Source organism: Streptomyces violaceus (assembly GCF_036014075.1).
In the GTDB taxonomy this organism is placed as follows: domain Bacteria; phylum Actinomycetota; class Actinomycetes; order Streptomycetales; family Streptomycetaceae; genus Streptomyces; species Streptomyces violaceus.
Map to the genome: position 1 here is coordinate 5,694,100 of NZ_CP107911.1, position 57,671 is coordinate 5,751,770.

The following is a 57,671-nucleotide window of genomic DNA, read 5'->3' on the forward strand; positions in this document are numbered from 1 at the left end:
TGAGGATCGCCTGTTTCGCCAGCGCGAACTCGTCGTCCGTCAGCACGCCCGTGCGGTGCAGCTCGCCGAGCTCGCGCAGGCGGCGCAGCAGGGCGTCGTGGTCGTCCTCCGCGGGCGCGACCGGGAGGGAAGGCATTTCCGGTCGCGTGGCCGGCACGTCGGGGGCGGTCCCGGCCGGGTGCGGAAGCCTGGCCTGGACCGCCGCCGCGACCAGTGCCATCAGCGGGTCCTTCTTGAAACCCCACAGCTCCACGGCGTTGGGGTCGTACTTGGGCGGGGCCTTGGTGGGCGCGTTGCGCACGGTGAAGCGGACATAGCCGTTCTCCAGGCCGGCCGCCGGCTGCCACTCCACGCCCGTGATGTCGGTGAGCGCCAGCGTGCGGGCGCCGGCGGCGGCCTTGGCGTCCTCCGTCTTCCAGTTCCACTCCAGGCGTATGCGCTCGCCGTCGAAACTCGCGGTGCCGTCCCCGGCGGAGACCGAGAGCGGCACGGCGGGCCCCGGCAGCAGGTACGCGGTCACCGGGTCGGCCGGTATCTGGTCCAGGAGCAGCGCGCTCCGTACCTCTTCCGTGACGTACTCGGCGACCCCGTAGCGGTCGGACTCGACGAGCAGCTGGTACGGGTCATGGGGCTCGGTGAGCCGCCCGCCGGTCGCGTGCAGCAGCGGATCGGCACCGTCGCGCAGGCGCAGCCGCAGCCGACCGTTCTTCTTGCCCTGCTCGAACGAGATTCCCGCCAACGCTCCCAGCGGGACGACCAGTTCACCCAGCTCCCTGCGCAGCAGACTGACGTTCTTGTCCCGCCCGGGGGTCAGCCGCAGGGCGTCGCCGTCGAAAATCCACGAGCCGTCCTTCTGGATGATTTCCGCCATGGGGTGGATTGTTTCATCAGTCTCACGAGAGAGTGGTCCAGACCTCTTGGGGCTCACTGGCTCGTTGAAGGGACGCTTTTGTGAGACAGCACCACAGAACGTTTCGCCTTCTCGGATCCCTGCTGCTCGTCGCGGTGGGCGTCTGTGTCACCAAGGCCGCCCCGGCACAGGCGGCGGCCCCCACCCCGCTCGACCGGGTCGTACCGGCACCCGCCTCGGTCACCCCCGGCGGCACCCCGTACCGCATCACACGCGGCACATCCATCCGTGCCGACGGCTCGCGGGAGGTGCGGCGCGTCGCCGAGTACCTCGCGGACATCCTGCGGCCCTCGACCGGTTACCGCCTCCCGGTCACCGCCCACGGGGCCGGAGGCATCCAGCTGCGGCTCGCCAAGGGCCCGTTCGGCGCCGAGGGCTACCGCCTCGACAGCGGCCGCAAGGGCGTCACGATCACCGCGGCGGAGCCCGCCGGTCTCTTCCACGGCTTGCAGACCCTGCGCCAGCTGCTCCCGGCGGCCGTCGAGAAGGACTCCGTCCAGCCCGGGCCCTGGCTGGTCGCGGGCGGCACCGTCACGGACACCCCTCGCTACGGCTGGCGCGGCGCCATGCTCGACGTCTCCCGGCACTTCCTCACCGTCGACCAGGTCAAGCGCTACATCGACCAGTTGGCCCTCTACAAGATCAACAAGCTGCATCTGCACCTCAGTGACGACCAGGGCTGGCGGATCGCCATCGACTCCTGGCCGCGCCTGGCGACGTACGGCGGCTCCACTCAGGTCGGCGGCGGCCCCGGCGGCTTCTACACCAAGGCCGACTACAAGGAGATCGTCCGGTACGCGTCCTCCCGCTATCTGGAGGTCGTCCCCGAGATAGACCTGCCCGGCCACACCAACGCGGCCCTCGCCTCCTACGCCGAGCTCAACTGCGACGGCGTGGCACCCCCGCTGTACACCGGGACCGAGGTCGGCTTCAGCTCACTGTGCGTCGGCAAGGAGATCACGTACGACTTCGTGGACGACGTGATCCGAGAGCTCGCCGCGCTCACGCCGGGCAGGTACCTCCACATCGGGGGCGACGAGGCGCACTCCACCAGCCATGAGGACTACGTCGCGTTCATGGACCGGGTGCAGCCGGTCGTCGCGAAGTACGGCAAGACGGTCGTCGGCTGGCACCAGTTGACCGGCGCGACCCCCGCGAAGGGCGCTCTCGCGCAGTACTGGGGGCTCGACAGCACCAGTGCCGAGGAGAAGGCGCGGGTCGCGAAGGCCGCGCAGAGCGGGACGGGGCTGATTCTGTCGCCGGCCGACCGGGTCTATCTCGACATGAAGTACACCAAGGACACGCCGCTGGGGCTGTCCTGGGCGGGGTATGTCGAGGTGCGGCGGTCCTACGACTGGGACCCCGGGGCGTATCTGCCGGGGGTGCCGGCGGCTGCGGTGAAGGGTGTGGAGGCGCCGTTGTGGACGGAGACGATCGAGAACTCCGGGCACGTCGAGTACATGGCGTTTCCGCGGCTGCCGGGTGTTGCCGAGCTGGGGTGGTCGGCGGCGGGTTCGCATGACTGGGAGCGGTACAAGGTGCGGCTTGCTGCGCAGGCTGAGCGGTGGGAGGCCCTGGGTATTGAGTGGTACAGGTCGCCGCAGGTTCCGTGGGGTTCCGCCTTGTGATGTGTCCGCGGGCCGGTGGGGGCTGGTCGCGCAGTTCCCCGCGCCCCTGAAAGGTGCGCACCGCGCCCCCCGAAAAGATGCGCAGTTCCCCGCGCCCCTGGAAAGGGACGGGCACCCCGGAGGACCGTACTCCGGGGTGCCCGTCTGCTTGGGGTCAGAACTCGGCGATCGGGTTCTGCAGGGTGCCGATCAGTTGGAGGGCGCCGGAGGGGTCCGACAGGTCGACCATCTGTTCGTTGTTGCGCAGTTGGAGGCGGTTGAGGCAGGAGAGGGAGAACTCGGGCGCGAACATGTCGTACTGCTTGAACTTGTCGGCGAGTTCGGGCCTCGACTCCTGGTAGGCGCGGGTGACCTCGGCGACCGTGCGCCAGAAGTCGTCCTCCTCCAGGATTCCCTCGGTGGCGAGGTTCGCCGCGAGGAAGCGGAAGAAGCAGTCGAAGACGTCCGTGAAGATCGACAGGAGCTTCTTGTCCTCCGGGACCTCGACGCGCAGCCGCTCGACCGTCGGCGGCAGCACCGCGTCCGGGTCCATGACGGCGATCTCCTCGGCGATGTCCTTGTAGATCGCGCGCTGCACGACCCCGTCCTTCAGTACGAGGATGACGTTCTCGCCGTGCGGCATGAAGACCAGGTCGTAGGCGTAGAAGCTGTGGAGGAGGGGCGTGAAGTAGGCCTGGAGGTAATGGCGCAGCCACTCCGTGGGGGCGAGGCCCGACTGCTCGATCAGCGCGCCCGCGACGGACGCCCCCTGCTGGTCGACATGGACCAGGGACGCCATCGTGGCCAGCGACTCGCCCTCCTGGAGCGAGGGCACCGGGCTCTCCCGCCACAGCGCGGCGAGCATCTTGCGGTACGGCGAGTAGCGGTCGGTCGCCTTCTCGTACTCCAGGTGCCGGTAGCCGACCGCCGCGCGCTCCTTGATGATCGACAGGCCCGTGGACTTCAGCACCGGGTCGCCCTCGATGAGCTGGGCCAGCCAGTCGTTGATCGCCGGGGTGGCCTCCATGTAGGCGGCGGACAGGCCGCGCATGAAGCCCATGTTGATGACCGACAGCGCGGTTTTGACGTAGTGCTTCTCGGGGCTCGTCTTGTTGAAGAAGGTCCGGATGGACTGCTGGGCCAGGTACTCGTCGCCGCCCTCGCCCAGGCAGACCAGGTGCCCGCGGGCGACCTCGGCGGCGAAGGTGACGGTGAGCTTGTTCCACCACTGCCAGGGGTGGACCGGGATGAACAGGAAGTCCTCGGGGTCCTTGCCCTGGTCGCGCAGGACGCCGCGGAAGCGCTCGACGGTCTCCTCGCCCAGCTCCTCGCGCAGGAACGACTCGTACTCGATGCCGACACCGGCGGTGAACGCCGCCCGCGAGCGGTGCGCGGCCAGCCACACCAGACGGACCGGGCTCGCCGTCTCCGGCGCGTACGACAGGTACTCGTGGATGCCGAAGCCGAGCCGCCCATTGTTGGCCACGAAGCACGGGTGGCCCTCGGTCATGCCGGTCTCGATGGCCTGGAAGTCGCCGCGCGCCAGCTCGGCGGCCGTGGTCTTCGGCTTGGTGAGCTTGTAACAGGTGCCGGAGAGGGTGGAGGAGATCTCCTCCAGGTAGACCGGCAGGATCTGCTCGCTGAGCCCCAGGGTGTCCTTCAGTTCGATGAAGAAGTCCAGGGCCGCGAGCGGAAGCTCGGCGCCGTCCCGGTGCCGGGTGATCGAGCCGGCGTCCACCTGCCAGTGGTCCAGGGCCCGGCGGGCGGCGGAGAAGGCGTACTGGGTGAGGCCGTCGTCGCTGCGGACGACAAAGCGCTCCCCGTCCTTCACGGGGGTGATCAGCCGCTCGTGCGCGAACTCGGCGAGCGCTTTGCGGATCAGCAGGCGGTTGGCCTGGTCCCAGCGCTCGGGGGACAGGTGCGCCACGGCGTCGGACAGGGTCATATCGCCACTCCTCGGGCAGCCAGGTACTGGTCACGCGTGCAGAAGCTGAGCAACGCGCGCTTCTCCGGCTTGTCGATCTCGCGCTCGGCCACGAAGCCGACGGCCTCGTTGAGCGCGTGGACTGCCTTGTTGCTCACGTCGGGCTCCACCACGACCCGGCGGGTGCGCGGGTCGGCGAACAGCTCGTCCATCACGGCGGTGATGACGGCCCTGGTGAAGCCGTGGATCGGCCGGTCGGTCGGCGCGACCAGGAAGTGCATGCCGACGTCGCCGGGCTCCGGGTCGTACAGGCCTTCCAGCTCGACGTACCGGGGGTCGTACGACTCCATCAGGAACGCCGGGCGGCCCTCGTGCAGGCCGAGGTACGCGTGGTGGTACTCGTGCGCCGCGATGCGCATGTACTCGCGCTCGACGTCCTGCAGTTTCGCGTCCTGCATCATCCAGTAGGACGCCTTGGGGTGGGTGACCCAGGAGTGCAGCAGCTCGGCGTCCTTCAGGGGGTCGAGCGCGCGGACGGTCAGGGTGCCGATGCCGGTCGTGGCGCTCATACCGCGAACTCCTGGAAGGCGATGGTCTTCTCGACCGGGTAGTACTCGCTGCCCAGCAGCTCCCGGATGATGTACGCGTTCCGGTACGGGCCCATGCCCAGGTCGGGGCTGGTGATGCTGTGGGTGTGGACGCCGGCGTTCTGGAGGAAGATGCCCCGGCCGGTGACGTCGACGGCGTAGTTGCGGGCGACGTCGAAGTTGCCCTGGGAGTCGTAGACCAGGCGGTCCTTGACGGGGGCGAGGAACTCCGGCTCGGCGTACTTGTAGCCGGTGGCCAGCACCAGGCCCTCGGAGTCCAGCTCGAAGTCCTTGCCCTGCTCCTCCTGGCGGAAGCCCAGCGTGTACGTGCCGTTCTCGTACGTCGCGCTGCTCAGCGAGGCGTTGGTGAGCAGCCGCGTGGGCACCGGGCCGCCGAGGTTCTTCTGGTAGAGCAGGTCGAAGATCTGGTTGATCAGGTCGCCGTCGATGCCCTTGAACAGGCCCTTCTGCTCGGCCGTGAGGCGGTAGCGGGTCGCCTCCGGCAGCTCGCGGAAGTAGTCGACGTACTCCGGGGACGTCATCTCCAGCGTGAGCTTGGTGTACTCCAGCGGGAAGAAGCGCGGGGAGCGGGTGACCCAGTTCAGCCGGTAGCCGTGGACGTCGATCTCGCTGAGCAGGTCGTAGTAGATCTCGGCAGCCGACTGGCCCGAGCCGACCAGCGTGATCGAGTCCTTCTTCTGCAGCTCCGCCTTGTGGCTCAGGTAACGGGAGTTGTGCAGGAAGTCGCCGCCCAGGTCCTGGCAGGCCTCGGGGATGTAGGGCGGGGTGCCCGTGCCGAGGACGAGCCGGCGGGCGCGGTAGACGTCTCCGGCCTCGGTGTGCACGACGTAGAGGTCGTCCTCGTACCGGACCTCGGTCACCGTGGTGCCGAAGCGGATGCTGCTCAGCTTGTTCGCGGCCCAGCGGCAGTAGTCGTCGTACTCGACGCGCAGCGGGTAGAAGTTCTCGCGGATGTAGAACGAGTACAGCCGGCCCTTCTCCTTCAGGTAGTTCAGGAAGGAGTACGGGGACGTCGGGTCGGCGAGGGTGACCAGGTCCGACATGAACGGGGTCTGGAGGTGGGCGCCGTCGAGGAACATTCCCGCGTGCCACTCGAAGTCGGGCTTCGACTCCAGGAAGACGCCGTCGAGTGCGTCGATGGGTTCGGTGAGGCAGGCCAGTCCGAGGTTGAAGGGGCCGAGCCCGATGCCCACGAAGTCATGGGTTCTGGTGGGGTTTTCAGGACGCGCGGTCAAGGGATTCTCCCAGGTACTGCTCGGCATGGCCGGCGATCAGATCGAGGACGGCGGCGATGTCGGACGCCTGCGTCTCGGGGTTGAGCAGGGTGAACTTCAGGTAGTGACGGCCGCCGACCTTGGTGCCCGCGACGATGGCGTCACCGGAGGCGAACAGGGCCTTGCGGGCGTAGAGGTTGGCGCGGTCGATCTCGGCGGGGTCGGTCACGGCCGCCGGGATGTAGCGGAAGACGAGGGTGGACAGGCTCGGCTCCACGACGACGTCGTAGCGCGGGTCCGCGGCGAGCAGCCGCCAGCCCTCCTGGGCCAGCTCGCACACCTCGTCGAAGAGCTGCCCGATGCCGTCGGCGCCCATGGTCCTGAGGGTCATCCACAGCTTGAGCGCGTCGAAGCGGCGGGTGGTCTGCAGGGACTTGTCCACCTGGTTGGGGATACGTTCCTGCACCATGCGGCGCGGGTTGAGGTAGTCCGCGTGGTAGGTGGCGTGGCGCAGCGTCGCGGCGTCCTTGACGAGCACGGCCGAGGAGCTCACCGGCTGGAAGAAGGACTTGTGGTAGTCCACGGTGACCGAGTCGGCGCGCTCGATGCCGTCGATGCGGTCCCGGTGCTTCAGGGAGGCGAGCAGGCCGCAGCCGTAGGCGGCGTCGACGTGCATCCAGGTGCCGAACTGCTCGCACAGCTCGGCGATCTCGGGCAGCGGGTCGATGGAGCCGAAGTCGGTGGTGCCGGCGGTGGCGACGACGGCCATGGGGACGAGGCCGTCCTGCGCGCAGCGCTCCAGCTCGCGGGCGAGGGCGACGGTCTGCATGCGCTTGTCGTGGTCGACGGGTATGGAGACCACGGCGTCCTGGCCGAGCCCGAGCAGCTTCGCGGACTTCTTCACGCTGAAGTGGCTGACCTCGGAGGCGAAGATACGCAGTTCGGCGAGAGAGTCCGTCTTGCTCTCCTCTCGCGCGAGGAGCAGCGCCTGGAGGTTGGACTGGGAGCCGCCGGAGGTGAACACGCCGTCGGCAGCGGGGCCGAGGCCGATGCGCTCGTTCGTCCAGTCGATCAGTTTGCGCTCGATGAGCGTGCCGCCGGCCGACTGGTCCCAGGTGTCGAGGGAGGAGTTCACGGCGGAGAGGACTGCCTCACCGAGCACGGCCGGGATGACTACCGGGCAGTTGAGGTGGGCGAGGTAGCGGGGGTGGTGGAAGTAGATCGCGTCCCGGAGGTAGACGTCCTCCAGTTCGTCGAGCACCGCGGCGGTGTCGTGCAGCGGCTCGTCGAGGTCGATCTCGTCGATGCGGGGGGAGAGGGCGTCGACGCTGACGCCGGTGAAGGGCCGGTCGGTGGCGGCGAGTTTGGCGGCCACCCGCTCGACTCCGTCGGTCACGGAGCGGCGGTACTGCTCCGCGGTGGTGTCGTTGAGCAGGTGCGAGCGCATGTGGGGGTCCTCCGGTGGGGACAGTCCGGTTGCGGGACAGAGGTGGGCTGAGCCAGCGGGGTGTAACTTAGGTAAGCCTAACCTAAGTTACATGAGGGGAGGGCTGGCTCTGCCGTGACTGTGGTCACGCGTGGGGCATGGACGGATGTCGGTCATCCTTCTGCGCGTAGCTGCTCCTCGCTCACGCCGCTGCGCCAGTAGCCGACGAACGTCACCCGGCGGCGGTCGATCCCGCGCTCCCGTACGAAGTGCCGGCGCAGTTGCTTCACGCAGCCGGACTCGCCGGCGATCCAGACGTACGGCCGCTCGGCGGTCGGGAGTTGGGCGTTGCGGAGGGTGTCGAGGACCATGGGGGAGCCCTCGGCGGTCTTGGGGGTCCGGGGAGTCTCGGGGGTTTCGGGGGTCTCGTTCTTGACGAGCCAGGTGATCTCGGCGTCGGCCTCGGTCACCAGGTCCTGGATGTCCCCGGCGTGCGGGACCTCCAGCCAGACCCGGGCACGGGTGCCGGCCGGCAGTGCCTCGACGATGGCCGAGACGGCCGGTACGGCGGTCTCGTCACCCCAGACGACCACGAGGTCGGTGTCCTCGGGCGGCCGGAAGCGGATCGCCCGGTTGTCGGCGACGGCCGGGCCGAGCAGCAGGACCCGGTCCCCGGCGGCGGCCCGGTCGGCCCAGCGGGAGGCGGGACCGGCCTGGACCGAGGCGCCCGGCTCGATGCCGTGCAGGGCGAAGTCGATGTCGATCTCGTCCGGGTCGCGTCGCAGTGCGCGCAGGGTGTACGAGCGCATCACGGCGCGTACGTCGTCCGGGAGTTCGCGCCAGCCCTGCCACCAGCCGTCCCCGAGTTCGAGCGGTACGACCGGCTCGGGCTGCCCGGGGTGCGGCAGGAACAGCGACAGCGACTGGTCACGCCCGTCGGAATGGAAGGCGTGCAGATCGGGCCCACCGAAGGTGACACGGACCAGAGACGGACCGAGCCGCCTCGTCCGCACGACCTGAAGGGAAAAGAAACGGAACGGGGCGGCCACGGCGGTGGTCATGAAGACTCCTGAGTCATCGTCAGGGGGTGGGGCGATGCCGCTCAAAGGCGCGGGGAACTGCGCGACAAGCCACATACGGCCCGCGGCCGCAGTCGTTGAGCAGCCCCACGGCGGCTGAGCGCCTAGCTGACCTTCTTCGCGCTCTCGATGGCCGTCGCCAGGTTCTCCACCAACGGCACACACTTGTCGTACGACAGAATCGGCTCGGCCGAACGCGAGAGGACCTGCCCGGCCTTGACCGCCGGCAGCTTCTTCCACGTCGCCTCGGTGATGTTCGCGGGCTGGATCGCCGAGGAGCGGTCGTCCATCATGATGACGTCGGCCGCGTACTTGTCGACGTTCTCCCAGCTCAGGCTCTCGAACCAGCCGCCACCCTGGGCCTTGGCCTTCGCCGGCGGTTCGACGAAGTTCACGCCGAGGGCCTTGAAGTACTCCAGGTCGACGGAGAGGTTCGTGCCGGAGACGTAGAAGAGCTCCTGGCTCGCGGAAGCGGCCATCACCTTGATGTCGGGGTGCGCCTTGGCGGCCTTGCGCAGCCGCTCGGAGGCCTTCTCGAAACGCTTCTTGGCGTCGGTGGCCTCGGCGGACTTCATGTCGCCGCCGAGGGATTCGGCCAGCTCCCACATGCGCTGCAGCGGCTGGGTGAGCTGGCGGTCGTAGACGGATATGCCGACGCTCGGGGCAAGCTTGGCGATCTTGTCCTTCGAGGCCTCCGGGACGTACCAGAGGGTGCCGGCGTCGTCGAACATCGTGCTGATCAGCACGTCGGGGGCGAGGGCGGCGTACTTCTCGACGCTGAACTGGTCCCAGGTGTTGCCGAGGATGGTCACCTTGCTGATGTCCATGTCGCCGGCCTGGACGTCGGGCTTGCCGTCCTGTGTCTTGGTCGGGCCGAAGACGCCCTTGACGGAGACGCCGTAGTCGTGGAGGGCCGCGGCGACGCCGGTGAAGGCGACGATGTTCGCGGGGGTCTGCTTGAGCTGGACGGTCTTGCCGCGGTCGTCCTTGAAGGACCACGGGCCGGACTTGCCGCCCGCCGCCGCGTTCGAGTCGCCGTCCTTGGAGTCTCCACTGCCGCAGGCGGTCACGAGGGCGCCGAGTCCGAGGGCGCCCCCGGCGGCGAGGATGCCGCGTCGGGAGAAGCGGGCGGTTCTGGCGTTCGACATGGCTGAGTCTGCTTTCGCGCGTTTGGAGCCACTGCGGGCACGGCCGACAGCCGCTTGGCTGGAATCAAGCTTAGGCTAGCCTAACCTTACACAGTGTCCAGGGGCCCCTGGGGTCAGTGCCCGGGCCCGAGGGTGGGAATGCGAAAGGGCGCAGTGATCCGGATCACTGCGCCCGTATGCGGGCCTCGGCCGCTCGCTCAGCCTGCCAGCCCCAACTCCCGGGCGATCAGCATGCGTTGCACCTCGCTCGTGCCCTCGCCGATTTCGAGGATCTTGGAGTCGCGCCACATGCGGGCCACCGGGTACTCGTTCATGAAGCCGTAGCCGCCGTGGATCTGGGTGGCCTCGCGGGCGTTGTCGACGGCCACCGTGGAGGAGTAGAGCTTGGCCAGGGCCGCTTCCTTCTTGAAGGGGTCGCCCGCGACCAGGCGGGCCGCCGCGTCGCGCCAGGCGAGGCGGGACGTGTGGGCCTTCATCTCCATGTCCGCGATCTTGAACTGGATGGCCTGGTTGGCGGCGATCGGCTTGCCGAAGGCGTGGCGTTCCTGGGCGTACTTGACCGACTCGTCGACGCAGCCCTGCGCCAGGCCCGTCCCCAGGGCCGCGATCGCGATGCGGCCCTCGTCGAGGATGCGGAGGAACTGGGCGTAGCCGCGGCCCTCCTCGCCCAGAAGGTTCGCGGCCGGGACTCGGACGTCCGAGAAGGACAACTCGCGGGTGTCCGAGGCGTTCCAGCCGACCTTCGAGTACGGGGCCGCGACCGCGAAGCCGGGGGTGCCGGACGGGACGATGATCGAGGAGATGTGGGGCTTGCCATCCGGGGTGCGGCCGGTGACCGCCGTGACCGTCACCAACCCGGTGATGTCCGTGCCCGAGTTGGTGATGAAGCACTTCGTGCCGTTGATGACCCACTCGTTCGCCGACTCGTCCAGACGCGCCGTCGTGCGGGTCGCGCCCGCGTCGCTGCCGCCGTCCGGTTCCGTCAGGCCGAACGCGCCCAGGAGTTCTCCCGAGCAGAGGCGGGGGAGCCACTCGCGCTTCTGGGCCTCCGTGCCGTAGCGGTAGATCGGCATCGCGCCCAGTGAGACCCCGGCTTCGAGCGTGATGGCTACCGAGGAGTCGACCCTCGCCAGCTCCTCCAGGGCCACGCCCAGCGCCAGATAGTCGCCGCCCATGCCGCCGTACTCCTCGGGGAACGGCAGGCCGAACAGGCCCATACGGCCCATCTCGCGGACGATCTCGTACGGGAACTCGTGCCGCTCGTAGAAGTCGCCGATCTTCGGTGCCACCACCTCGTGCGCGAACTCCTCGACCGTGCGGCGGAGTTCCTCCAGTTCGGGGGAGAGTCGGTAGTCCATCGTGATCAGTGCTCCTCGGTGTCCTCGTGGGACAGGGCTCGGACGGTGCGGGACGGGCTGGGTCGGCCCAGGTGGGTGGCCATCCACGCGCTCGTGGCGACGAGGCGGCCGAGGTCGATTCCGGTGTCGATGCCGAGGCCCCGCAGCATCCACACGAGGTCTTCGGTGGCCAGGTTGCCGGTCGCCGACTTCGCGTACGGGCAGCCGCCCAGGCCGCCCGCGGAGGCGTCGACCGTCGTCACGCCCTGCTGGAGCGCCGCGAGCGTGTTGGCGAGGGCCTGGCCGTAGGTGTCGTGGAAGTGGACGGCGAGGGTGGTGGGCGGGATGCCCGCCTCGTCCAGCGCCGCGAGGAGCGCGACCACGTGGCCCGGGGTCGCGACGCCGATGGTGTCGCCCAGGCTCAGCTCGTCGCAGCCCATGTCCACCAGGGCCCTGCAGACCTTCACCACCTGGGGGATCGGGACCTCGCCCTCCCAGGGGTCGCCGAAGCACATGGAGAGGTAGCCGCGGACATGGGCCCCCTCCGCCTTGGCACGGGTGACGACCGGGTCGAACATCGCCAGTGCCTCGTCCACCGTGCGGTTGAGGTTGGCCTTGGCGAAGGACTCCGTGGCGCTGGCGAAGACCGCGACCCGCCGGGCGCCCAGTGCCAGGGCGCGGTCCAGGCCGCGTTCGTTCGGGACCAGGACCGGGAGGGCGGCGTGGAGGTCGCCGACCATCGGGAACAGCTGCTCCGCGTCCGCCAGTTGGGGGACCCACTTGGGGTGGACGAAGCTCGTCGCCTCGATGGTCGACAGGCCCGCGGCGGCCAGGCGGTGGATGAACTCCGCCTTGATCTCCGTGGGGACCGTCGCCTTCTCGTTCTGCAGGCCGTCGCGGGCGCCGACCTCGTGGATGCGGACGCGGGAGGGGAGGTCCTCGGCCGGGACCGTCATCGGGAGACCGTGGGCTGTCACTGCTCCGCCTCCTCGTGGGGTGCGATGACCGCGAGGACCTGGTCCATGGCGACCGTCGAGCCCGGCGCCACGTCCAGCTCCGTGACCTTGCCGGCGTGCGGGGCGGAGATGACGTGCTCCATCTTCATCGCCTCCACGACCAGCAGGCTCTGGCCCGCGGTCACCTCGTCGCCGACGGCGACCTTCACCACCGTCACCGTGCCGGGCATGGGCGCGGTGAGGGAGTCGGCGCCCGCGTGGGCCGCGCGGCTGAGCGACGCCGCCACCGGGTCGTGGTCGCGTACGTGCCAGGCGTCGCCGTCGCGGCCGAGCCAGTCGGCGGCGCGGTGGAAGGTGTGGCGGACGCCGTCCAGCGTGACCGCGACCCGGTCGCCGGTGACCGCGGCGGTGCCACGGGGGGTGTACTCCAGTGGGTCCTGGACGCGGAGCGGGAAGGCGGGGGGTTTCCGGGCCCCGCCGAGTCGCCAGCCGGTGGGGAGGGAGAAGGGGTCCGTCCAGCCGCCTGGTTCGGGCGTCAGGGCGTCCAGGCGTACGGCCGCCGCCGCCTCGTAGACCTCCTCCGGCACGTCCGTGGGGATCAGCCCCTCGACCTCGCGCTCGACCAGGCCGGTGTCCAGGTCGCCCGCGATCACCGCCGGGTGGGCGAGCAGGCGGCGCAGGAACCCGGCGTTCGTCTGCACGCCGAGCGTGACCGTCTCCGCCAGGGCCGAGCGGAGTTTGCGCAGGGCGGTCGCGCGGTCGGGGCCGTACGCGATGACCTTGGAGAGCATCGGGTCGTAGAGGCTGCCGACCTCCGTGCCCTCGGTGAGGCCCGAGTCGGTGCGGATGCCGTCGCCTTGCGGTTCGCGCAGTCGCAGGACCGTGCCGCCGGAGGGGAGGAAGCCGCGGGCCGGGTCCTCGGCGCAGATGCGGGCCTCCACCGCGTGGCCCGTCAGGCGTACGTCCTGCTGGGCGAAGCCCAAGGGCTCGCCGGCCGCCACCCGCAGTTGCCACTCGACCAGGTCCAGGCCGGTGATCAGCTCTGTGACCGGGTGTTCCACCTGGAGGCGGGTGTTCATCTCCATGAAGTAGTACGAGGACGGATCACTGCCGTTGACGATGAACTCCACCGTGCCCGCGCCCCGGTAGCCGCAGGAACGGGCCGCCTGGACCGCCGCCTCGCCCATCGCGGCACGCGTCTCCTCGTCGAGAAGGACGCTCGGCGCCTCCTCGATGATCTTCTGGTGGCGGCGCTGGAGGGAGCACTCGCGCTCCCCGAGGTGCACGACATGGCCGTGGGCGTCGGCCAGGACCTGGATCTCGATGTGGCGGGGCCGGTCGATCCAGCGCTCCACGAGGAGCGTGTCGTCGCCGAAGGAGGCACGGGCCTCACGGCGGGCCGACGCGATCTCCTCCTCGAGCCGGGTCAGATCCCGCACCAGCCGCATGCCCTTGCCGCCGCCGCCCGCGCTCGGCTTCAGCAGCACGGGCGCGCCCAGCTCGCGGGCCGCCTCGGCCAGGTCCGGGTCGCGTCCGCCGGGGACCACGGGGACTCCGGCCGCCTGGACCGTCTCCTTGGCGCGGATCTTGTCGCCCATGAGCGAGATCGCGTCCGCCGGAGGGCCGATGAAGACCAGGCCGGCCTCCGCACACGCGTGCGCGAAGGCGGCGTTCTCGGCGAGGAAGCCGTAGCCGGGATGGACGGCCTGGGCGCCCGTGCGGGCGGCGGCCTCCAGGAGGCGCTCCGCCGACAGGTAGCTCTCGGACGCCGGGGCCGGTCCGATCCGGACCGCCGTGTCCGCCTCGCGGACGTGCCGGGCGTCGGCGTCCGAGTCGGAGAAGACGGCCACCGAGCGCACGCCCATCGACCGCAGCGTCCGGATGACGCGTACGGCGATCTCGCCCCGGTTGGCCACAAGCACTGTCTCGAACATCGTCGTCCGTCCCCTCACATCCGGAAGACGCCGAACTGGGGGTCACCCAGGGGCGCGTTGGCGCACGCGGTCAGGGCCAGGCCCAGGACCTGACGGGTGTCCAGCGGGTCGATCACGCCGTCGTCCCAGAGGCGGGCCGTCGCGTAGTAGGCGCTGCCCTGACGCTCGTACTGGGCGCGGATCGGGGCCTTGAAGGCGTCCTCGTCCGCCGCCGGCCAGGACTCGCCGCGCGCCTCCAGCTGGTCCCGCTTGACGGTCGCGAGGACCGAGGCGGCCTGTTCGCCGCCCATGACGGAGATCTTGGCGTTCGGCCACATCCACAGGAAGCGGGGGGAGTACGCCCTGCCGCACATCGAGTAGTTCCCCGCGCCGTAGGAGCCGCCCACGACGACCGTCAGCTTCGGTACGCGGGTGCAGGCCACCGCCGTGACCATCTTGGCGCCGTGCTTGGCGATGCCGCCCGCCTCGTAGTCCTTGCCGACCATGAAGCCGGAGATGTTCTGGAGGAAGACGAGGGGGATGCCGCGCTGGTCGCACAGCTCGATGAAGTGGGCGCCCTTCTGGGCGGACTCGGAGAACAGGATGCCGTTGTTGGCGACGATGCCCACCGGGTGACCGTGGATCCGGGCGAAGCCGGTGACCAGGGTCTGGCCGAACTCGGACTTGAACTCGGCGAAACGGGAGCCGTCGACGACCCGGGCGATGATCTCGCGTACGTCGTAGGGGGTGCGGGAGTCGACCGGGACCGCGCCGTAGAGGCTGTGCGGGTCGACCTTGGGTTCCGTCGCCTCCGTGACCTCCCAGGGGAGCGTCCCGCGCGCGGGGAGGGTGGAGACGATGGTGCGGACGATGCGCAGGGCGTGCGCGTCGTTCTCGGCGAGGTGGTCGGTGACGCCCGAGACGCGGGAGTGGACCTCGCCGCCGCCCAGCTCCTCCGCCGTGACGACCTCGCCGGTGGCCGCCTTCACCAAAGGCGGGCCGCCCAGGAAGATCGTGCCCTGGTCGCGGACGATCACCGCCTCGTCGCTCATCGCCGGGACGTACGCCCCGCCGGCCGTGCAGGAGCCGAGGACGGCGGCGATCTGGGGGATGCCGGCGCCGGACATGCGGGCCTGGTTGTAGAAGATCCGGCCGAAGTGGTCGCGGTCCGGGAAGACCTCGTCCTGCATCGGGAGGAAGGCGCCGCCGGAGTCCACGAGGTAGACACAGGGGAGGCGGTTGTCGAGGGCCACCTCCTGGGCGCGGAGGTGCTTCTTGACCGTCATCGGGTAGTACGTGCCGCCCTTGACCGTGGCGTCGTTGGCGATGATCACGGTTTCGCGGCCGCTGACCCGGCCGATGCCGGCGATGACGCCTGCGGCCGGGGCCTGGTCCTCGTACATCCCGTCGGCCGCGAGCGGGGCCAGCTCCAGGAACGGTGAGCCCGGGTCGAGGAGGGTGTCGACGCGGTCGCGGGGGAGCAGCTTGCCGCGCGCGGTGTGGCGGGCGCGGGACTTCTCGCCGCCGCCCTGGGCGGCTGTGGCCAGCTTGGCGCGCAGCTCGTCGGCGAGGGTGCGGTGTGCCTCCTCGTTGGCCCGAAAGGGCTCCGACGCGGGGTCCGCCGCGGTCGTGAGCTCCGGTGCCTCGTGCATCCTGCGGGTCCCCTCACCTTGTTAATGAGCGTTAACGCATTTCCTTCAGGTTAACGACCGCTAACCTCCCTGTCTAGAATTGTTTTCATGGCAACCAGGACCGACGCACCCACCCGCCGTGAGCAGATCCTCAAGGAGGCCGCCCGGCTGTTCGCCGAGCGGGGCTTCCATGGGGTCGGAGTCGACGAGATAGGTGCCGCGGTGGGGATCAGCGGGCCCGGCCTGTACCGGCACTTCGCGGGCAAGGACGCGATGCTCGCGGAGCTGCTGGTGGGGATCAGCGGGCAGTTGCTGACCGGGGCGAAGCGGCGGTTGTCGGAGGCTGAGGCGGACGGGGGTGTGGGGGCGGGGGTGGTCCTCGACTCGCTGATCGAGGGGCATATCGACTTCGCGCTCGACGACCGTCCACTGATCACCCTGCATGACCGGGAGCTGGATCGCCTCCGGGACAGTGACCGGAAGATGGTGCGGCAGCTCCAGCGGCAGTATGTGGAGCTGTGGGTGGGGGTGGTGCGGGAGGTGTATCCCGGGCTGGGGGAGCCCGCCGCACGGTCGGCCGTGCATTCGGTGTTCGGGTTGCTGAACTCGACGCCGCATCTGGGGAGGGCCGGGGCGTTGGCCGGGCGGGGGGCTGTGGCGGAGCTGCTGCATCGGATGGCGCGGGGGGCGTTCGCGGCGGCGGGGGAGTAGCGCCCTGCGCCCCCAAGGCGCTCCCGTCCGTCAGCGTGACGAGCGTTACCCCGTCCCCACCCTGGACGCTTGTTGATACTCGCCGGTATCTTTGAGTGAGCAAGCGCTTAGACATACCGAGGTCCGTGGAGGTGGCGGCGTGCGCCGTACGGTGTTCAACGAGGATCACGAGGCGTTCCGGGAGACCATCCGCGCCTTCATCGAGGCCGAGGTCGTACCCGTGTACGACGAGTGGTTCGCTGCCGGCCAGGCGCCGCGCGACTTCTACCACAAGCTCGGTGAGCTGGGGATCTTCGGCATCAACGTGCCGGAGGAGTTCGGCGGTGCGGGCCTGGAGAGCCACAAGTTCGAGGCCGTCCTCTACGAGGAGACCTCTCGCGCGGGCGTCCAGTTCGGCGGCTCCGGCGTGCACGTGCTGCTCGCCCTGCCCTACATCAAGATGCTCGCCACCGACGAGCAGAAGAAGCGGTTCCTGCCCAAGTTCGTCTCCGGCGAGGAGATGTGGGCCATCGCGATGACCGAGCCGGGCACCGGCTCCGACCTCGCGGGCATGAAGAGCACCGCCAAGCTGAGCGAGGACGGCACCCACTACGTCCTCAACGGCGCCAAGACCTTCATCACCGGCGGCGTGCACGCCGACCGGGTGATCGTCTGCGCCCGCACCTCCGCCCCGACCGCCGACGACCGCCGCCACGGCATCTCCCTCTTCGCCGTGGACACCAAGTCCGAGGGCTACTCCGTCGGCCGCAAGCTCGACAAGCTCGGCCTCAAGACCTCCGACACCGCCGAGCTGGCGTTCGTCGACGTCAAGGTGCCCGTCGAGGACCTCCTCGGCGAGGAGAACAAGGGCTTCTACTACCTCGGCCACAATCTCGCGTCCGAGCGCTGGGGCATCGCCTTCGGCGCCTACGCCCAGGCCAAGGCCGCCGTGCGGTTCGCCAAGCAGTACGTCCAGGACCGCACCGTCTTCGGCAAGCCGGTCGCCCACTTCCAGAACACCAAGTTCGAGCTGGCCGCCTGCCAGGCCGAGGTGGACGCGGCCGAGGCCGTCGCCGACCGTGCGACCGAGGCGCTGGACGCCGGTGAGCTGACGCCCGCCGAGGCCGCCTCCGCGAAGCTGTTCTGCACCGAGGTCGCCCACCGCGTCATCGACCGCTGCCTCCAGCTGCACGGCGGCTACGGCTACATGAACGAGTACCCGATCGCCCGCCTGTACGCGGACAACCGCGTCAACCGCATCTACGGCGGCACCAGCGAGATCATGAAGTCGATCATCGCGAAGGACATGGGCCTGTAAACCGACTGTCGTCATCGGCCGGTACAACAGTTCTCATGAGCCAGGCACTTCAGGATCTCCTCGATCTGCTCGATCTCGAGCAGATCGAGGAGAACATTTTCCGCGGCCGGTCCCGGTCCGCCGTCGTCCCGCGGGTCTTCGGCGGGCAGGTCGCCGCGCAGGCGCTCGTCGCCGCCGGGCGGACGGTCCCCGAGGACCGGCCCGCTCACTCACTGCACGCGTACTTCCTGCGCCCCGGGGATCCCGGCGCGCCCATCGTCTACACCGTCGACCGGATCCGCGACGGCCGCTCCTTCACCACCCGCCGGGTGGTCGCCGTCCAGCACGGCAAGCCGATCTTCCATCTCTCGGCGTCGTTCCAGGTGTACGAGGACGGGCTGGACCATCAGGAGCCGATGCCGGCCTCGCCCGATCCCGCCACGCTGCCCACCGGGGAGGAACGGCTGCGCGGATACGGCCATATCGACCCGGCGGTGGTGGAGAAGTTCGCGGAGGCACGGGCCGCCGTCGATCTGCGGTACGTCGAGGAGCCGCCGTACGGGAAGTTCGGCGAGCCGCGTGAGCCGCACTCGCAGGTGTGGTTCCGGACCAACGGCAAGCTGGGCGGCGCGGTCGACCAACCGCTGCTGCACATCGTCCTCGCCACCTACGTCTCCGACATGACACTGCTCGACTCCGTGCTGCTCGCGCACGGGCGCGGCGGCTGGGCCGTCGGTGACGTGGTGGGGGCCTCGCTGGACCACGCGATGTGGTTCCACCGGCCGTTCCGGGCCGACGAGTGGCTGCTGTACGACCAGGAGTCCCCGTCCGCGTACGGCGGCCGGGGACTGGGACAGGCGCGTATCTACACGCAGGACGGGCGCCTCGCCATCTCCGTGATCCAGGAGGGCGTGGTCCGCGTCCCGCGCGATCAGGGCGCTCAGGCCCCGTCGTCTAGCTGAGGCCCGCCTCCGCCAGCAGGTAAGCCGTCATCGGGTCGTAGTGGCGCGGGCTGACCACGTGGTCGTCGAGGGGCACCGTCACCTGCACGGTGCCCTCGGCCTCGGCGATGAAGAGGGCCGGGTCGTTGCAGTCGGCGTAGCCGACGGAGTCGACGCCGTGCTGTCCCGCGTATCCCGCCCAGCCGTGGTCGGCGACGACCAGGTCGGGCAGGGGGCGGCCCTCCCGCTCCATGGCCGTCAGGATCGCCTTCATCGGCTCGCCCGAGTGGGTGTGCCAGAGGGTGGCGCCGTGCTCCAGCACCGCCACGTCCGCGAACTGCATGACGTAGCCCTCCTCCGTCGTCAGCCCTTCCGGGATGACGACGATCTCGCAGCCCGCCGCGCGCAGGGCGGAAGCGGTCGCGTGGTGCACGTCGAGCAGGCCGCCGGGGTGGCCGGTGGCGAACAGCACCCGCTGCTGCCCGTCCGCCGCCTTGCGCAGCCGCCCGGCCATGCGCTCGAGCCCGGCGACGGTCAGCTCCGGGTCGATGGTGTCCTGGCCGTACCGGTGCTCGGGATCGTCGTTCACGCCCACCCGTTCCGCCATCACCGCGAGGACGTCCTGCTCGTCGGTCCAGCGGGCGCCGAGTTCCAGGCCGAGCCAGTAGTGGCGGTCGTTGTTCGCCAGCTTGCGGTAATGGGAGAGGTTGTTCTCGCGGGGGGTGGCGACTTCGCCCGCGATGCGCGTCCTGACGAGGTGGTCGACGAGTTCGGCGCGGCTGGGTGTCCCGGGTATCGGCATGACAACCATTGTGGAGCAGCCGCCTGTGGGCGTCCCTGGCGTATCGAACGCTGGGATGTGCGTCACGTACTCAGGAGGGCCCCGCTCACATACTCAGATGTGCCGTAGCGCGAACCAGAGTTCCATGCGTACGTCCGGGTCCTCGAGGTCCGTCCCCAGCAGCGTCGCGCACCGCGTGATGCGCTGCCGCACGGTGTTGCGGTGCACGGACAGGGCGACGGCCGTGCGGTCCCAACTGCCGTGCAGGGACAGCCAGGTGCGCAGGGTCTCGGTGAGCGCGGGGTGTGCCGTGACGGGGGCGAGGAGGGTGCGGGCATGGGCCGCCGCCTCGCCGGGCGGGACCAGGTCGGCGAGGGCCGGGCGCGGGCCGTGCCGGAGCAGCGGGGTGCGGGTGGCGCGGGCCCGGGCCAGGGCGCGGGCCGCCTGGGTGTCGGCGGCGGGCCAGTCGTGCGGGGCGACGGCGGCGCTGACGCCCAGGGTCCAGCCGGGCAGCGGGTCCGGTGCCCGGTCGGCCGGGACTAGGACCCGTACGACGTCGCCCGCCGGGTCGACCAGGGCGGAGCCGAGCGCGGCGCCCAGCGCGGAGGCCGCGACGGCGTCCGGAGCGCCCGCACCGTCCGGCCGGGCCCGCACGACGACCCACCGCTCACCGCCGAGCAGCGGCGCGACCTCCTCGGGCGGCGCGCCCAGCAGCAGCCGCACCAGCGCCGAGGAACGGGCGGCACCGGTGCCGCTCTGCTGCTCGCCGGTGAGGAGGGAGAGGAGCACGGCGGCGACGGAGACGACGGTGTGGTCCCCCGGCGCGCGCTGCGGGGTCGCGACCCCGAGCACGAAGCCGTGCCCGGCGCCGAGGGCGTAGGCGGCGAGGTGGAGGCCGGCGGTGGTGTCGGTGGCGGAGGTGGGGGCGGGGCGGCTGCCGGGAGAAGACACGGGGAGCTGGGGTGCGGGCGAGTGCCCGGCGCCGATCCGGCGGCTGCCCGGCGGCTGAGGCCGGCGGCCCGCCTCCGGGGCAGCGCCACGCGGCCGCGCCCCTCCGGCTTCGGCGACCCTGCCCGGGCGTCCGGGTTCGGCGGGGCTGTTCGGGCGTTCGCCTTCGGGGGCGCTCTCTGCGGGCCCGCCCGGCTGCGCCGCCCCGCCCGCCCGCGAAGTCTCGGCCGGAGTTCGCGCGCTCGCCGTGGGCGCAGATCCCCCTTGCCCCCCGGAGCCACTCGCCGGCCGCACCACCCTCGCCAAGGCCGCCAGCGCCGACGCCACCTCCTCCCCGGGCCTCCGCCCCGCCCCCGCGATCTCCGCCCCCTCCGGCCCGTACAGCACCGCCCACCCGCCCAGCCGCTGCGCGAGCTGGCGGAGGACCGACGGGACCGGGTCGGGGCGGGAGGCGGCGGAGGCGAGGCTCTGCTGGGCCTCCGTGACGCGGCGGAGTTCGGCCAGGCGGGCCTGGGCCATCAGCTGCCAGACCGCGCGGGCCACGCCCGAGAAGGTGGTCTGGGGCGGCACCTCCAGCAGCGGCAGGCCGTGTGTCTCGCAGGCCGCGACCAGCGCCCTCGGCACCGTGTCGTGCACCGGCGCAACCCCGAAGCCGAGGGCCGCGCCGCCCGCCGCCACGATCCGGGACACGTAGTCGTCGAAGTAGGTCCCTGAGCCCGCCGCCTCCGGGATGTGCACGCCCGCCGTGAGCAGCAGCTCCCCGCCGAGCAGATACGGATACGGGTCCGCCATCTCCGAGGTGTGCACCCAGTGGACGACGGCGTCGGCGTCCACCGGACCGGCGATCCGGCGCAGGGAGAGGTCCTCTCGGGCCAGGAGGGACGTGAGGAGGACGGGAGGTGTCGGGGGGACCGCCGGGTCCGGCATGGTGTGCGTTCCCTCCAGCCAAGGCCGCTCGAATAGATGAAACGTACACTTCGCAGTCGCTTTCCGGCCACCTAGTGTCAGTGCTCGTCAACCTCGTCCCCCGCGACCGAGCCCTGCGCCCTGTGCGTGCGCGAAGGAGGCCCCATGGCCGTCGACTACCTCGTGATCGTCGTCTACCTGGCCGGAATGCTGGCCATGGGCTGGTGGGGCATGCGCCGCGCCCGGTCCAAGAGCGAGTTCCTGGTGGCGGGCCGCCGGCTCGGCCCGGCCATGTACTCCGGCACCATGGCGGCGATCGTCCTCGGCGGCGCCTCCACCATCGGCGGTGTGGGGCTCGGCTACCAGTACGGCCTGTCCGGCGCCTGGATGGTCTTCACCATCGGCCTCGGCCTGCTCGCCCTGTCGGTCTTCTTCTCCGCCCGCATCGCCCGGCTGAAGGTCTACACCGTCTCCGAGATGCTCGACCTGCGCTACGGCGGCCGGGCCGGAGTGATCTCCGGTGTCGTCATGTGGGCGTACACCCTCATGCTCGCGGTGACCTCGACCATCGCGTACGCCACGATCTTCGACGTCCTGTTCGACATGAACCGCACGCTCGCGATCGTCCTCGGCGGCTCGATCGTCGTCGCGTACTCCACCCTGGGCGGGATGTGGTCGATCACCCTGACGGACATGGTGCAGTTCGTCGTGAAGACCATCGGCGTGCTGCTCCTGCTGCTGCCGATCGCCGTGGTGAAGGCCGGCGGGTTCAGCGAGATGAAGGACCGACTGCCCACCGAGTACTTCGACCCCCTCGGCATCGGCGGCGAGACGATCTTCACCTACGTGCTGATCTACACCTTCGGCATGCTCATCGGGCAGGACATCTGGCAACGTGTCTTCACCGCCCGCAGCGACACGACCGCCAAGTGGGGCGGGACCGTCGCCGGTACCTACTGCCTCGCGTACGCCCTCGCCGGAGCCGTCATCGGTACCGCGGCCAAGGTGCTGTACCCGAAGCTCGGCAGCCCGGACGACGCCTTCGCGACCATCGTGAAGGAGGAACTGCCCGTCGGAGTGCGGGGATTGGTGCTGGCCGCCGCCCTCGCCGCCGTGATGTCGACGTCCTCTGGCGCGCTGATCGCCTGCGCCACCGTCGCCAACAACGACATCTGGTCCCGGCTGCGGGGCATCGTCAAGGCACCGGCCGAAGACTCGGCGGATCATGACGAGGTGAAGGGCAACCGCGTCTTCATCCTGATCATGGGCATCGCGGTCATCTGCACGGCCATCGCGATCGACAACGTGGTGGAGGCGCTGACCGTCGCGTACAACCTCCTCGTCGGCGGTCTGCTCGTGCCGATCCTCGGCGGGCTGGTGTGGAAGCGGGGCACGGTCCACGGCGCTCTCGCCTCGGTCGTGGTCGGCGGACTCGCGGTCGTCGTCCTGATGGCGACGTACGGCATCCTCGCCAACGAGCCCGTCTACTACGGGCTGCTGGCCTCGCTCGCCGCCTATCTGGTCGTCTCCTTCGCCACCCCGGCCACCGACGCCGCCGTCCTCGCCGCCTGGCGCGAGCGGCTCGCGGGACGGTCTCCCGAACTCGCGTCCGAACCGGTCGCGGCTCCCCGGTAAGGTCATAAGGCAAGCAGTACATACGCGATGAAGCGTAGGAAAGAAGGCATTTCTTCATGAGCAGCAACGAGACTCCCCGCGGGCCCGTCGACTCCTCCCGTGTGCCGCGGTACGCGGGCCCCGCGACCTTCGCCCGGCTTCCCCGGCTGGACGAGGTCGGCGGACGGGCCGATGTCGCGGTGGTGGGCGTGCCGTTCGACTCGGGTGTCTCGTACCGGCCGGGCGCCCGCTTCGGCGGCAACGCGATCCGGGAGGCGTCCCGGCTGCTGCGCCCGTACAACCCGGCGCAGGACGCCTCGCCCTTCGCCCTCGCGCAGGTGGCGGACGGCGGCGACATCGCCGTCAACCCGTTCAACATCAACGAGGCCGTCGAGACCGTCGAGGCGGCCGCCGACGACCTGCTCGGCTCGGGCTCCCGTCTGATGACCCTCGGCGGTGACCACACCATCGCGCTGCCCCTGCTGCGGTCGGTGGCGAAGAAGCACGGCCCGGTCGCGCTGCTGCACTTCGACGCCCACCTCGACACCTGGGACACCTACTTCGGCGCCGAGTACACGCACGGCACGCCGTTCCGCCGTGCGGTCGAGGAGGGCATCCTGGACACCTCCGCCCTGTCCCACGTCGGCACCCGCGGCCCGCTCTACGGCAAGCAGGACCTGACCGACGACGAGAAGATGGGCTTCGGCATCGTCACCTCGGCGGACGTCTACCGGCGCGGTGCCGACGAGGTCGCCGACCAGCTGCGCCAGCGCATCGGCGACCGGCCGCTGTACATATCCATCGACATCGACTGCCTCGACCCGGCCCACGCGCCCGGCACGGGCACGCCCGAGGCCGGCGGCATGACCTCGCGCGAACTGCTGGAGATCCTGCGCGGCCTGGCATCCTGCAACCTGGTGTCGGCGGACGTCGTCGAGGTGGCCCCCGCGTACGACCACGCGGAGATCACGTCGGTGGCGGCCTCCCACACGGCGTACGAACTGACCACGATCATGTCCCGCCAGATCGCCGCGGCCCGGAAGGACTCGGAAGCCAAGTGACCCACGACCACGACCTGGTGCTCCGCCCGACGCCCGCCCAGACGGAGGCCGCCCTCAACCCTCCACCCGGCCGCAACGGCGGAGACCTGGTCGTGGAGACGCTGGCCGGTCTTGGCGCGACGACCGTCTTCGGTCTGCCCGGCCAGCACGCGCTCGGCATGTTCGACGCCCTGCGCCGCTCGGACCTCCGGTACATCGGCCTGCGGGTGGAGAACAACGCCGGGTTCGCCGCGGACGCCTACGGCCGGATCACGGGCGAGGCCGCGCCCCTGCTGCTGTCGACGGGGCCGGGTGCCCTGACCTCACTCGCCGCGCTCCAGGAGGCGGCAGCCGCCTCCGCGCCCGTGCTGGCGATCAGCAGCCAGATCCCCAGGGCGGGTCTGGGCGGCGGCCGGCACGGCTACCTGCACGAACTGCCCGACCAGGCCGCCTCGTTCCGGGGCGTGGTCAAGTCGGTCCACACCGTCCGCACCCAGTCCCAGATCCCCTCGGCGATGGCCGCCGCCTGGGAGTCCGCGCTGACGGCCCCGCACGGCCCGGTGTGGGTGGAGATCCCGCAGGACGTGCTGCTCGCGCAGACGGTGATCCCGGTGGTGACCGGCGGCGACGCCTTCCCCGAGGAGCTGCCGCCGCGCCCCGAACTGACCGCCGTGGCCGCCGACCTGCTGTCGAAGGCGGCCCGTCCGGCGATCATCGCGGGCGGGGGAGTGGTACGGGCGGACGCGTCGAAGAAGCTGCGTCAGCTGGCCGAGACGCTTCAGGCACCGGTCGTCACGACCCCCGGCGGCAAGGGCGCGTTCCCCTGGAAGCACCCGCTGTCGCTCCAGTCCTGGATCGAGGACCGCCACACCACGGACTTCCTGGAGGACGCGGACGTACTCCTCGTCGTCGGCTCGGGACTCGGTGAACTCTCGTCGAACTACCACACGTTCAAGCCGCGCGGCCGGGTCGTCCAGATCGAGGCCGACCTCGGCAAGCTGGAGTCCAACCACCCGGCACTGGGCATCCACGCGGACGCCCGCCTCGCGTTGCAGGCGCTGCTGGAGACGGTGTCCGAACGCCGGGACCCGGACGCTCCGGAGCGCGTACGCGAGGTGCTCGGGAAGGTCTCCGAGCGCATCGCCTCCCAGGAACTCACCCTGGAACAGGACGTGCTGGCGTCGGTCCGCAGGGCCCTGCCCGCCGACTCCCCGTCCTTCTGGGACATGACGATCCTCGCGTACTGGGCCTGGTCGGCCTTCGACGCCAAGGGCCCCAACCACATGCACTCCGCCCAGGGCGCCGGCGGCCTCGGCTACGCCTTCCCGGCGGCACTCGGCGCCGCGGCGGCCGACCCCACCCGGCCGGTCCTCGCGGTCTCCGGCGACGGCGGCGCCCTGTACTCGATCGCCGAGCTGGCGACGGCCCGCCAGTACAGCCTGAACGTCACCTGGCTGATCGTCGACGACGGCGGCTACGGCATCCTGCGCGAGTACATGAACGACGCGTTCGGCGAGGCGACCGCGACGGAGCTGACCCGGCCGGACTACGTGGCACTGGCGGAGTCCTTCGGCGTCCCCGGGGTCCGTACGACCCCGGAGACCCTGGAGCGGGACCTGGCGAAGGCACTCGGGTCGCCCGGGCCCTCGGTGGTCCTGCTCCCGGCCGTGCTGCGGATGTTCGCGCCGACGCATCTGGACTGAGCGCCGGCCGGTCCGGCCAGGCCATTTCCTCGCTCCTCACATGGGCGGGACAGAGCGGGGCACCCGTGTATCCGTCCACCAGCGAAGGGGAGCTGATCATGGTAGTCGCCGCCGTCATCGTCGGGTGTGTGGTCCTGGCCGTCCTGGCCTTCCTCGTCCCCCGTCTCTCCCGCCATCCCGAACGCGGCACACAACGTACGCTCGGTGCCGGGGCCCGGGCCGGTGGCAAGGCGCCCGGCATTCTGGGCCGGCTCTTCAGCAAGCCCTTCCACAGCAGCTCGCGCGCGGTGAGCCGCAGCGGTTCCGCAGGTCGCCGCACCCGCGGCCGCATGCCCTTCTGACCGACGGCGGGGGCCGAGCGGGGAGCATGGTCATGAACGCCGAAGACGCCGAAGACGCGGACAGGCTGCTGGACGGGCTGACCGTGGATGCCAGTCGGCGAGAGCAGCCGATCGTGCTGGACGAAGACGGACGTCCCGTCCGGACCTGGCGGGAGAACCATCCGTACGATCAAAAGGTGGGCCGCAAGGAGTACGAGCGGACCAAGCGCATCCTGCAGATCGAGCTGCTCAAGCTCCAGCGGTGGGTCAAGGACACCGGCGCCCGCCTGGTCGTGGTGTGCGAGGGGCGTGACGCGGCGGGCAAGGGCGGCACGATCCAGCGGCTCACCGAGCGGCTCAACCCCCGCGGCGCACGCGTGGTCGCCCTGGACAAACCCACCGAACGCGAGATGGGCCAGTGGTACTTCCAGCGGTACATCGCGCATCTGCCGACGGCCGGGGAGATCGTCTTCTTCGACCGCTCCTGGTACAACCGGGCCGGCGTCGAGCGCGTGATGGGGTACTGCTCCAAGGACGAGTACGAGCTGTTCCTCGACCAGTGCCCGGCCTTCGAGCGGATGCTGGTCGACGACGGCGTCCTGCTGGTGAAGTTCTGGTTCTCCGTCTCCCGCTCCGAGCAGCGCACGCGCTTCGCGATCCGGCAGGTCGACCCGGTGCGCCAGTGGAAACTCTCCCCCACCGACCTGGCCTCGCTGGACCTCTGGGACGACTACACCGAGGCGAAGATCGACATGTTCCGCGCCACGGACACCGCACACGCCCCCTGGACGGTCGTCAAGAGCAACGACAAGCGGCGCGCCCGGCTGGAGACCATGCGCAGTCTGCTGTCGCGCATCGACTACGCCAGCAAGGACCGCGAGGCCGTCGGCACACCCGACCCCCTCATCGTCGGCGCCGCCGACACCCTCCTGGAGCCCGGCGAGGAGGACACCACACTGTCACCCACGCCGCTGTCCCCCGGCGCCGACGGGCCAGGCAAGCACCCCGGGACCGACTGACACTCATTCACAGGTGCCGGTATCGGTGCCGGCACCGGCGGGACAGAAGCACGCCGTCACCGTCTTGCCGTGCCGCTGGCACCTCGTCCCCCACTCATCGGCGAGCTTCCGCACGATGGCCACGCCACGGCCGGAGACATCCCCGGGCTCTGCTTCGCGTCGGCGCGGCAGTGTCGGGTCCTCGTCGTGGACGCTCACATGGAGGCAGTCACCGTCCCACGTGAGGACCAGGTGCGCGTCGCTGTGCGCGTGGATGTGCGCATTGGTGATCAGCTCGGACACGGCCAGCACGATGGCGTCCACCGTGTCCGGCTCGGCAGCGGCCCAGGGCAGGGACTCGAGACGTTCACGTGTCCACTGCCGCCCGGCGCGCACTCCCTCGGACATGGGGAACGAGTGCGCCCACCCCATCGCTTTCACCGCCACTGCCCCGGCCTCCCGTCCCTCGTCCACACCTCGGCTCGTGCCTGAACCGGGTACCCGGCACCCTCGGCGACAGACCTGGGATGCCGGGCTCGAACGGGTCTAGAGACCGTCGCGGACCATCGCGGCGACGATGTGGACGTGCCGGTCGGCCGCCGTGGTCGACCACTCGTTGTCGTAGTTCAGGCCGTAGGGCCAGAAGTGACCGCCGCCGGTGGAGATCTTGGCGCCGGAACCGTCGTACTGCTTGACGAGGGCGGTGGCCTGTCCGCCGGTCCAGGTGCCGCTGCCGCCGAGGCGGGACCAGCCCGAGCTGGTGCCCACGCCGATGGTGTGGGCGATCTCGTGCAGGGCCGTCCGCTCGTTCATGTAGCTGCGGTTGCTGCCGAAGCGGATGGTCCCGTTGATGTTGCCGTCGGCGGTGGGGACGCCCGGCTCGTAGCGGACGGTGATGGTCTTGCCCAGGTCACTGAGGTTGTTGTAGCGGGCCACCGCCGCGTTCATGGCCCGGGTGATGGCGTCGTAGGCGGTGCGCTGGTCCTCGGTGGGGTTGCTCGCGCGGACGAGGGACCAGGTGATGGTGGCCGCCGCGGCGCGGTCGCGGACCGGGGCGGGTGCGGGAGTCGTCTGCTGGGTGGCGGCCTGGGCGACGCCGGGGCCGGCCAGCAGTGCGGCGGCCAGGGCGGCTATGACCGCCTTGCGGGACACCGTTCGTGGGCTCATTGCGGATCCTCCAGTGGGGGTGGCCGTGCCGAGTGGGCGATACCTCGTACGGCGTTCGGGATCTCGGACGTGCGGGACCGCTGTCGTCATCAGATCGAATACAACGAAGTCTCTTCACTGAAGCGGCAGTTGGCGCGCTGTCGACCGCAAGTATCCCGGTGGGAAAGGCGGCGTCAAGAGTTCCCGCAGACGTCAGTGGAACCAGAAGAGGATCGTGTCCGGGTTCGTCCCGAGCTTCCGCGAACTCTCCCACTCCTCCGCCTCGAACCGCATGAGTTCGGCGAACCGGCGGGCCGCGTCACGGAATATGGGCTCCAGGCGGCCGAGCACGGACTCGTAGGCGTCGGCGAGCGCCGCGGCCCGCTGGGCCGGCAGGGTCCCGATGGCGGGCACCGCGTCGCCCGGGTGCGGAAGGCGCAGCGGCGGGCCACTGAACAGGAACGTGCCGGGGAGCAGGTCGGACGGGACGCCGTGCCGGGTCAGTTCGTCGTCCATGGCGTAGAACCAGGTCGGCCGCCGCCAGTCGCCGAGGTCGGTCGGGTCGGAGAAGTGGGCCGCGACGACCTGGTAGAAGGCGTAGCTGTACGAGGGGCAGAGGTCGGTGCTCGAGGTGCCCTCGATCAGCTCGTCCAGGGCCTGGGCGATGGAGACGTCGAGGTCGATGCCCTGCTCCTGGAACCGGGCGTCGGTCCGCTCGCACTCCGTACGCACCCGGGCGAGTGTGCGCTCCTGCCGCTCGGTCCGCTCCACCGCGGTGAGCAGCCGCACCACTGTCCGCATGTCGCCGGTGCTCATCTCCAGGCAGTAGCCCACGCCTGCGTTTCCCTTCACCCGTTCGCCGGACATCGGTGTCCATGATCGGGGACGGGGGAACGGCCCCTGACCGAGGGGTCGGGGGCCGGTCCTGTGTGCGGGGTGAAGTGGGATCAGCTGACGTCGGACGGGTCCAGGCGGTAGATCGACGACTGGTTGGACTGCGACGAGGAGGTGGTGGTGGAGGTGGAGGTGGAGTTCGCGGTCTTGCTGTACTCGCTCTCCTTCACCGCCGTGCCGTGCTTCCGCACCCACGCCGTCACCTCGGAGCTGACACCGTTGCCGCCGCCGGGGCCGCCGCCCTCCCCCACGCTCGAATTCGCTCGCGCGGGGGCACCCCCATCGCCGCCGAGCTGGATGTAGTGCAGTTCGCCCTTCTTCACCAGCTCCTTGAGCCTGGCCAGGGTCATCGCCTTGTCGGAGCCGGACCAGCCCCACATGGAGATGACGGGCTCCCCGCTGCTCACGATGAGCTGGGCGGCGCCCTGTGAACTGGACACGGCCAGCAGCCACTCGGCGCCGTCCTGGTGCTTCTTCAGGTACGAGACGAGCTCGCTGCTCGCGCCGCCGCCCATGCCGCCGCCGGGGCCGCCGCCCATGCCGCCGGGGGCCTGCTCGCTCTGAGCGTTCTGCCCGTCCGGCCCGCGGGACGGCACCCCACCACCGGGGAAGCCGCCACCGGCCTGGGCGTTCCCGCCACCGGCCTGGGCGTTGCGGTCACCCGTCTGGGCATCCCCGCCCTGCCGGCCCCCGCCACCCGGCATCCCGTCACCGGAACCGCCCGGGAACCCCCGGCCGCCACCGCCCCCGGGCCGGCCGAAGCCGCTGCCCGTCGACGGCCCGGCCGTCGGGTTCGTACCGCCCATGCCACCGCCGCCGCCCGACCCGGACGGCACCGACCAGGCGTACGCCGCCGGACCCGCCACCGCCGCGACGACCGCGGCCGTCACCGACACGGCCAGCAGCCGCAGCCGAAGGCCGGAGACGCCGGAGCGGAAGACGAACAGCCCCGCGATCGCCAGCACCATGACGACCAGGACCGACGGCCACAGCCAGGTGTTCCAGCCGGAGGCCCGCCGCAGCAGCACCGCGGCCCAGACGACCGTGACACCCAGCCCGAGCGGCAGCACCCAGGCCCACCGCCGGTCGGCCCGGAAGGCGCGCAGCAGCAGCACGCCGCCGCCTCCGCACAGCGCCGCGACGCCCGGGGCGAGCGCGGTCGTGTAGTACGGGTGCATGGTGCCCTCGGCGAGGGCGAAGGTCAGGTAGTGCAGGAGGGTCCAGCCGCCCCACAGCACGAGCGCGGCCCGGGTGAGATCCGTACGCGGGGCGCGGCCGCACAGCACCAGGCCGCCGACGAGCGCGAGGCCCGCGAAGGGGAGCAGCCAGGAGATCTGGCCGCCGAGGATGTCGTTGAACATCCGGCCGAGGCCCGCGGTGCCGGAGAAGCCTCCGCCCCCGCCACCACCGCCGTTGCCCTCGCCGCCGAGGATCCGGCCGAGGCCGTTGTACCCCATGATCAGGTTCCAGGCGGTGCCGTCCGTGGAACCGCCGATGTACGGCCGCTCGGAGGCGGGCACCAGCGACACGGCCGCCGCCCACCAGAGGCTGGAAACGGCCAGCACCACAGCGGCGGCCACCAGATTCACCAAGCGCTTCACCAACGCGGGCTTGGCCGCGTACAGATACACCGCGAACACGGCGGGCAGCGCGATGTACCCCTGGAGCATCTTCGTGTTGAAGGCGAGCCCGAAGCAGGCCGCGGAACCCAGCAGCGGCAGCAGCCGCCCGCCCCGCACGGCCCGCAGGCCGAGGGCGGCGCCCGCCACCATGAGGAACACCAGCAGCGTGTCGGGGTTGTTGTCCCGGTTGATGGCGACCGTGATCGGGGTGAGGGCCAGGACGAGGGCGGCCACGGCGGCCGCCGCGTGCCCGAACACCCGCTTCACGGAGGAGTGCAGGATCCAGATCGTGGCCAGCGCCGCCACGACCAACGGCGCCATCATCTGCCAGGTGCCGTACCCGAAGACGCGGCAGGACAGGCCCATGACCATCAGCGCGAGCGGCGGCTTGTCGACGGTGAGGAAGTTCCCGGCGTCCAGCGAGCCGAAGAACCACGCCTTCCAGCTCTGCGTGCCGCTCAGCACGGCCGCGCTGTAGAAGCTGTTGAGGCTGGAGCCGGACAGGTTCCAGGAGTAGAGCACCGCGGCCAGGGCGAGGATCGCGAGCAGCACGGGCAGCGACCAGCGCGGGGCGGCCCTGTCACCCGGCGCGGGTGAGGGAGGCACGGCTGCGGTGCGGAGCTGGGGTTCGGTGGCAGATGTCACCCGAGCATGGTGGACAGCCCTGGTTGGTGGTGGCTGTGCCGAAGCTGGCCGCCGCCTGTGAAACGCACAGCGCCCGGTAACGACTCGTAAAAGCCTTCACCAACGCCTACAACCTTTGTCCCACATCCGTGAGTCAAGGGTGCATGACTTCTGGGATATCACGCCGCGCGCGAGTGCTGGCGGCGGCCGTGGGTACGGGTGTGCTCGTGCCGCTCGTCGCCGCCGCCACGCCCGCCGCCGCTGCCACGCCGACCGTGACCTGCACCTCGGCCAACGCCGGCCTCGCCGCCAAGCTGAAGAAGGACATCACCGCCGCGCTCGCCACCCGCAAGGGCACCGTCGCCGTCGGCCTCTACGACCGCAGCACCAACACCACCTGCACGCTGCGCGCGAGTTCCGCCTACGACTCGGCCAGCGTCGTCAAGGTGACCGTTCTCGCCACCCTGCTGTGGGACGCGAAGAAGACGAACCGGTATCTCACCGACCGCGAGAACACCCTCGCCAAGGCCATGATCACCAAGTCGGACAACGCGGCGACCTCCACCCTGTGGAAGCAGCTCGGCATGACGAAGATCAAGGGCTTCCTCAGCGCCGCCGGCATGACCCAGACCAAGCCCGGCGCGAACGGCTACTGGGGCCTGACCCAGATCACCGTCACCGACGAGCAGAAGCTGCTGAAGCTCCTCACCGCCAAGAACGCGGTCCTGAGCGACAACTCCCGTGCCTACATCCTGAAGTTGATGGGCCAGGTCGTCTCGTCCCAGCGCTGGGGCACGCCGTACGGGGTGCCCTCGGGCGTCACCGTGGCCGTCAAGAACGGCTGGCTGCAACGCTCCACGAACGGCTGGCGGGTGCACAGCGTCGGCGCGTTCAAGGGCGGCGGCCACGACTACGTCATGACCGTGCTCACCCACGGCAACAGCACCATGAACTACGGCATCACCACCATCCAGGCCGTGGCCAAGGTCATCCACAAGGACCTGGCCGCGAGCTGACCCTTCACCGCGAGCCGACCCTTCACCGCGCGGCCTACCCGGCGTCACCGGCCCGTCCTACGGTGACGCCCATGCCCCTGAGAACCCGCCTCGCCCTTCTCACCGCAGGCCTGACGGCGGCCACCTGCCTGACCGCCGCCGCCCCCGCCCAGGCACAGCCATCGACCGCCTCGCACGTCTGCTCGCCGTCCGTCTCCATCGACCGCTTCTCCGACGTGCTGGACAAGACGACGTACCAGGACACCTTCGTCGGCAACTTCTCCGCGCTCGCCGTGGACAGCGACGGCTCACTCGCCGCCCTGTCCGACCGCTCGTCGCTCTTCCGCCTGGACGCGAGGACGCTGAAGCCCCGCTCCGTCGTCCCGCTCACCGACGAGACCGGGACCGCGCTCGACTCCGAGGGCCTGGTCATCGACCGGGACGGCTCCCGCCTGGTCACCTCCGAGACCGAGCCGTCCGTACGCCGCTACTCCCGCACCGGCAAGATCCTCGGCCGTCTCCCGGTCCCGGACGACCTGCGCGTGAGCCCCGCGGGCCGCGCCCAGCCCAACGGCACCTTCGAGGGCCTCACCCTGCTGCCCGGCGGTCGCACTCTGGTCGCCTCCATGGAGTACGCCCTCGCCGGCGACGACGCCGGCACGGTCCGCTTCCAGACCTGGCAGCGCCACCGGGGCTCCTTCCGGCTCGGGCCCCAGTACACGTACCGCACGGACCCCGGCCTCGGCGTCCCCGAGATCCGGTCCGCCCCCGACGGCCGCCTCCTGGTCCTGGAACGCGGCTTCACGTCCGGCGTGGGCAACACGGTCCGCCTCTACCTGGCCGATCCCCGCCACGCGATGAAGAAGACCCTGCTCACCGACCTCGCCACCTGCCCGACCCTGGGCGCGACGGCCAAGCAGCCCCAGCCGAACCCGCTCCTCGACAACATCGAGGCCGTGACGATCACAGGCCGGACGAAGCACACCCTCCAGGTCCTCCTGGCCAGCGACGACAACCAGAACCCGACCCAGACGACCCGCTTCTACTACTTGCGGGTAAGGACAACGCCTCTCTTCTAGGGGCGCGGGGCAGTATCGACATGCGGCTCCGCCGCGTGGGCGCGATCAACCCCCACCCCGCCGCACCCGAAGAACAACCGATCCCCCCACGGCGGGATGAAATCAGCTCCCAACCGCGTTGGTGTCTTCCGGCAGCTCAGGACGACTGGAAGGCACCGGTGTGACACCGAAACGGGGATGGGCACGACGACTGTGGGCCTACGCATGGCGCCACCCGAAGGACGTCGTACTCGCCCTCGGCTCCTCCCTGGCGGGCATGGCCGTGATGGCCCTCGTCCCCCTGATCACCAAGGTGATCATCGACGACGTCATCAGCGAGCACACCAGGGACATGACCACCTGGGCCGGCCTCCTCATCGCCGCCGCCCTGGTCGTCTACGTCCTCACCTACATCCGCCGCTACTACGGCGGGCGCCTCGCCCTCGACGTCCAGCACGACCTGCGGACGGAGATGTACGGCACGATCACCCGGCTCGACGGCCGCCGCCAGGACGAGCTGTCCACCGGCCAGGTCGTCGGCCGGGCCACCAGCGACCTCCAGCTGATCCAGGGCCTGCTGTTCATGCTCCCGATGACCATCGGGAACATCCTGCTCTTCGTGATCTCCCTGGTGATCATGGCCTGGCTGTCGTGGCCGCTCACCCTCGTCGCCCTGGCCGTGGCCCCCGCACTCGCCTACATCGCGAAGCGCAGCCGCACCCGGCTGCACCCCTCCACCTGGTACGCCCAGGCCCAGGCCGCCGCCGTCGCTGGCGTGGTCGACGGCGCCGTCAGCGGCGTACGCGTGGTGAAGGGCTTCGGGCAGGAGGAGCAGGAGACCGGCAAGCTGAGGGAGGTCGGCCGCAGGCTCTTCGCGGGGCGCCTGCGCACCGTCCGCCTGAACTCGGTCTACACCCCGGCCCTCCAGGCCGTACCCGCCCTCGGCCAGGTCGCGATGCTGGCGCTCGGCGGCTGGCTGGCGGTGCGCGGGCACATCACGCTCGGCACGTTCGTCGCCTTCTCGACGTACCTCGCCCAGCTGGTCGGCCCGGTCCGCATGCTCGCCATGGTCCTCACCGTCGGCCAGCAGGCCCGCGCAGGCACCGAGCGCGTCCTGGAGCTGATCGACACCGAGCCCTCGCTCCAGGACGGCTCCAAGGAACTCCCCGCCGACGCCCCCGCGACGGTCGAGTTCGACGACGTCTCCTTCGGCTACGACACCGCCTCCGGCAAGACGAGGCCCGTCCTCGACGGACTCTCCTTCGAGATCCGCCCCGGCGAGACCCTAGCCGTCGTCGGCTCCTCCGGCTCCGGCAAGTCCACCGTCTCCCTGCTGCTGCCGCGCTTCTACGACGTCACGCGCGGTGCCGTCCTCGTCGGCGGCCACGATGTGCGCGAGCTGACCCTGGAATCGCTGCGGTCCGCGATCGGGCTGGTCCCGGAGGACTCGTTCCTCTTCTCCGACACGGTCCGCAACAACATCGCCTACGGCCGCCCGGACGCCACCCAGGAGGAGATCGAGAAGGCCGCCCGAGCCGCCCAGGCGGACCGTTTCATCGCCGAGCTGCCCGACGGCTACGACACCACCGTCGGCGAGCACGGCCTCACCCTCTCCGGCGGCCAGCGCCAGCGCGTCGCCCTAGCCCGCGCGATCCTCAGCGACCCGCGCCTGCTGGTCCTGGACGACGCCACCTCCGCCGTGGACGCCCGGGTCGAGCACGAGATCCACGAGGCGCTGAAGGGGGTCATGCGGGGCCGCACGACCCTGCTGATCGCCCACCGCCGCTCCACCCTGAACCTCGCCGACCGCATCGCCGTCCTGGACGACGGCCGGCTCGCCGACCTCGGCACCCACGAGGAACTCCAGCGGCGCTCCGCCCTCTACCGGCGGCTGCTCACCGACCCCGACGAGCTGGGCGCGGTCTCCCCGGGCCACAGTCAGCCCGCCTGTCCCCAGGAGGACACCTCCGTCCGGGACGAGCTGGACGCGGAGTTCGACGCCGAGCGCGGGGTCACCCCACGGCTGTGGACCGGCGACCGCGAGCGCAAGGACCTGGCCCTCGCCGAGAGCCCCGCCACCCCCGAGCTCCTCGCCCAGGTCGAGGCGCTGCCCCCGGCTACCGACGTCCCCGACATCGACGAGTCGCGTGCCGTCCAGCCGGAGGAGACCTACGGCCTGCGCCGGCTGCTGAGCGGCTTCGGGCTGCCGCTGCTGGTCAGCCTCGCCCTGGTCGCCACCGACGCCGGCATGGGTCTGCTGCTGCCCGTGCTGATCCGGCACGGCATCGACTCGGGCGTCACACAGGCCGCGCTCGGCGCCGTCTGGGCGGCCGCCCTGCTCGGGCTGCTCACGGTGGTCGTGCAGTGGGCGGCGCAGATCGGCGAGATCCGGATGACCGGGCGGACGGGGGAGAGGGTCCTGTACTCGCTCCGTCTGAAGATCTTCGCCCAGCTCCAGCGCCTCGGGCTCGACTACTACGAGCGGGAGCTGACCGGCCGGATCATGACCCGGATGACGACCGACGTCGACGCGCTGTCGACGTTCCTCCAGACGGGCCTGGTCACGGCCTTCGTCTCGGTCGTCACCTTCTTCGGCATCATGATCGCTCTGCTGGTGATCGACGTGGAGCTCGCGCTGGTCGTCTTCGCCACGCTGCCGCCGCTGATCATCGCCACGTTCTTCTTCCGCCGGGCGAGTGTGAAGGCGTACGAACTGGCCCGTGAGCGGGTGTCGGCGGTCAACGCCGACCTGCAGGAGTCGGTGTCCGGGCTGCGGATCGTGCAGGCGTTCCGCCGCGAGCGGGACGGCGGGCGGCGGTTCGCCGGGCGCAGCGACAGCTACCGCCAGGCGCGCATCCGGGGCCAGTGGCTGATCTCGATCTACTTCCCCTTCGTGCAGTTCCTGTCGTCGGTGGCGGCGGCGGCCGTGCTGATCGTGGGCGGCGCCCGGGTCGACAACGGCACGCTGGCGATCGGCTCGCTGGTGGCGTACCTGCTCTACATCGACCTGTTCTTCGCGCCCGTGCAGCAGCTGTCCCAGGTCTTCGACGGCTACCAGCAGGCGACCGTCTCGCTGGGCCGTATCCAGGAGCTGCTCCAGGAGCCGACGTCGACGAAGTCCGCCGACGAACCCCTCGAAGTCCTCTCCCTGCGCGGCGAGATCGCCTTCGAGGACGTGCGCTTCGCCTATGGGGACGACGAAGAGGCCCTGGGCGGAGTCGACCTGCGCATCCCCGCCGGGCAGACCGTCGCCTTCGTCGGCGAGACCGGCGCCGGGAAGTCGACCCTGGTCAAGCTCGTGGCCCGCTTCTACGACCCCACCGGCGGCCGGGTCACCGTCGACGGCACCGATCTGCGGTCCCTGGACCTCACCTCGTACCGGCACCGTCTGGGGGTCGTCCCGCAGGAGGCGTACCTCTTCCAGGGCACCGTCCGCGACGCCATCGCCTACGGCCGTCCGGACGCCACCGACGCCGAGGTCGAGGCGGCGGCCCGCGCGGTCGGCGCGCACGACATGATCGCCACGCTGGACGGCGGCTATCTCCACGAGGTCGCCGAGCGCGGCCGCAACCTGTCCGCCGGGCAGCGCCAGCTGATCGCCCTGGCCCGTGCCGAGCTGGTCGACCCGGACGTCCTGCTGCTCGACGAGGCCACGGCCGCGCTGGACCTGGCCACGGAAGCCCAGGTCAACCAGGCCACCGACCGCCTCGCAGGCCGTCGTACGACCCTCGTCGTGGCCCACCGCCTCACCACCGCCGCCCGGGCCGACCGGGTCGTCGTCATGGACCACGGCGGAGTCGCCGAGGACGGCACGCACGACGAGCTGCTCGCGCGGGGCGGCCGGTACGCCGACCTGTGGCGGACGTTCATCGGCACCGCCGAGCCGGAGGAGCCGGTCGGCGCGTCCCGCTGACGGGGGCGGCGCGGTGTGTCCGTGACGGTCGTGCAACCGTCCGACATACGTCATGCGTCCGTACAGCCATACGCCGATGGTCGCGCACGACGCGGTACGGGAGGACAACAGTGGACAGTGGAGCGATACGCCGGCGGCTCGCGCTCGGCCTGGCCGTGCTGACCGCCTCCGGCTTGCTCGCCGTGGCGGCGCCGGGCGAGGCGCAGGCCGCCACCACCGCGTCCTGTCCCGGCCGCAAGGTCCGCACCCTGCCGTTCTCCACCGGAACCGTGTACGTCTACAAGCGCGGCGGCTACGTCTGCGCCGTGACCGTGACCAAGAAGCCCGGCGTGAGGAAGAAGATGTCGGTGAGCGTGCAGGCGCGCGGCAACCGGCCGGTCGTCGACGAGGGACGGTACGCCTACCTCGCCGGCCCGGTCACCGTGCACGCCGGGCGCCGCTGCGTCTGGCTCAAGGGCAGGGTCGGCCCCAAGTCCGTCAGCACCGGCTGGATTCTGTGCTGATTCCCCGCCCCGCGCACAGGGTTTTCCCTATGTCCCCTGGTGCTCCGGTGAGTTGGTCCGCTAGCTTCCGGCGCACATCTGTCTCACAGGGGAGTGCGCATGCGCAAGGCGCTCAGATGGCTGCTGGCGCTCACGGTGCTCATAGGCACACTGGGCACGGCGTCAGCGGCCACCGCCGCCGAGCCGGAGGCCACCGGCACCGACAGCACCACTGACATCAAGGAGAGGCTGCTCTCCGTACCGGGCATGAGCCTGGTCGAGGAGAAGCCGTACACCGGCTACCGCTTCTTCGTCCTGAACTACACCCAGCCGGTCGACCACCGGAAGCCGTCCAAGGGCACGTTCCAGCAGCGCATCACCGTGCTGCACAAGGACGTCTCCCGCCCGACGGTCTTCTTCACCAGCGGCTACAACGTCTCCACGACGCCCCGCCGCAGCGAGCCCACCCAGATCGTGGACGGCAACCAGGTCTCCCTGGAGTACCGCTTCTTCACCCCGTCCCGCCCCGACCCGGCCAACTGGTCCAAGCTGGACATCTGGCAGGCGGCCAGCGACCAGCACCGCGTCTTCAAGGCCCTGAAGAGCGTCTACGCCAAGAAGTGGCTCTCCACGGGCGGTTCGAAGGGCGGCATGACCGCCACCTACTACGAGCGCTTCTACCCCCGCGACATGGACGGCGTCGTCGCCTATGTCGCCCCCAACGACGTCGTGAACAAGGAGGACTCGGCCTACGACCGCTTCTTCGCGCGCGTCGGCACCAAGGAGTGCCGCGACCGGCTGAACGCCGTACAGCGCGAGGCACTGGTCCGCCGCGAGCCGCTGGAGAAGAAGTACGCGGCCTACGCGAAGGAGAACGGCCTCACCTTCGAGACCATCGGCAGCCTGGACAAGGCCTACGAGGCGACCGTCCTCGACTACGTGTGGGGCTACTGGCAGTACAGCCTCCTGAAGGACTGCGACCAGATCCCGGCCGACGCCAAGAACGCCACCGACGACGACATCTGGACCTCCGTCGACACGATCGCCGGCTTCTCCGCCTACGCCGACCAGGGCCTGGCGACCTACACGCCGTACTACTACCAGGCCGGGACGCAGCTCGGCGCGCCGACGATCCAGTTCCCGCACATCGAGAAGCAGTACGTCCGCTACGGCTACCAGCCGCCGCGCAACTTCGTCCCGCGTGACATCCCCATGAAGTTCCAGCCGGGGGCGATGCGGGACGTCGACACCTGGGTCCGGCACAACGCCCGCCGGATGCTCTTCGTCAACGGCCAGAACGACCCGTGGAGCGCCGAGCCGTTCCGCCTCGGCAAGGGCGCGAAGGACTCCTACGTCATGACCGCCCCCGGCATGAACCACGGGGCCAACGTCGCGGGCCTCGTGCCCGAGCAGAAGGCCCTCGCCACCGCCCGCATCCTCGACTGGGCCGGCGTCGCCTCCGGTGCGGTGCAGGCCGACCCGCAGGCGGCGAAGCCGCTGGCGAGGTTCGACGCCAAGCTCGACAAGCGGGACGTGCAGCGCGAGATGACGCTGCGTCCGTAACGCGGGAGGTGTGCCCGGCCGTCGCTCACAGCGGCCGGGCACACCCCACCGGCCGATCGCCGCCGAGCCGGACGTACAGGGCGGTCGAGCCGGGGCAGTCGGCCCGCCCGGCGACCGCCCGGGTCACCCGGTACTCCGGCTTCCGCTCGCCCTTCCCGTCGCACGCGGTCTCGCGGACCTGCCCGTCGCCGGAGCTGTAGACGCAGTCGCCGACGACAGTGCGCGGCCCGCCCCCGCCGCCCGGGTCGCCGGGGTGCGGCGGCTGGAGGTTGCGCATACAGGCGTAGCCCCGCGGCACCGCCCCGTCGCCGTCCTCGTCGGACGCGGGCCGCTGCTCGCTGATGTGCAGTACGAAGTCCGTGGTCGCCGGACAGCGCGGGCCGTCACGCACCGCGCCGTCGTGCCGCGCCACGACCCGCGCCGCCGCCCGCTCACCGGCGCACGGCACCTCGGTGAAGCTCGTCGTACCGAACGAACTGCACTCGTCGACCGCGAGGAACACCGCCCCGTACCCGGACGGCCGGGTCGCCGACGGTGAGACCGCGGCGCTCGTCCCCGTCGCCGGCTCGCCCAGCCGGCCGTCCTCCGCCACGCCCGCCGACGGGCTCTGACACCCGGTCAGCAGCGCGCCGACCAGCATCAGCAGCCCGCACACCACCCCCACCGAACTTCTGTCGCGCATTGCCGTCCCCCCGAGTGTGCTCGCCCAGCGTGGCCCGCCGCGGCAGGCCCACGCCATACACATGGGACGGTTTGCGCACGTTGGGGGTGGTGCGCCCGGTCCGTGGCGTACGTCTAGTACGACAGCCCGTACCCGACCGGGTACAGCACCTGCTCCGGATCATCCGCCCGCTGCACGGCGACCGGCAGCTTCCCGCGCGGCTTCACACGGCCCGCGATCACCCGCGCGGCGGCCCGCAGTTCGACGTCCGTCCAGGAGTAGGCGGCCAGGCAGGCCGGGACGGACGGCAGTTGGGCCACGTCGTACGGATTGCGGATCGCGACCGCCACGACCGGCCTCCCGGTCCCCACGAGCTGCTCGACCAGCGCCTTCTGGCTGCTGCCCGCCGTGACGTTGTACGTGGCGGCCACCACCGCGTCCACGTCCCGCGCGGCCGCGACCGCCTTCGCGATGGTCGCCGCGGAAGGGGCGGTACCGGTCGACAGGGCGGTGGTGGTGAAGCCCAGTTCCGACAGTGCGCCCGCGAGCACTCCCGTGGGCGGGCCGGTCGTCCCCGACGGCGAGGCCGGATCGGCTCCGACCACGAGCACCTTGGGGTGGCGGCGCCGGGACAGCGGCAGCAGCCCGCCCTCGTTGACGAGCAGTGTGGTCGTCCGCTCGGCCATCCGGTCGGCCGCTTTGAGGTGCGTGCGGATGCCTACGGTCCGGTCGACTCCGCCCTGACTGACGTACGGCGAACGGAACAGCCCGAGCTTCGCCTTCAGCCGCAGGACGCGCAGGATCGACTGGTCGAGCCGCGCCTCGGTCAGCTCACCCTCACGCACCGCTGTCAGCACGGCGTTCCAGGCCAGGTCCAGATCCGGCGGGTTGAGCAGCTGGTCCACGCCCGCCTTCAGCGCGAGCACCGGCACCCGGTCGTCGCCGTACTTGGTCCGTACGCCCTCCATGCCGAGCGAGTCGGTGACCACGACCCCGTCGTAGCCGAGCCGCTCGCGCAGGATGCCGGTGAGGATGGGGCGGGAGAGGGTCGCCGGGTCGCCGGAGTCGTCGAGGGCCGGGACCATCAGATGGGCGGTCATGATCGAGTCGATGCCCGCGGCGATCGCCGCCCGGAACGGCGGTGCGTCCAGCTTCTCCCACAGCTCCCGGCTGTGCGTGATGGTGGGGAAGCCGGTGTGGCTGTCGACGTTGGTGTCCCCGTGCCCGGGGAAGTGCTTGGCGGTCGCTGCGACCCCGGAGCCCTGGTACCCGGCGACCTCGGCGGCCACCAGCGCGGCCACGGCCCGCGGGTCGGCACCGAAGGACCGTACGCCGATGACCGGGTTGGCCGGGTTGACGTTCACGTCGGCCACGGGGGAGTAGTCCTGCCGGATCCCCATCGCCCGCAACTCGGCGCCCGCGATCCGCCCGAGCGCCCGGGCATCGGAGCGCGACCCGCCCGCCCCGACGGCCATGGCCCCCGGGAACAGCGTCGCGGGCTTCCCCACCCGCGCCACGATCCCGTGCTCCTGGTCGGTGGAGATGAGCACGGGCAGCCCGCGGGGCAGCCCCAGGGAGGCCCGCTGGATGCCGTTGGACAGTTCGGCGATCTGGTGCGGCTCGCGGGTGTTGTGCGCCCAGGCGAAGTAGATGATGCCGCCGACCCGGTACTTCGCCACCAGCTCGGCGGCCGTACGGACCCCGATTTCCTTGAGGTTGGCGTCGATGTCGGCCTGGTCGGGGGCGGTGGCGGAGTGGCCGTAGACCCGCATCACGAAGAGCTGGCCGACCTTCTCCTCCAGCGTCATCCGCGAGACGTGAGCGCGCAGTCGCGCGTCGTCCGGTGCGCCGGCGGCGTACGAGGGCCCTGCGGCCGCGAGGGCGGCCGTGACGCCGGCCGTGGCGGCGAGGACGGTACGTCTGGAGGGCTGTGCGGTGTTTCCCGTGCTTCCCGTGCCGGTGTCGTGCACGTGCGCTCCTTCCGGAGGTGATCCACTCGGATCCGCTGAAGGAAACTTCCAAGAGGTCAGCAATAACCGGGAAGTTTCTGCCAGTCAAGGGAATGCACAGTAACCGCGCGGGGGCCGCCACCGGCGCGGTTGGAGGGGGACGCGCCGATGGCGGCGGTGCCGCCGGCCGCGGTACGGCGGAGAGGGTGGTCAGCGATCGCAGCCAGCAGCGAGGGCCGACACCGCACCGTGGTGACTCTCCGGTGGCCTGCGATTGGACGACGGGAGTCCGGGCCGGGTTCCCGGCTCGGGCCGGATTTCCACAAGTCGGTACGCGAGGTGACACAGGGGCGGGCAAGGCCGGTGAGCCGACAAGGCGGAGCCGGACGGCCGCTGCCCCGCCCGGATCTGCGGGGCGGGGCAGCGAGCGTGGTTCAGGGGCGGATCACCGGGTGTGCTCGACGAACCTCGCCGCCGTCTCGGCCAGTACCGCGCGGCCGTCGCGTGCCCACAAGCCGTCGTTGAACAGCTCCACTTCGATGGCGCCGGTGTACCCGGCCGCCTCCACGTACCGCTGCCACTCCCGCATGTCGATCGCGCCGTCGCCGATCTGGCCGCGGCCGGTCAGCACGCCCTCCGGGAGGGGAGTCGTCCAGTCGGCGAGCTGGAAGGTGTGGATACGGCCGGACGCGCCCGCGCGGGCGATCTGCGCGGGAGCCGTGTCGTCCCACCAGATGTGGTACGTGTCGACGGTGACCCCGACCTGCTGGGCCGGGAAGCGTTCGGCCAGGTCCAGGGCCTGGGCCAGCGTCGAGACCACGCAGCGGTCGGAGGCGTACATCGGGTGGAGCGGCTCGATGGCCAGGCGGACGCCGTGCTCCTCGGCGTACGGCCCCAGTTCCGCCAACGCGTCCGCGATCCGCTCCCGCGCCCCGTGCAGATCCTTCGAGCCGGCCGGGAGGCCGCCCGAGACCAGGACCAGCGTGTCGGTGCCCAGCGTCGCCGCCTCGTCGATCGCGCGGCGGTTGTCGGCCAGGGCCTCGGCCCGCTCCCGCGGGTCGATCGCCGTGAAGAAGCCGCCCCGGCACAACGTTGTCACCGTCAGGCCTGCGTCACGGACCAGCTTGGCCGTGGCCTCCAGGCCGTACGACTCGACCGGCTCGCGCCACAGGCCGACGTTGCGGATGCCCAACTGGCCGCACGCGTCGACCAGTTCAGGCATCGACAGCTGCTTCACCGTCATCTGGTTGATGGAGAAGCGTGCCAGCTCCGCGGCGCTCACTGGTTCACCCCGTACACGCTCAGCAGTGTCTTCATCCGCTCCTCGGCCAGCTTCGGGTCGGGGAACAGCCCGAGGCCGTCGGCGAGTTCGTAGGCCTTCGCGAAGTGCGGGAGCGAGCGGGCCGACTGCAGGCCGCCGACCATCGTGAAGTGGGACTGGTGGCCCGCCAGCCAGGCCAGGAACACCACGCCCGTCTTGTAGAAGCGGGTCGGGGTCTGGAAGAGGTGGCGGGAGAGGTCGACCGTCGGGTCGAGGAGAGCGCGGAATCCCGCGACGTCCCCGGTGTCGAGCACCCGGACCGCCTCCGCCGCCAGCGGGCCCAGCGGGTCGAAGATGCCGAGCAGGGCGTGGCTGAAGCCCTGCTCGTCGCCCGCGATCAGCTCGGGGTAGTTGAAGTCGTCGCCGGTGTAGCAGCGGACCCCGTCGGGGAGCCGGCGGCGCAGGTCGACCTCGCGCTGGGCGTCCAGCAGGGAGACCTTGATGCCGTCGACCTTGTCGGAGTGGGCCGAGATGACCTCGAGGAAGGTGCCGGTGGCCGTGTCCAGGTCGGACGACCCCCAGTAGCCCTCCAGCGCCGGGTCGAACATCGGGCCCAGCCAGTGCAGGACGACCGGCTCGGCGGACTGGCGGAGCAGATGGCCGTAGACCTCCAGGTAGTCCTCGGGGCCGGAGGCGGCCGCCGCGAGCGCCCGGGACGCCATCAGGATGGCCTGGGCGCCGGACTGCTCCACGACCGCGAGCTGCTCCTCGTAGGCCGCGCGGACCTCGGCCAGGGACGCCGGGCCGGTGAGCTGGTCGGTGCCCACGCCGCAGGCGATACGACCGCCCACCGACGTGGCCTCGGCCGCCGACCGGCGGATCAGTTCCGCCGCGCCCGCCCAGTCCAGGCCCATGCCGCGCTGCGCGGTGTCCATGGCCTCGGCGACACCCAGTCCGTGTGACCACAGATGGCGGCGGAAGGCGAGGGTGGCGTCCCAGTCGACGGCGGCGGGCGAGTCGGGGGACACGTCCGCGAACGGGTCGGCGACGACGTGCGCCGCCGAGAAGACCGTGCGGGAGGTGAACGGGGAACCGGTGGTGAGGGCGAGCGGTTCCTGGCGGGGCTCGTACGCCCGCAAGGCCCCGCTCGCGTCCGGGAGCTGGATGGTCACAGGGAGATCTCCGGTACGTCGATACGACGGCCCTCGGCCGAGGACGCGAGACCCAGCTCGGCGAGCTGGACACCGCGGGCACCGGCCAGCAGGTCCCAGTGGTAGGGGGCGTCGGCGTAGACGTGCCGCAGGAACAGCTCCCACTGGGCCTTGAAGCCGTTGTCGAACTCGGCGTTGTCCGGGACCTCCTGCCACTGGTCGCGGAAGACCTCGGTGGCGGGGATGTCCGGGTTCCAGACCGGCTTGGGGGTGGCCGAGCGGTGCTGGACGCGGCAGTTGCGCAGACCGGCCACCGCCGAGCCCTCCGTGCCGTCCACCTGGAACTCCACCAGCTCGTCGCGGTTGACGCGGACGGCCCAGGAGGAGTTGATCTGGGCGATCGCGCCGCCCTCCAGCTCGAAGACGCCGTAGGCGGCGTCGTCGGCGGTGGCGTCGTACGGCTTGCCGTTCTCGTCCCAGCGCTGCGGGATGTGGGTGGCGGTGAGGGCCTGGACGGACTTCACGCGGCCGAACAGCTCGTGCAGCACGTACTCCCAGTGCGGGAACATGTCGACGACGATGCCGCCGCCGTCCTCGGCGCGGTAGTTCCATGACGGGCGCTGGGCGTCCTGCCAGTCGCCCTCGAAGACCCAGTAGCCGAACTCGCCGCGCACGGACAGGATCCGGCCGAAGAAGCCGCCGTCGATGAGGCGCTTCAGCTTCAGCAGGCCGGGGAGGAAGAGCTTGTCCTGGACGACGCCGTGCTTGATGCCGGCCTCGTCCGCCAGCCGGGCCAGGTCCAGGGCGCCGGCGAGGCCGGTTGCGGTCGGCTTCTCGGTGTAGATGTGCTTGCCGGCCGCGATGGCCTTCTTCAGAGCCTCCTCGCGCGCGGAGGTGACCTGGGAGTCGAAGTAGATGTCCACGGTCTCGTCGGCGAGGACCGCGTCCAGGTCGGTCGAGACGTGCTCCAGTCCGTGCCGCTCGGCCATCGCCCTCAGCGCGTGCTCACGGCGGCCGACCAGGATCGGCTCGGGCCACAGCACGGTGCCGTCGCCGAGGTCGAGGCCGCCCTGCTCGCGCAGGGCCAGGATGGAGCGGACCAGGTGCTGGCGATAGCCCATGCGCCCGGTCACGCCGTTCATGGCGATACGCACCGTCTTGCGTGTCACGTCGTTCCCTTCGTACGCGGTCGTCGCGCCGCGTACGCCCACTGGTGAGCGTTGCAGCAAGCGCTTTCTACATACGGAGAAGCTAGCCTCTGAACCGTGGTCCGGACAAGACCGTGACCAGGACGAGTTGTTCGAGGGGGCGAACAACCGGGGGTCGGGGGCTTAAGGTCTGGTCGGAACCTTGGCCATGGATTCGGTGAGGCCGGGGCTGTTGGCCTGCTCGGAACCGTTGTCATGGGTCCGGGTGTGTACGAGGGCGACGACTAGATGCGCGACCGGAGGACGACGAGATGACGGTGACCCTGGCGGACGTGGCGGCCCGCGCGCAGGTCTCGCCCGCGACGGTGTCGCGCGTGCTGAACGGGAACTATCCCGTTGCCGCCTCAACCCGCGAGCGGGTGCTGAAGGCCGTGGACGAGCTGGACTATGTGCTCAACGGGCCCGCGAGCGCCCTGGCCGCCGCCACCTCCGACCTGGTCGGGATCCTGGTGAACGACATCGCCGACCCGTTCTTCGGGATCATGGCGAGCGCGATCCAGGCCGAGATCGGCGGGCCGGGCGGCCGTGCGGGCGGGGAGAGACTCGCGGTGGTCTGCAACACGGGCGGTTCCCCGGAGCGGGAGCTGACGTATCTCACGCTGTTGCAGCGGCAGCGTGCGGCGGCCGTGGTGCTGACCGGTGGGGCGATCGAGGACGCGGCGCACCAGGCGGCGATGGACACGAAGGTGCGCAAGCTCACGGACGCCGGGACGCGGGTGGTGCTGTGCGGGCGGCCGCCGGCGCCGGAGACCGGGGCGATCGCGCTGACCTTCGACAACCGCGGGGGCGGGCAGGAACTGACCGAGCACCTGATCGGCCTCGGCCACCGGCGGCTCGGCTACATCGCGGGCCCCGAGGAGCGAACCACGACCCGGCACCGGCTGGAGGGCCACCGGGCCGCGCTGGCGGCGCACGGCATCGAGGAGGACCCTCGGTGGACGGTGCACGGTCGCTACGACCGCAGGTCCGGCTACGAGGCGACGCTGGAACTGCTGCGGCGCGACCCGTCGCTGACGGCGGTCGTCGCCGCGAACGACTCCGTCGCCCTGGGGGCGTGCGCGGCGCTGCGCGACTCCGGGCTGCGGATCCCGGAGGACGTGTCGGTGGCCGGCTTCGACGATCTGCCGTTCAGCATCGACGCGGTGCCCTCCCTCACGACGGTGCGGCTGCCGTTGGGGGAGGCCGGGGCGCGCGCCGGGCGGATCGCGATGGGGCGGGAGGAGGCGCCGCCCGGGGGGATCGCGTCGGTGCGGGGGGAGTTGATGGTGCGGGGGTCTTCCGGGGTGCCGCGGGCTTGACGTGACCTTGCCTCCCTCGCACCCTGCTCGGGTGCCTCGTGCCATCGTTGCCCGGTCAGGAAGGTGATGCGATCCAGCGAGCCATGGCGTCGAAGGCGTCCAAGGCTCGGCGATCGTTGGGGCCGAAGTAGCGCTTGCAGTCCTCGCCGAGGCTCTCAAAACGGTCGGCCGCACCACGGGAGTCACCAGACTGCCCTGTCAGGTCTGCCAATTCGAAGCGCGCTTCGACTACTGCCGGATGGCTCTCCTGGTGCTGCGTCCGGAGTTTTCGGACACGTCGCTCCAACTCCTGGATTCGTTCGACGTAGTCCGTGTTCACGTGGAACGCGTCCGCGGGCACGAGTTGCCCGGAGGCGGGGATGTCGGAGTCGGGGGTGTGCTCGACCTGCCGAATGCTGCGGATCACGGCGCGTGCGTGCTGTGGCCGCTGCTCGGGCTTCTTGGCCAGCAGGTGCATGACGAGCTCACTCAGCTTCTCCGGAATGCCCCGGCGAACCCTGAGGGGCGGCACGGGGGGGTGGCGCAGGTGCATAGCGCTGACGGACATGATGTCGCCGTCACGGCTGAAGAACGGCGGGTTCCCAGTCAGCATTTCGTACATCACGCAGCCGAGCGAATAGAGGTCGCTGGAGTGGTCGCCGGGTTGGCCGTCCCACCGTTCAGGCGCCGCGTACTGCCATGTGGCACCGGCGCCGCGGGTCTCGGACATGTCGAGGAGACGCGCCAGTCCGAAGTCTACGATCTTGGCATGGCCGCGTTCGTTGATCATGATGTTCGCCGGCTTGATGTCCCTGTGCACGACTTCGACCTCGGTTGCGTCCGCGAGCCCCTCGCAGACCTGCACGGACCAGCGCACCGTTTGTTCCAGAGTCAGGGAGGACCCTTGCCCCATGTACATGTCCAATGATTTTCCGTCGACGTAGTCCATCACCAGATAGACCTGCCCGTCCTCCTCTCCACGGTCTCGGAGGGCGACGACGTAGGGACTCTCGATCCGCGCCATCGACTGCCACTCCTTCTCGAACCGCGCGCGCATGTCTTCGGTGAGCGCCGGCCTGCGGTTGCGCTCCCGTATGCGGTCCATGTCGAGCAACTTGATCGCGACGGGTTTTTCGAGCTTCCGGTCGAGGGCCAGCCATACGTGGCCCATACCGCCCATGCCGAGACGCCGATCCAGGCTGTATCGGCCGTCGCCGAGGATGCGTCCGCCCGTCACGCCCCCACCTCCTTTCCCTTCCCCGGATGCCACTCGTGAAGAATGTCCGACGACCGCAGCCCGTGCCGCCAGTCGGCCAGCAGGTTCTCCAGTTCTCCGGCCGCTTGCGTGAGCACATGCGCCGCATACGCCCGCTGACGCCTTCCTGCCTCACGCAGGCTGTGCTTGCGTAGCGGCGCCTGCGCCACACCAGCCAGCGCCAACACGCCGAACACCACTGCCAGAGCGGTGAGTACGCCATAGAGAGGCCCGCTGACGTACCACGTGTTGGCGGCCACGCAGGCCATGGCGAGGGCAACGGCTGTCGCGGCCATGGTCCAGGCCGGCACGATCGACTCGACCTGCTTGAGAGTCCGCGATTCCAGATGCCGGGCCAGACGGGCCGCCGCTTCGGCCACGTCGAAGGACGAGGACGGATGCGTGGAGTAGGCACACGACCAGCCCTCGACCGAGAGAGTGATCGCAGGGGGGATCAACGAGTGGGATGTCCGTGCCATCGAGGCCGCCGACGCGCGCACGCTCTCCCAAACGCAATTCAAGGCGAATCGTCGGGCCGGCGCGCCCAAATGGAGAGCATCGGGCTCGAAGACGGCGCGCGCCAGGAGGGTGGCGAAGTCAAGACGCTCGTCCTCCGGTGCGGACTCTTCGGCCGTTGCCTCTGCGGCATCGACGTCGCCGGCGTGTTTGATCAGCGCACGCAGTCGAGCCATCCGTTCTTGGAGCTCCGCCTCGTCCGGTTCGAGCTGGTCGATCAAGTGGTCCAGGGCGCTTTCCGCGTAGCGGCCCTTGCGCACGGGTAGGTCGGCGACGTCCGGAAAGGACTTCAGATACTCCAGGGCGCCGTCTAGGGCCGTGGCGGTCCGCCAGCCGTTCTCCAGCGCGGGCCACTCCAGACCCGTCAGCTTTCGCAGGGCCGCGAAGCGGTCGTCGGACGGTTCTTCGCCGAATTCCATCAGGCGGCTGGCCCAGGGAGCGAGGTGAGGGCTTTGCGCCTGCCCTGGCACGGCTCGTAACACGGCCTTGTCCTCACGGAACCAGCGTGCCATCGCCTCACCGGCGTAGGTGTAGGCGTCGTAGCCGAGCTCGGCGTTTGCAATGGCCTCGAGCACCACGCCGAACTCCGGGCCGAGGTCGTCGCGGTTGAGTGAATTGAGGTAGCGGTCCATCCAGCCCGCGGCCTCGCTCTGTCGGCCCAGACTCGAACACGTCAGGGCGAAGAAGAGTTTGGCCTTCGCCGAGTCGAGCCACACCGCGTGTGCTGTCGCTCTGGAGGCACGTGTCGAGTCCCCCGTGTGCCGGGCCGCCACCGCCATGATCGCCGGAGCCAACCAGTACGTCGGCTCGACGAGGAACTGCTCCCTGACACAGGCTTCGACGGTGTCCTTGTCGACCAGCCCTCCGTCCACGGCCTGAACAGTCATGCTGTGTGTCAGGCCTCGGGCCAGGCTCCGGACCCGCTCGCGATGGGCGAAGTCCGCCTTCCATACGACGGTCAGCTGCGTCAGCTCCGCCTGAGCATTGGCAACGACTTGGTCTTTGCCGTACCGCTCCACGAAGTCGTTCAGCAGGTCCTGGCTCGCCGCCACCGTCTGGCTCACCGTCGACAGCGCCTGTGCCACCTGGTCGTGTTTGGCCCGCAGGGCCGTCAATTCGATGTGCAGCGCCGTCATGTCGGTCCGCGAAGCGGACACGTCGGCGCGCAAAGAAGACAGGTTGCTACTCACTGTGGTCAGGTCGCTGCACAGCGGCGCCAGTAATTCCTCGATGTCCCGCTGGTCGTCCATGACGCCCCCCGATGCCATACGGCTCACACGGAGCCGTTCTCAAGACAGTTCACCACCAACCCCCCTACCATTCCGGGCAAGTTGGTAATCCATACATTGCCAAGGGGGAGGGCGTCATGCTGCAGCACACGACTCCGGTGAGCCGTCTGTTCTTCGGCCGGGACGACGCCGAGCACGACATGGCGGACGGTCTCCTGGGTGGAGCCTTCCTGGACACTTACGCCTATCGAGAGGCTCTCTCCGGGCGTAAGTCACTGATCATCGGCCGCAAGGGGGCGGGCAAGAGCGCGATCTGCCGGCAGTTGGGGACCACGGGCGGATATTCCGGCACCGCGGTTCTTATCACTCCCGACGACGCCGCAGGCGATGAGATCCGACGGTTCGAGCTTCAGGGAGTCTCCGGTGACACCGCCAAGTCTCTGATCTGGCGTTACGTCTTCGCCGTGCACGCGGCACGGTACCTCTGCGAGCACGCGCGTGTGGCGCACGGCTGGCGCGCACGCTCTGCCGTACGGGCCCTGCGCGACTTTCTGGAGGCGAACGACGAGTCGGGCGAAGAGCGCCTCTACGACAGACTCCGCCGCGGGGCCCGGGGCCTCCAGTCGGCGAACCTCGCGCTCAAGGCGTTCGGTATCGAGGCGGGACTCGAGTTGAACGGGGCCTCTGAGGGTGCGCGTGCCAGCCGGCAGCTGGAGGTCCTGGAAAGCGGCGTGGCAGCGGCCTTCGACGACCTGGGGTGCGCCGCGGCACATCCGCCGCTGCTCTTCCTGGTGGACCAGCTCGAACAGGTCTGGACGATGGATCCGGACAGCCATGCCCTGGTCACCGGGCTGCTGTTGGCCGGCAAGCAGGTCACGGGACGCTACGGCAGCGCCGTGCGCTGCACACTCTTCATCCGGGCGGACATCTACGACACCCTCAATTTCGGAGACGCCGACAAGTTCCACAGCGACGAGTTGCGCATCTCCTGGACTGCGGGCGAGCTGGCGAATCTTGCCTTGACCAGGGCGGCGGCTTCACTCAAGGCGGCGGAACTGACTGCGGAGCAGCTGTGGGGGGACGTGTTCCCTACGGCGGTGCACGGCGAGCCGACCGTTGAGTACCTGTGCCGACGGGCACTTCCGCGTCCCAGAGACATGATCCAATTCCTGAACGCCTGCCGGGATGCCGCCGACCAGCGTGGCAGCCAGCGGATCACCGAGGAGGACGTGAGCTTCGCCACCGATCAGTTCTCCCGCTGGAAGCTCACGGACCTGGCGAGGGAGTACGCGGTAACCCATCCGTTCCTCAGTCAGCTCTTCCTGCTGTTCGACAACCACGGCTACGTGGTGATGCTGCCGGCCCTCGAAACGCGGTTCGAGCCCCACCGAGAGCGACTGCACCAGGAATTCGCCGATTACGCCGACGGCCTCACCGTCCGAGGGGTGATCGATGTCCTGTTCAGCATCGGATTCCTCGGCGTCAAGCGAGGCCACAAGGTCGTGTACGCCGATGGCGCGCAGACGCCCCCGCAACTCGACGAGGAAGAGTTCCATGTGCATCCGTGCTTCAGGCCGGCGCTGGGCGGCCTGGGGCCGATGGAGCTGACCGCTTACAGCCCTCGGGGGAATTTCGCCATCAGTGGCGGCAGCCATCAACTCCAGATCCAGGCGGGCCGGGACATCTCACTGGGCGTGAGCCGCGACTCACGTCTCCTGGACGACGTCACCCGGGCCTGTGAACGGCTGCTCCGCCAGTTGATGCGGGCGGGCCTGCAGGACGACATCCGGAACGAGGTAGAAGCACAGATCGGCCGTGTCCTGGACGACACCCGTCGCGCCCGAGAGGATCTGCGCGGCGGGACTGTGGTCGACGTGACGCGCCACGTCCTCAGCGCCTCGGGCTACTTCGGTCGTCTGGCCGTACAACTCGGTGACCACGGCATCAGGGACGAGCCGATCACCCGTCGCCTGGAGGACGAGGCCCGCGTCCTGATCCGGTCGGCCGGTGGCGCCGTCGGCGGTGGTGGCGGGTCCGACTCCTCTCCCTGAGATCGCTCTGTCCGGGATCGGTGTTCGTTGTCCACTCCACCCTGCGCCTCAGCACGTTCCATGGGGGGACCTCGAGAGTCTCGCTGGTTCGTCCCGAGCTCCGTAACGTCTGGGCATGCCGAGACCCTGCGCGGGCTGCGTGACTGTTGGACGATTACCAAGAACCGATGAGTTCTGCACCGCCTCGTGGTCTGCATTCCCGTAATGCACGCCAGACGACGTACTGGAGAAGACCTCATGCGCATCGTGATCACCGAGTTCATCAGCCTGGACGGCGTCGTACAGGCGCCCGGCGGGCCGCAGGAGGACACCGACGGGGGCTTCGCGCACGGCGGCTGGTCGCACCCGTACTTCGACGAGGAGGTGCTGGGCGGCGCCTTCGACGCGGGTCTCGGCAGTGCCGAGGCGTTGCTGTTCGGGCGGCGTACGTGGCAGACGATGGCGGGGGCCTGGCCCGAGCGGGCCGGGGACCCGTTCGCCGACCGGATGAACTCCCTCAAGAAGTACGTCGTCTCCAGCACCCTCGGCGAGGCCGACCTCACCTGGAACAACACCTCGCTCATCCCCGGCGGCCAGGCCGTCGCGCGCATCCGGGAGCTGCACGAGGCCGAGGGCGGCGACCTCGCGATGATGGGCAGCCCGACGCTCGTGCGCACGCTCCTGTCCGAGGGCCTGGTCGATGAGCTCCAGCTCATCGTCATGCCGGTGCTTCTGGGCGGCGGCAAGACGATCTTTCCCGCCGACGGTGGCAAGCGCCCGATGGAGCTGGTCTCGACGACCACCGCCAAGACCGGCGCGCAGGTGTGCGTCTACCGGCCGGCCACCGCGGTCTAGCCCCGGCTGTCCTGGACGTCTAGGCTCGACCCCACGGAATCTCTGACTGAGTCAACCATTCGGGGGTCGTGGCCATGACCGTCCAGGACATCCGCTCCTTCAACCGCTTCTACACGAACGTCATCGGCGCGCTCGACTACGGCCGGCACCTCTACGCCCCCTACACCCTCACCGAGTCCCGCGTGCTCTACGAGCTCGCCCACGCGCCGCGCACGGACGCCGCCGACCTGCGGGCCCAGCTGCACCTGGACGCCGGGTACCTGAGCCGCATCCTGAACAAGTTCGAGGAGGACGGGCTGGTCGAGCGCGGCCCCTCCGAGACAGATCCGCGGCGCCGCCGCATCACGCTCACCTCGCCCGGCCGCGAGGCCGCCGCGCTGCTCGACGAGCGGGCGCGGGAGACGGTCGGAGCGCTGCTTGACACAGTGCGGGCGGAGGACCGGCCCCGGCTGGCGGAGGCACTGCGCACCGTCCGGGCGCTTCTCGGCGACGGCCGGGCCCCACGCCCCGAAGACGTCGTCCTGCGCGAGCCCGCCCCCGGCGACCTCGGCTGGATCGTGCAGCGCAACGCCGCGCTGTACGCCGCCGAGTACGGATTCAACGCCGACTACGAGGGCCTGGTCGCCCGGATCGTCGCGGACTACGGCGAGGACCACGACCCGCATCTGGAGCGCACCTGGATCGCCGAGCTGGACGGGCGGCCGGTGGGGTGCGTGATGTGCGTCCGGGACGAGCAGCAGCCCGAGGCCGCCCGGCTCCGGCTGCTGCTCGTCGAGCCGGACGCACGCGGCCTGGGCATCGGCGACCGGCTGGTGGGAGCCCTCGTCGACTTCGCCCGCGAGGTCGGCTACCGCGAGGTGGTCCTGTGGACCAACGACATCCTCGGCGCCGCCCGCCGTATCTACCAGCGCCACGGCTTCGTGCTGGTCGCGGAGAAGCCGCACCGCTCCTTCGGCCAGGACCTGACCGGCCAGGACTGGCGACTGGATCTTCACGCAACACCGGAGCGACGAAGGGGAGTCGCGGGCGGGGGCGCCGGGTAGGGTCCGTCACCATGAAGCTGGCGTTCTCCACCCTCGGTGTCCCAGGCATGCCCCTGCCCGACGTCCTGCGGCTCGCGACCGCGCACGGCTACCACGGTGTGGAGCTGCGCACCCACCCCGAGGAACCGGTCCACCCCGGCCTCGGCTCCGCCGAACGGGCCGAGGTCGCGGCCGAGTTCAAGGGGTCGGGCGTAGAGATCCTGGGCCTGGCGGGATACGCGCGCGTCGCCGCGCCGGGCGACGACGAACCCGTCCTGGCCGAGATCCGTACCCTCCTCGACCTGGCCCGCGACCTCGGCGCCCCGTACATCCGGGTCTTCCCCGGCGGCGACCTGGACGTCCAGACCCCCGAGGAGGCCGACGCCACGGCCGCCCGGCGGCTGGGCACGGCCGCCGAGTACGCGAACGACCTGGGCGTACGCATCCTCCTGGAAACCCACGACTCGCACCGCACCGCCGCCGACGCGATGCGCGTCCTCGGGCTCGTCGGCCACCGCCAGGTGGGCGCGCTCTGGGACGTCATGCACACCTGGCTGGGCGGCGAACAGCCCTCGGAGACCTACGCGGCGCTCTCCCCCCACCTCGGCTACGTCCAGGTCAAGGACATCGCCTCCGCCGACGACACGACCCCCCTGCCCCTCGGCGCGGGCGTCCTGCCCCTGGCCGAGTGCGTCGAGATCCTCTCCCGCCACGGCTGGGACGGCTGGCTGTGCTGGGAGTACGAGAAGCGCTGGTACGAGACGGCGCAGCCACTGCCGGAACTGCTGGGGGCCGGGAGCGAGCATCTGAGCAGGTTGCTGAACGAGTCGGCGTGACGGGGCGGTTCCGCGGAAACCGCGTTGCCGCCCCGCCCTCACCTCGCTAGCGTCCCCGCCCATGCCCCCGACACTGCGCACCCCCCGCCTCCTCCTGGACCCCTACACGCCGGAGGACGAGGAGAGCTTCGTCGCCCTGTTCCAGGACACGCGGGTGTCCCGGTGGATGGGGGACGGTCCTTCTCCCGAGGCGGACGACCGGGCCCTGTTCGGGCGGATCTTCACCAAGGTCTACGCCCAGGACCTGTTCGACGTGTGGGCGGTCCGGCGCGACGGGCGGCTGGTCGGGCACGCGGAGATCAAGCGGACGGACGAGGCCGAGGGGCACGAGATCGTCTACGCCCTGGCTCCCGAGGCATGGGGAAGCGGGCTGGGGACGGAACTGGCCGAGGCGCTCGTGGCGTACGGGTTCCGGACGCTCGGGCTCAGCGAGGTGCACGCCACCGTGGACGCGCGGAACACGGCCTCGCTGCACCTCCTCCGCAGGATCGGATTCGCGCACGTCAGGGACATCGAGGAGGACGACGGGGGCCTCACCCGGGTACTGACCCGACCGGCGCGGTGATCTTCTCAAGAATCCGGCAAGAAATTCTTACCCGATCGTGCAACCTTTTCTGCCCTCCGTGGGTCGTACATGGCGTCAGGACTTCTGGGGGGGAGATCTGGGGGGATCGCGGGGTTCCTGACGGGAGGGGAAAGGCCGAGGGGGCCCGGTCGACGGACCGGGCCCCCTCGAAACCGTTCGGGGCCGTTCACGGCCTCAGAAGAATCCGCCTCAGAAGAATCCGCCTCAGAAGGAGACTCCTCAGAAGAGCACTCCTCAGAAGAAGACGCCGCACCTCAGCAGCACGTTCGCGTACGGCCGTGCCTCGCCCGTGCGGACGACCAGCCGCGCACCCGCCGACAGCTCCTTGAGCCGCTCGTGCGATACGAGGGTGAGCGACGGGAAGTGGCTGTCCAGGAGCTGCGAAGCCGCCGTGTTCGCTTCCCGTACCTCCGTCGCCGCCGTCGCGCCTTCGACCACCAGCTCGGCCAGCAGCCCTTCCAGCACCTCGGCGAACGCCGGCACCCCGGCCCGGAAGGCCAGATCCACCACCCGGGGGCCGTCGGGGATGGGCATGCCCGCGTCGCACACCAGCATCCCGTCCCCGTGGCCCAGTTCGGCCAGCGCACCGGCGAGGTGACGGTTCAGTATTCCGGCCTTCTTCACTTGGACCCACCTTGCGAACCCGATGCGCGGGTGCTGCCCGCCCGTCGGCCGGGGGTCCGGGGGTTGTCCCCCGGGTCAGCACAGCACTGCTGAGCGACCTCCGCCGCCGTCGGGAAGGACGCCTGCGCGCCCTCCTTCGTCACGGTCGCCGCGCCGACCCGCGCCGCGTACGCCGCCGCCTCCGCCAGGGACGCGCCCGCCCCCAGCCGGAAGGCCAGCGCGGCGGTGAACGCGTCTCCCGCGCCGGTCGTGTCCACGGCGCTCACCTTCACGGACGGGACCCGGGAGACCCCCTCCGACGACGCCACCAGCGCACCCTCCGCGCCCAGCGTCACCACCACCGACCGCGGGCCCTTCGCGAGCAGTATCCGGGCCCAGTCCTCCGGGCTGTCCCCCACCGCGGCCGAACCCAGGATCACCTTCGCCTCGTGCTCGTTGACGATCAGCGGGTCGCAGGCCGCCAGCACCTCCGAAGGGAGCGGGCGCGGCGGCGACGGGTTCAGTACGAAACGGCTGTCCGGAGCCAGGTTCCGTACGACCGCCGCCACCGTCTCCAGCGGAATCTCCAGCTGCGCCGACACCACCCGGGAGCCCTGGAAGAGGCACCCGGCGGCGCTCACGTCCTCCGGGGCCAGCCGGCCGTTGGCGCCCGGCGAGACGACGATGCTGTTGTCCCCGGACGGGTCGACCGTGATCAGAGCGACCCCGGTCGGCGCGCCGCCCACCAGGACACCCACCGTGTCGACACCGGCCTCCCGCTGCGACTCCAGCAGCAGACGGCCGTGCGCGTCGTCGCCGACCCGGGCCAGCAGAGCCGTGCGGGCCCCCAGCCGGGCGGCCGCGACCGCCTGGTTCGCGCCCTTGCCGCCCGGGTGGACGGCCAGATCGGAGCCGAGCACGGTCTCGCCGGCACCGGGCCGGCGCTCGACACCGATCACCAGGTCGGCGTTGGCCGACCCCACGACCAGGAGGTCGTAGTCGTACATGAGTTGTCTCCCCACGTGAGTGACAGTGCCGGGCGGCCCCATGAGCTGGGCGCCGCCCGGCCGTTCCCCGATGTCAGCCGCTGAAGCCGGCCACGTTCTCCTTCGTGACCACCTTCACCGGCACCTTCACCGTCTCCTCGACCTTCTTGCCCTGGAGCGCCTTCAGGGCGTTGTCCACGGCGATCTTCCCGAGCTGTGAGGGCTGCTGCGCCACGGACGCGTACAGGGTGCCGCCCTCGACCGCCTTCAGTCCGTCAGGCGTGCCGTCGAAGCCGACCACGGAGACCGACTTGCCGGCCTTGGAGCCGAGGGCCTTGATCGCGCCGAGCGCCATCTCGTCGTTGGCGGCGATGACGCCCTGGACGTCCGGGTGGGCCTGGAGCAGGTTCGACATCACGTCGAGGCCCTTGGTGCGGTCGAAGTCGGCGGGCTGCTGGGCGACGACCTGGATGCCCGGGTAGGCCTTGAGGCCGTTCGCGAAGCCCTGCGCGCGCTCGCGGGCGGCGGAGGTGCCCGCCTGCCCCTGGAGGATCACGATCTTGCCCTTGCCGCCGAGCTTCTCACCGATCGACTTGGCGGCGAGCTCACCGCCGGCGACGTTGTCGGAGGCGACCAGTGTGTCCAACGTGGCGTTGTTGACGACGCGGTCGACGGCGATGACCGGGATCTTCGCCTTGTCGGCGGCCTTCACCGAGTTGCTCGCCGCGTCCGAGTCCACCGGGTTGACGATGATCGCGCCGAGTCCCGAGCTGGTGAAGTTCTGCAGCTGGTTGGCCTGCTGGGAGGCGTCGTTCTGCGCGTCCGTGACGGTCAGGTCCACGCCCAGCTTCTTCGCCTCGGCCTGGGCGCCCGCCCGGATCTGCACGAAGAAGGGGTTGTTGAGGGTGGACAGCGACAGGCCCATCTTCGGGGCGCTCGTGGCGGAGGAGCCGTTGTG

Annotated in this window: 47 protein-coding genes (2 of these 47 only partly in view); 20 read left to right on the forward strand and 27 right to left on the reverse strand. The window is 70.5% G+C overall.

The genetic code is table 11. The annotated features are described in order from the left end of the window. Positions 1-871 carry the 5' portion of a DUF4429 domain-containing protein gene (locus OG542_RS25765; RefSeq protein WP_328413821.1) on the reverse strand. It extends 11 nt beyond the left edge of the window, so only the first 871 of its 882 coding nucleotides appear in the window; the start codon lies at positions 869-871; its stop codon lies off the left edge, out of view. An 80-nt stretch (positions 872-951) separates the two neighbouring features. Here OG542_RS25765 and OG542_RS25770 point away from each other — a divergent pair, with 80 nt between their 5' ends. Continuing rightward, entirely contained in the window at positions 952-2,538 is a 1,587-nt protein-coding gene (locus tag OG542_RS25770) for a beta-N-acetylhexosaminidase (protein ID WP_328413822.1), read from the forward strand. Positions 2,539-2,692: 154 nt separating this feature from the next. Here the strand turns inward: OG542_RS25770 and OG542_RS25775 are convergent, their stop codons facing one another. The 10 genes from OG542_RS25775 to OG542_RS25820 all read right to left on the reverse strand — a co-directional run bounded on the left by OG542_RS25775 (position 2,693) and on the right by OG542_RS25820 (position 15,774). After that, positions 2,693-4,462: an IucA/IucC family protein gene (locus tag OG542_RS25775; protein WP_328413823.1), complete on the reverse strand. Its 1,770-nt coding sequence runs from the start codon at positions 4,460-4,462 to the stop codon at positions 2,693-2,695. After that, on the reverse strand, positions 4,459-5,010 hold the full coding sequence (locus tag OG542_RS25780; RefSeq protein WP_311125858.1) for a GNAT family N-acetyltransferase: 552 nt from the start codon (positions 5,008-5,010) through the stop codon (positions 4,459-4,461). The genes OG542_RS25775 and OG542_RS25780 overlap by 4 nt, the downstream gene beginning before the upstream one ends. Continuing rightward, on the reverse strand, positions 5,007-6,284 hold the full coding sequence (locus OG542_RS25785; RefSeq protein WP_328413824.1) for a lysine N(6)-hydroxylase/L-ornithine N(5)-oxygenase family protein: 1,278 nt from the start codon (positions 6,282-6,284) through the stop codon (positions 5,007-5,009). Before OG542_RS25785 ends, OG542_RS25780 begins: the two co-directional genes overlap by 4 nt. Beyond that, positions 6,268-7,710: a lysine decarboxylase DesA gene (gene desA, locus OG542_RS25790; protein WP_328413825.1), complete on the reverse strand. Its 1,443-nt coding sequence runs from the start codon at positions 7,708-7,710 to the stop codon at positions 6,268-6,270. Before desA ends, OG542_RS25785 begins: the two co-directional genes overlap by 17 nt. A gap of 152 nt (positions 7,711-7,862) precedes the next feature. Continuing rightward, positions 7,863-8,750, reverse strand: a complete 888-nt coding sequence (locus tag OG542_RS25795; RefSeq protein ID WP_328413826.1) for a siderophore-interacting protein — start codon at positions 8,748-8,750, stop codon at positions 7,863-7,865. A 122-nt stretch (positions 8,751-8,872) separates the two neighbouring features. Beyond that, complete coding sequence (locus OG542_RS25800) at positions 8,873-9,916, reverse strand: ABC transporter substrate-binding protein (protein WP_328413827.1); 1,044 nt, start codon at positions 9,914-9,916, stop codon at positions 8,873-8,875. Positions 9,917-10,113: 197 nt separating this feature from the next. Continuing rightward, positions 10,114-11,274, reverse strand: a complete 1,161-nt coding sequence (locus OG542_RS25805; protein ID WP_311125853.1) for an acyl-CoA dehydrogenase family protein — start codon at positions 11,272-11,274, stop codon at positions 10,114-10,116. Between the two features lie 5 nt (positions 11,275-11,279). Continuing rightward, positions 11,280-12,209, reverse strand: a complete 930-nt coding sequence (locus tag OG542_RS25810; RefSeq protein ID WP_328418109.1) for a hydroxymethylglutaryl-CoA lyase — start codon at positions 12,207-12,209, stop codon at positions 11,280-11,282. Between the two features lie 17 nt (positions 12,210-12,226). Next, positions 12,227-14,143: an acetyl/propionyl/methylcrotonyl-CoA carboxylase subunit alpha gene (locus OG542_RS25815; RefSeq protein WP_328413828.1), complete on the reverse strand. Its 1,917-nt coding sequence runs from the start codon at positions 14,141-14,143 to the stop codon at positions 12,227-12,229. A gap of 14 nt (positions 14,144-14,157) precedes the next feature. Beyond that, positions 14,158-15,774, reverse strand: coding sequence for a carboxyl transferase domain-containing protein (locus OG542_RS25820; protein WP_328413829.1), 1,617 nt, complete (start codon positions 15,772-15,774; stop codon positions 14,158-14,160). Positions 15,775-15,861: 87 nt separating this feature from the next. Between OG542_RS25820 and OG542_RS25825 the strand changes: the two genes are divergently transcribed. From OG542_RS25825 to OG542_RS25835, 3 genes are all read left to right on the forward strand, one after another. Continuing rightward, entirely contained in the window at positions 15,862-16,464 is a 603-nt protein-coding gene (locus OG542_RS25825) for an SACE_7040 family transcriptional regulator (protein WP_193478224.1), read from the forward strand. Positions 16,465-16,603: 139 nt separating this feature from the next. After that, complete coding sequence (locus tag OG542_RS25830) at positions 16,604-17,761, forward strand: acyl-CoA dehydrogenase family protein (RefSeq protein WP_328413830.1); 1,158 nt, start codon at positions 16,604-16,606, stop codon at positions 17,759-17,761. 35 nt (positions 17,762-17,796) lie between these two features. Beyond that, positions 17,797-18,702, forward strand: a complete 906-nt coding sequence (locus OG542_RS25835) for an acyl-CoA thioesterase (RefSeq protein WP_328413831.1) — start codon at positions 17,797-17,799, stop codon at positions 18,700-18,702. Here the strand turns inward: OG542_RS25835 and OG542_RS25840 are convergent. Next, complete coding sequence (locus tag OG542_RS25840) at positions 18,695-19,483, reverse strand: phosphatase (protein WP_328413832.1); 789 nt, start codon at positions 19,481-19,483, stop codon at positions 18,695-18,697. The genes OG542_RS25835 and OG542_RS25840 overlap by 8 nt on opposite strands. Positions 19,484-19,576: 93 nt before the next feature. Beyond that, a complete protein-coding gene (locus OG542_RS25845) occupies positions 19,577-21,337 on the reverse strand; it encodes a PucR family transcriptional regulator ligand-binding domain-containing protein (RefSeq protein ID WP_328413833.1) in 1,761 nt (586 codons plus the stop codon). Between the two features lie 144 nt (positions 21,338-21,481). On the opposite strand from OG542_RS25845, the gene OG542_RS25850 reads away from it, so the two are divergent. From OG542_RS25850 to ppk2, 5 genes are all read left to right on the forward strand, one after another. After that, positions 21,482-22,951 carry a sodium:solute symporter family protein gene (locus tag OG542_RS25850; protein ID WP_328413834.1) on the forward strand — a complete coding sequence of 490 codons (1,470 nt, stop codon included), beginning with the start codon at positions 21,482-21,484 and terminating at the stop codon, positions 22,949-22,951. Positions 22,952-23,007: 56 nt separating this feature from the next. Beyond that, on the forward strand, positions 23,008-23,991 hold the full coding sequence (speB, locus tag OG542_RS25855) for an agmatinase (RefSeq protein ID WP_193478218.1): 984 nt from the start codon (positions 23,008-23,010) through the stop codon (positions 23,989-23,991). After that, entirely contained in the window at positions 23,988-25,673 is a 1,686-nt protein-coding gene (locus tag OG542_RS25860; protein WP_328413835.1) for a thiamine pyrophosphate-binding protein, read from the forward strand. The genes speB and OG542_RS25860 overlap by 4 nt, the downstream gene beginning before the upstream one ends. A 98-nt stretch (positions 25,674-25,771) precedes the next feature. Beyond that, positions 25,772-26,014 (forward strand): DUF6411 family protein, encoded by a 243-nt coding sequence (locus OG542_RS25865; protein ID WP_311125844.1) that lies wholly within the window; start codon positions 25,772-25,774, stop codon positions 26,012-26,014. 26 nt (positions 26,015-26,040) lie between these two features. Continuing rightward, on the forward strand, positions 26,041-27,012 hold the full coding sequence (ppk2, locus tag OG542_RS25870; protein ID WP_408057793.1) for a polyphosphate kinase 2: 972 nt from the start codon (positions 26,041-26,043) through the stop codon (positions 27,010-27,012). A 3-nt stretch (positions 27,013-27,015) separates the two neighbouring features. On the opposite strand, the gene OG542_RS25875 is transcribed toward ppk2, so the two are convergent. The 4 genes from OG542_RS25875 to OG542_RS25890 form a co-directional block, all read right to left on the reverse strand. Further along, positions 27,016-27,438 carry an ATP-binding protein gene (locus OG542_RS25875; RefSeq protein ID WP_328413837.1) on the reverse strand — a complete coding sequence of 141 codons (423 nt, stop codon included), beginning with the start codon at positions 27,436-27,438 and terminating at the stop codon, positions 27,016-27,018. 99 nt (positions 27,439-27,537) lie between these two features. Beyond that, positions 27,538-28,158 (reverse strand): hypothetical protein, encoded by a 621-nt coding sequence (locus tag OG542_RS25880; protein ID WP_193478213.1) that lies wholly within the window; start codon positions 28,156-28,158, stop codon positions 27,538-27,540. A gap of 192 nt (positions 28,159-28,350) precedes the next feature. Continuing rightward, positions 28,351-29,004: a DUF7691 family protein gene (locus OG542_RS25885; RefSeq protein WP_328413838.1), complete on the reverse strand. Its 654-nt coding sequence runs from the start codon at positions 29,002-29,004 to the stop codon at positions 28,351-28,353. A gap of 80 nt (positions 29,005-29,084) precedes the next feature. Continuing rightward, complete coding sequence (locus OG542_RS25890; protein WP_328413839.1) at positions 29,085-31,298, reverse strand: ArnT family glycosyltransferase; 2,214 nt, start codon at positions 31,296-31,298, stop codon at positions 29,085-29,087. Positions 31,299-31,441: 143 nt separating this feature from the next. Between OG542_RS25890 and OG542_RS25895 the strand changes: the two genes are divergently transcribed. The 5 genes from OG542_RS25895 (at position 31,442) to OG542_RS25915 (ending at position 39,288) form a co-directional block, all read left to right on the forward strand. Then, the gene (locus OG542_RS25895; RefSeq protein ID WP_261678742.1) at positions 31,442-32,293 is read left to right on the forward strand and encodes a class A beta-lactamase-related serine hydrolase; all 852 of its coding nucleotides are present in this window, start codon (positions 31,442-31,444) and stop codon (positions 32,291-32,293) included. Positions 32,294-32,364: 71 nt separating this feature from the next. After that, complete coding sequence (locus OG542_RS25900; RefSeq protein WP_328413840.1) at positions 32,365-33,351, forward strand: esterase-like activity of phytase family protein; 987 nt, start codon at positions 32,365-32,367, stop codon at positions 33,349-33,351. Positions 33,352-33,511: 160 nt separating this feature from the next. Next, positions 33,512-37,243: an ABC transporter ATP-binding protein gene (locus tag OG542_RS25905; RefSeq protein ID WP_328413841.1), complete on the forward strand. Its 3,732-nt coding sequence runs from the start codon at positions 33,512-33,514 to the stop codon at positions 37,241-37,243. 110 nt (positions 37,244-37,353) lie between these two features. Continuing rightward, positions 37,354-37,746, forward strand: coding sequence for a hypothetical protein (locus OG542_RS25910; protein ID WP_261678744.1), 393 nt, complete (start codon positions 37,354-37,356; stop codon positions 37,744-37,746). A 99-nt stretch (positions 37,747-37,845) separates the two neighbouring features. Next, complete coding sequence (locus OG542_RS25915) at positions 37,846-39,288, forward strand: S28 family serine protease (protein WP_328413842.1); 1,443 nt, start codon at positions 37,846-37,848, stop codon at positions 39,286-39,288. A gap of 25 nt (positions 39,289-39,313) precedes the next feature. Here OG542_RS25915 and OG542_RS25920 read toward each other — a convergent pair whose 3' ends face one another. From OG542_RS25920 to OG542_RS25940, 5 genes are all read right to left on the reverse strand, one after another. After that, positions 39,314-39,970 (reverse strand): hypothetical protein, encoded by a 657-nt coding sequence (locus tag OG542_RS25920; protein WP_328413843.1) that lies wholly within the window; start codon positions 39,968-39,970, stop codon positions 39,314-39,316. A 113-nt stretch (positions 39,971-40,083) separates the two neighbouring features. Then, entirely contained in the window at positions 40,084-41,919 is a 1,836-nt protein-coding gene (locus OG542_RS25925) for a glycoside hydrolase family 3 protein (RefSeq protein ID WP_328413844.1), read from the reverse strand. 424 nt (positions 41,920-42,343) lie between these two features. Continuing rightward, positions 42,344-43,180: a sugar phosphate isomerase/epimerase family protein gene (locus OG542_RS25930; protein ID WP_328413845.1), complete on the reverse strand. Its 837-nt coding sequence runs from the start codon at positions 43,178-43,180 to the stop codon at positions 42,344-42,346. After that, positions 43,177-44,331, reverse strand: a complete 1,155-nt coding sequence (locus OG542_RS25935; protein ID WP_328413846.1) for a dihydrodipicolinate synthase family protein — start codon at positions 44,329-44,331, stop codon at positions 43,177-43,179. The genes OG542_RS25930 and OG542_RS25935 overlap by 4 nt, the downstream gene beginning before the upstream one ends. Next, a complete protein-coding gene (locus OG542_RS25940; protein WP_328413847.1) occupies positions 44,328-45,479 on the reverse strand; it encodes a Gfo/Idh/MocA family protein in 1,152 nt (383 codons plus the stop codon). Before OG542_RS25940 ends, OG542_RS25935 begins: the two co-directional genes overlap by 4 nt. 290 nt (positions 45,480-45,769) lie before the next feature. Between OG542_RS25940 and OG542_RS25945 the strand changes: the two genes are divergently transcribed. Then, positions 45,770-46,816: a LacI family DNA-binding transcriptional regulator gene (locus OG542_RS25945; RefSeq protein WP_193478204.1), complete on the forward strand. Its 1,047-nt coding sequence runs from the start codon at positions 45,770-45,772 to the stop codon at positions 46,814-46,816. 55 nt (positions 46,817-46,871) lie between these two features. On the opposite strand, the gene OG542_RS25950 is transcribed toward OG542_RS25945, so the two are convergent. Together OG542_RS25950 and OG542_RS25955 are read right to left on the reverse strand one after the other, a co-directional pair. Then, positions 46,872-48,032 carry a serine/threonine-protein kinase gene (locus OG542_RS25950; protein ID WP_328413848.1) on the reverse strand — a complete coding sequence of 387 codons (1,161 nt, stop codon included), beginning with the start codon at positions 48,030-48,032 and terminating at the stop codon, positions 46,872-46,874. Beyond that, positions 48,029-49,816 carry a hypothetical protein gene (locus OG542_RS25955; RefSeq protein WP_328413849.1) on the reverse strand — a complete coding sequence of 596 codons (1,788 nt, stop codon included), beginning with the start codon at positions 49,814-49,816 and terminating at the stop codon, positions 48,029-48,031. The genes OG542_RS25950 and OG542_RS25955 overlap by 4 nt, the downstream gene beginning before the upstream one ends. 116 nt (positions 49,817-49,932) lie before the next feature. On the opposite strand from OG542_RS25955, the gene OG542_RS25960 reads away from it, so the two are divergent. The 5 genes from OG542_RS25960 (at position 49,933) to OG542_RS25980 (ending at position 55,103) form a co-directional block, all read left to right on the forward strand. Then, positions 49,933-51,846 carry a P-loop ATPase, Sll1717 family gene (locus OG542_RS25960; protein ID WP_328413850.1) on the forward strand — a complete coding sequence of 638 codons (1,914 nt, stop codon included), beginning with the start codon at positions 49,933-49,935 and terminating at the stop codon, positions 51,844-51,846. A 237-nt stretch (positions 51,847-52,083) separates the two neighbouring features. Next, on the forward strand, positions 52,084-52,680 hold the full coding sequence (locus OG542_RS25965; protein WP_328413851.1) for a dihydrofolate reductase family protein: 597 nt from the start codon (positions 52,084-52,086) through the stop codon (positions 52,678-52,680). A 74-nt stretch (positions 52,681-52,754) separates the two neighbouring features. Continuing rightward, complete coding sequence (locus OG542_RS25970) at positions 52,755-53,723, forward strand: bifunctional helix-turn-helix transcriptional regulator/GNAT family N-acetyltransferase (protein WP_328413852.1); 969 nt, start codon at positions 52,755-52,757, stop codon at positions 53,721-53,723. A gap of 11 nt (positions 53,724-53,734) precedes the next feature. Then, positions 53,735-54,538: a sugar phosphate isomerase/epimerase family protein gene (locus tag OG542_RS25975; RefSeq protein WP_328413854.1), complete on the forward strand. Its 804-nt coding sequence runs from the start codon at positions 53,735-53,737 to the stop codon at positions 54,536-54,538. Between the two features lie 61 nt (positions 54,539-54,599). Then, entirely contained in the window at positions 54,600-55,103 is a 504-nt protein-coding gene (locus OG542_RS25980) for a GNAT family N-acetyltransferase (RefSeq protein ID WP_328413855.1), read from the forward strand. 255 nt (positions 55,104-55,358) lie between these two features. On the opposite strand, the gene rbsD is transcribed toward OG542_RS25980, so the two are convergent. From rbsD to OG542_RS25995, 3 genes are all read right to left on the reverse strand, one after another. Then, positions 55,359-55,748: a D-ribose pyranase gene (gene rbsD, locus OG542_RS25985; RefSeq protein WP_328413856.1), complete on the reverse strand. Its 390-nt coding sequence runs from the start codon at positions 55,746-55,748 to the stop codon at positions 55,359-55,361. Then, positions 55,745-56,734, reverse strand: coding sequence for a ribokinase (locus OG542_RS25990; RefSeq protein WP_311125828.1), 990 nt, complete (start codon positions 56,732-56,734; stop codon positions 55,745-55,747). Before OG542_RS25990 ends, rbsD begins: the two co-directional genes overlap by 4 nt. A 73-nt stretch (positions 56,735-56,807) precedes the next feature. Continuing rightward, positions 56,808-57,671, reverse strand: partial view of an ABC transporter permease/substrate-binding protein gene (locus tag OG542_RS25995; RefSeq protein ID WP_328413857.1) — the end only. The gene runs 1,089 nt beyond the window's last position; only the last 864 of its 1,953 coding nucleotides appear in the window; the start codon falls outside the window, past its right edge; the stop codon is at positions 56,808-56,810.

Bases quoted from the DNA above. Each gene is read 5' to 3' on its own strand.
- OG542_RS25775 (WP_328413823.1), bottom strand. From the start codon at position 4,462: ATGACCCTGTCCGACGCCGTGGCGCACCTGTCCCCCGAGCGCTGGGAC.
- OG542_RS25780 (WP_311125858.1), bottom strand. From the start codon at position 5,010: ATGAGCGCCACGACCGGCATCGGCACCCTGACCGTCCGCGCGCTCGAC.
- desA (WP_328413825.1), bottom strand. From the start codon at position 7,710: ATGCGCTCGCACCTGCTCAACGACACCACCGCGGAGCAGTACCGCCGC.
- OG542_RS25795 (WP_328413826.1), bottom strand. From the start codon at position 8,750: ATGACCACCGCCGTGGCCGCCCCGTTCCGTTTCTTTTCCCTTCAGGTC.
- OG542_RS25800 (WP_328413827.1), bottom strand. From the start codon at position 9,916: ATGTCGAACGCCAGAACCGCCCGCTTCTCCCGACGCGGCATCCTCGCC.
- OG542_RS25805 (WP_311125853.1), bottom strand. From the start codon at position 11,274: ATGGACTACCGACTCTCCCCCGAACTGGAGGAACTCCGCCGCACGGTC.
- OG542_RS25810 (WP_328418109.1), bottom strand. From the start codon at position 12,209: ATGACGGTCCCGGCCGAGGACCTCCCCTCCCGCGTCCGCATCCACGAG.
- OG542_RS25815 (WP_328413828.1), bottom strand. From the start codon at position 14,143: ATGTTCGAGACAGTGCTTGTGGCCAACCGGGGCGAGATCGCCGTACGC.
- OG542_RS25820 (WP_328413829.1), bottom strand. From the start codon at position 15,774: ATGCACGAGGCACCGGAGCTCACGACCGCGGCGGACCCCGCGTCGGAG.
- OG542_RS25825 (WP_193478224.1), top strand. From the start codon at position 15,862: ATGGCAACCAGGACCGACGCACCCACCCGCCGTGAGCAGATCCTCAAG.
- OG542_RS25835 (WP_328413831.1), top strand. From the start codon at position 17,797: ATGAGCCAGGCACTTCAGGATCTCCTCGATCTGCTCGATCTCGAGCAG.
- OG542_RS25840 (WP_328413832.1), bottom strand. From the start codon at position 19,483: ATGCCGATACCCGGGACACCCAGCCGCGCCGAACTCGTCGACCACCTC.
- OG542_RS25845 (WP_328413833.1), bottom strand. From the start codon at position 21,337: ATGCCGGACCCGGCGGTCCCCCCGACACCTCCCGTCCTCCTCACGTCC.
- OG542_RS25850 (WP_328413834.1), top strand. From the start codon at position 21,482: ATGGCCGTCGACTACCTCGTGATCGTCGTCTACCTGGCCGGAATGCTG.
- speB (WP_193478218.1), top strand. From the start codon at position 23,008: ATGAGCAGCAACGAGACTCCCCGCGGGCCCGTCGACTCCTCCCGTGTG.
- OG542_RS25865 (WP_311125844.1), top strand. From the start codon at position 25,772: ATGGTAGTCGCCGCCGTCATCGTCGGGTGTGTGGTCCTGGCCGTCCTG.
- ppk2 (WP_408057793.1), top strand. From the start codon at position 26,041: ATGGTCATGAACGCCGAAGACGCCGAAGACGCGGACAGGCTGCTGGAC.
- OG542_RS25880 (WP_193478213.1), bottom strand. From the start codon at position 28,158: ATGAGCCCACGAACGGTGTCCCGCAAGGCGGTCATAGCCGCCCTGGCC.
- OG542_RS25885 (WP_328413838.1), bottom strand. From the start codon at position 29,004: ATGTCCGGCGAACGGGTGAAGGGAAACGCAGGCGTGGGCTACTGCCTG.
- OG542_RS25895 (WP_261678742.1), top strand. From the start codon at position 31,442: ATGACTTCTGGGATATCACGCCGCGCGCGAGTGCTGGCGGCGGCCGTG.
- OG542_RS25900 (WP_328413840.1), top strand. From the start codon at position 32,365: ATGCCCCTGAGAACCCGCCTCGCCCTTCTCACCGCAGGCCTGACGGCG.
- OG542_RS25915 (WP_328413842.1), top strand. From the start codon at position 37,846: ATGCGCAAGGCGCTCAGATGGCTGCTGGCGCTCACGGTGCTCATAGGC.
- OG542_RS25920 (WP_328413843.1), bottom strand. From the start codon at position 39,970: ATGCGCGACAGAAGTTCGGTGGGGGTGGTGTGCGGGCTGCTGATGCTG.
- OG542_RS25945 (WP_193478204.1), top strand. From the start codon at position 45,770: ATGACGGTGACCCTGGCGGACGTGGCGGCCCGCGCGCAGGTCTCGCCC.
- OG542_RS25955 (WP_328413849.1), bottom strand. From the start codon at position 49,816: ATGGACGACCAGCGGGACATCGAGGAATTACTGGCGCCGCTGTGCAGC.
- OG542_RS25960 (WP_328413850.1), top strand. From the start codon at position 49,933: ATGCTGCAGCACACGACTCCGGTGAGCCGTCTGTTCTTCGGCCGGGAC.
- OG542_RS25965 (WP_328413851.1), top strand. From the start codon at position 52,084: ATGCGCATCGTGATCACCGAGTTCATCAGCCTGGACGGCGTCGTACAG.
- OG542_RS25970 (WP_328413852.1), top strand. From the start codon at position 52,755: ATGACCGTCCAGGACATCCGCTCCTTCAACCGCTTCTACACGAACGTC.
- OG542_RS25975 (WP_328413854.1), top strand. From the start codon at position 53,735: ATGAAGCTGGCGTTCTCCACCCTCGGTGTCCCAGGCATGCCCCTGCCC.
- OG542_RS25980 (WP_328413855.1), top strand. From the start codon at position 54,600: ATGCCCCCGACACTGCGCACCCCCCGCCTCCTCCTGGACCCCTACACG.
- OG542_RS25990 (WP_311125828.1), bottom strand. From the start codon at position 56,734: ATGTACGACTACGACCTCCTGGTCGTGGGGTCGGCCAACGCCGACCTG.